The following is a 57,376-nucleotide window of genomic DNA, read 5'->3' on the forward strand; positions in this document are numbered from 1 at the left end:
ACGGGGCGGAATTGGTAGACGCGCATGGTTCAGGTCCATGTGCCGCGAGGTGTGGGGGTTCGAGTCCCTCCGTGGGCACCAAGAATTCCGCAAAAAAGCTCCCTTCGGGGAGCTTTTTTCATTTCCAGGCTTATGCCGACAATGCTGCTTCCACTGCCTGCGCCACACTGCGGGTTGGACGGCCGATCAGTTTCTCCAGCGCTTTCCCATCATCGAACAGGCCGCCGCGTGCCGAGCCGGCATCCGAATCGGCCAGCAATTCAGGCCATGGCGCCGGAACACCTACGCCAGCCAGCACGGCGGCAAACTCCGCTTGCGGCAGGTCGCGGTAGTCGGCAGGCTTGCCTGATTGGCGCGATGCCTCGGCCGCCAGTTCCGCCAGCGTGAACGAAGTGCTGCCAGCGAGTTCGTAGACCTTCGCCGGCGAGGCCGCCGTCAGCACGGCCACTGCGGCCGCGGCATAGTCGACGCGGGCGGCTGCTGAAATACGGCCCTCGCCTGCACTGCCCACCATGTCGCCACGCTGCGCCGCGCCCTGGATGCGGCCATTGAAGTTCTCGAAATACCAGCCGTTGCGCAGGAAAGAATATGCTAGGCCGCTGTCGCGGATGGCTGCCTCGGTGGCGACGTGCTCTTCAGCCAGCTTCAGCGGCGAGCTGTCCGCACGCAGGATACTGGTATAGGCCAGCAGCTTCACGCCAGCGCGTTTTGCTGCATCGACCACGGCGCGGTGTTGCGCCGTGCGTTTGCCGACCTCGTTGGCGGAGACCAGCAGGACGCGGTTCGCGCCAGCCAGGGCGGAATCCAGGCTTGCCGGATCCGTGTAGTCCGCGCGGCGAACTTGCACGCCACGCGCCGCGAAATGCGCCACCTTGGCCGGATCACGTACAGCCGCCACGATTTGCGAAGCCGGCACTTTCTCCAGCAAGCCTTCCACCACCAATTTACCCAATGCGCCCGAAGCGCCAGTTACGACGATCATGTTTTTCTCCTTGGTTGAAAACAATGTAGGTCTATAATAGGATCAACACTAACTTTTCGTAAGTACGCACTTTTTGGTAAGTATGGAAAAATCATCAAAATCCCTGCGGGCCGCCCTGTCCCGCCGCTCGGCCAGGCCGGGCAACGTGCTGGCGCCGGAGTGTCCTTCGCGCGCGGTATTAAGCCATGTAACCAGCCGCTGGGGCGTTCTGGTGCTGGTCGTGCTGCTGGGCGGGATGCACCGCTTCAGCCAATTGCGCAAGGAAGTGGGCGGCGTCAGCGAGAAAATGCTGGCCCAGACCCTGGTCGCGCTGGAGAGCGACGGCTTTGTGCTGCGCACCGCCCTGCCCGTGATCCCGCCCCATGTGGAATACAGCCTGACGCCACTCGGCCGCGAGGTCGCGGAGCGCCTGGAAGTGCTGGTCGACTGGATCGAAGACAACCTGCCGCGCATCTTCGCGCCGCAGGTGTAATACACTGGCGGCGTGGAAAAGAACAACACCGTCCTGGTCGCAAGCAGTTCCAGCCTTGATGTGGCAGCGCTGGAGCTGGCGCTCGCACGCCACGATTACCGGATTGAATCGGTCAGCAGCGGAGAACATGCGCTGGAGCTAGCCCGTGCCGGCGGCATCGTCCTGGTGCTGCTGGATACCATCCTGGCCGGCGGCGCCGACCTGGAACTGACAGGCCAGCTGACCCAGTCCGATCCCGACCGCCGCATCCCCGTGCTGCTGATGTCGCACCGCCCTTCTCTTGACGAGCAGCAGCGCGGCGCCCGCGCCGGCGCCGACGGCTATTTCACCCTGCCGCTCGCCACCACCAGCGTCGTTGACCACGTCCTGTTTGCGCTGAAAGGCGAGCGCATCGGCGGCTTCGACCTGGAAGTGAACTATCACATGATGGCCGCCGCCTCGCCCGACGCCGTCATGCTGCTGGACATGGACAGCGGCCGGCCCATCGACCTGAACCACCGCGCCGAACAGCTGCTTGGACGCAGCGCCCTGGAATTGCTGTCCTCCCCGCTGTCCGCCCTGTGCGAGCGTGGCCAGATGGAGGCCATGATGCAAAGCGTGCTGGCGGGCGAGCTGCGCGTGCACCGCCTCACTTTCCGCCATAGCAGCGGACGCGCCATCGACTGCAACGCGCGTGGGGTACGCATCGCCAAGCCAGGCCGCAAGCTGTTCCACGTGCGCTTTGTCGACGTTACCGGTACCCAGCGTGCGGAAGACCTGCGCGTCGGCCAGGAGCGGCTACTGGAAATGATGGCGCGCGGCGTTCCGCTGATAGACACGCTGCACAAGCTGGTGCAACTGGTCGAATCGCAATCGGACGGCGTGCTGTGCTCCGTCATGCTGCTCGATGAAGATGGCAAGCGCATGCGCTGCGCCTGCTGCCCCAGCCTGCCCGCATCCTACGTAGCCCTGCTGGAAGGAATTGAGATAGGCCCCGGCGTCGGCTCCTGCGGCACCGCCATGTTCCGCCGCGAAGCCGTGGTGGTGTCGGACATTGAACATGATCCGCTGTGGGCGCCCTACCTGGAGCTGATCAAGGATTACGGCTTGCGTGCCTGCTGGTCCATGCCCATCATGCTGGACGAGCAGAAGGTGCTGGGCTCCTTTGCCATGTACTACCGCACCGTGCGCCATCCTGACGCGGAAGAGCAGCGCCTGATCGGCGTCGCCAGCCACCTCGCCAGCATCGCCATCGAACGCGCGCGGCGCGAAGCCGAGCTGGAACGCCACCGCAGCCACCTGGAAGAACTGGTCGAGGCCCGCACTGCCGAACTGTCGCGCGCCAAGGAGCACGCGGAACTGACCAGCGAAGAGCTGCAAGCGGCGCTGGAAAACCTCAGCATGACGCAGGAAGAATTGGTCCGCCGCGACAAACTGGCCGCCCTCGGCTCGCTGGTGGCGGGCGTGGCACATGAACTCAACACCCCGATCGGCAATAGCCTGGTCACCGCCTCCACGCTAGCCGACCATACGGCGCAACTGAGCACCCAGGTCAAGGAAGGCATCCGCCGCTCGGAACTGGACAACTATCTGGCGCGCGCCAGCGAAGCAGGCGACATCATCCAGCGCAACCTGCAGCGCGCAGCCAACCTGGTGGCCAGCTTCCGCCAGATCGCGGTCGACACTACCGACGCCCAGCGCCGTCACTTCTTCCTCGACCAGCTGCTGCAGGAAATGCTGGCGCCCCTGTGGGCCAGCCTGCCGCAGCCGCGCCCCAACCTGGTGCTCGACGTCGTGCCAGGCCTGCAGTTGAACAGCTATCCCGGCCCCCTCAGCCAGGCCCTTGGCCACCTGGTCGATAACTGCATCGTCCATGCCTTCGGCGCCCCAGGAGGCGGCGAACCGGCTGTCACGATTACCGCCAGCGCCCTTGGCAGCGAAATCCTGCTAACGGTGGCCGACAACGGTACCGGCATCGCGCCCGAACACCTGCGCCGCGTCTTCGACCCGTTCTACACGACCCGGCTGGGGGCCGGCCAGTCCGGCCTGGGCCTCTACATCACGCACAATATCGTGACCGGCGTGCTGGCGGGCCACGTGGACGTGACCAGCACGCCAGGCCAGGGAACCACCTTCACCATCCGCATTCCGGCTACAGCACCACTATGAGAACACGCTTCGCCATCCTCCTCCTGGCCATCACTTCCGCCCTGGCCTCCACAGGCGCCCTCGCCCGCCCGGCCTGGTGGTACTTGTACCAAAGCAGCATCGACGGCCAGCGCGCCTGCTCGCAAACGCCGCTCGGCAAGGCCTGGATACAAATGGCCGGTCCTTTTAAAGATGCCCATTGCGAAAAATTGGTGCGTCCTCAATAATGAAGTCAAAGCAAGAAGCAACGCCATCCCACAACCAGAAGGAGACCGTATGTTTCAGAATCCCGAGCAGTTTGCGACCGCCACCAAGACGCTGTTTGAATTCCAGCTGGAGACCTTTAACACCCTGACCAACCGCGCCATGCAAGGCGTGGAACAAGCGGTGGCCCTGAATATCGCTACGGCGCGCAAGGCGCTGGACGACCACATCGAAGCCGGCCGCCAGGTCAACGCCTCCGTCACGCCGCAAGAGGCGATGGACGTGATCAACGCCCGCCTGCAGCCCGGCATGGCCGCCACCAATGCCTACAACCAGCAGCTTGGCTCACTGCTGTCCGAAATGTCGAACGACTTCCACAAAGCCGCCGACGCCCACCTGGCCGAAGCCAAATCCAACCTGAGCGCCCTGATTTACGATGTGACCCAGAATGTGCGCCCGGGCTCGGATAATGCGGTGGAGATTGTCAAAAAAGCCATTGAGAACGCCTTCAAGGGCTACGAACAGGTGACCCAGGCCACCCGCGACGCGGTGACCGCCTTCGAACAACAAGTCGAAAAGGCCAACGCAGCCTCCAAGAAGTGACAATGCAGCGGGTGACGCGTTATACTGTATATAAATACAGTTTTCGCGTCGCCTCGCCTGCATGAACCAAATCCTTGAAAATCCGTTCTACTACCTGGACAACTTCCACCAGGTCCTGCATTGGATTGGCGAGCGCTATAGCGACCTGCTGACGGACGAGGAAGCCGCCTTCCTCACCTGCTTCCCCACCCTGCCCCAACCATCCCGCGCCCTGTTCGTCCGCATGGTCATGCGCAAGGGGGAGCTGTTCCGCGCCTCCAAGTTAAGCTATCCCGAGATTGGCTGCACCATGAGCGCGGCCATGCCGCTGGTCGAGCAAGGCTGGGTGGTGCAGGATCCCGAACTCACGCTGGACGAGCTGTTCGACCTGCTGCAAAAGCCCGAAATCACCCGCGTCTTCGCCCTGAGCGGCGCCGAACGCAGCGCGCGCAAGGCGGACCAGCTGGTAGCCCTGCGCGAACGCCACGAAGGCAGCCACCGCTTCACCGCCTGGTATGCCGATGCGGGCGACCAGGTCTATCACATCCTGTCCAAGCCCTTGTGCGACAGGTTGCGCCTGATCTTCTTCGGTAACTTTCACCAGGACTGGTCGGAATTCGTGCTGTCCAACCTGGGCATCTACCGCTACGAAAAAGTGGAGTTCTCACCTGCCGCGCGCGGCTTCCGCTCGCGGCGCGACATCGACGACTACCTCGCCCTGCACGCTTGCCGCGAACGGTTTGCCGAGGGCGAAGACCCGCTGCAACTGGCGCGCGAGCTGCCTGCCCTGGCGGACGACAATGAATGGCTGCTTAGCCGCCGCCAGAAAATGCTGTTCCAGTTTGGCCAGCAAATGGAAAAGCTCGGCAACTGGGCCGGCGCCTTTGATCTGTACGAGCAGTGCGCCTATCCCGGCGCCCGCGCCCGCGCCATCCGCGTGCTGGAAAAAGACGAACGCCTTGGCCTGGCCTACGAATGGCTGCAGCGCGCCCAAGCCACGCCGGAAAGCGAGGCAGAACGCCAGCAGCTACTGCGCATGGCGCCGCGCCTGCGCCGCAAGCTGGGCCACATGCGCGAGCCCGCGCACACGCCAACGCCGGTCGAACGCATCGACCTGGTACTGCCTATGCCCACCGAGGAATGGTGGGTCGAAGGCGTGGTACGCGACCACCTATGGAACGACGAGGCGCCCTGCTTCTACGTCGAGAACGCACTGGCCAACTCCTTGTTTGGCCTGCTGTGCTGGGACGCAGTATTCGCCGCCATCCCCGGCGCCTTCTTCCATCCCTTCCACCATGGCCCGGCCGACCTGCACAGCGCTGACTTCCAGCGCCGCCGCGCCGCCCTGTTCGACGCCTGCATGGCAAAGCTCGAAGACGGCAGCTACCGCGACGCCATCCGTGCCAACTTCGCCGCCAAGTCCGGCCTGCAATCACCCTTCGTGTATTGGGACGCGATCGACGAAGAGCTGCTCGGCCTGGCGCTGGACTGCATTCCCGCCGCGCATCTCAAGCTGTGGTTCGAGCGCATCCTGCTCGACATCAAGGCCAACCGCAGCGGCTTCCCTGACCTGATCCGCTTCTGGCCATCCGAACGGCGCTACCAGATGGTGGAAGTCAAAGGCCCCGGCGACCGCCTGCAGGACAACCAGCTGCGCTGGATCGACTACTGCGCCGAGCATGGCATGCCGGTGTCCGTCTGTTACCTGGCGTGGGAAGAATGAGCTATACAATCGCCGTCCGCGCCCTGTGCGAATTCACCGCCAAACAAGGCGACCTGGATTTGCGCTTCACGCCCACGCCAACCGCACAGGAAGGCATCGAAGGCCACGCCATCGTCGCCAGCCGCCGCGATGAAGGCTATGAGCGCGAAGTGAGCCTGTCCGGCGACTTCGGCCCGCTGCACGTGCGGGGCCGCGCAGACGGTTACGACCCGCGCCAGAACCAGCTCGAAGAAATCAAGACCTACCGCGGCGACCTGTCGCGCCAGCCCGCCAACCACCGCATCCTGCATTGGGCCCAGCTCAAGGTCTACGGCCATTTGCTGTGCGCCGCGCGCGAACTGCCCGCCGTGCGCCTGGCCCTGGTCTACTTCGACATCGGCACGCAAAAGGAAACGGTTCTGACCGAGGAGGCGGATGCCGCCACGCTGCGCGCCTTCTTCGAAGAACAGTGCGGCCGCTTCGTCGCCTGGGCCGAACAGGAGCTGGCGCACCGCAGCGCACGCGACGAACAACTGCGCGCGCTGCGCTTCCCCCACGCCGACTTCCGCCCCGGCCAGCGCCAGCTTGCGGAAGCCATGTTCAAAGCCAGCGCACGCGGCTGCTCGCTGCTGGCGCAGGCGCCAACCGGCATCGGCAAGAGCATCGGCAGCATCTTCCCGATGCTGAAGGCCAGCGCCGAGCATGGCCTCGACAAGGTCTTCTTCCTCGCCGCCAAAACGAGCGGCCGCAGCATGGCTTTGGGCGCGGTCGAAACCATCAAGCGCAGCGCTCCTTTGCTGCCGCTGCGTGCGCTCGAACTGGCGGCCAAGAGCACCGCTTGCGAAAACCCGGACAAAGCCTGCCATGGTGAATCGTGCCCGCTGGCGCAAGGCTTCTACGACCGCCTGCCCGCTGCCCGCGCCGCCGCCCTGCAGCAGAACATGATGGACCGCGCCTCAATCCGCGAAGTCGCGCTGGCACACCAGGTCTGCCCTTATTATTTGCAGAGCGAGCTTGTACGCTGGGCCGACGTGGTGGTGGGCGACTACAACTACTACTTCGACATCAGCGCCATGCTGTACAGCCTGACGCAGATAAACGGCTGGAAGGTCAGCGTACTGGCTGACGAAGCGCACAATATGATCTCGCGCGCCCGCAAAATGTACTCCGCCGAGATGGACCATGTGCGCCTGCGCGTATTGCGCAAAACCGCGCCCGAAGCGCTGCGCAAACCGCTCGACCGCGTGCATCGGCAATGGAGTGCGCTGGAAAAAGCACAGGAGGCCGAATACGCCAGCCACTCCGAACTGCCCGAAAAGTTCATGGGCGCGCTGCAAACTGCATGCACCGAAATCGGCGACTACATGTCCGAGCATCCCGCCTGGTTCGATGCCGACGTGCTGGACTTCTATTTCAACGCCCTGCTGTTCGGCCGCCTAGCCGAAAGCTTCGGCGAACACTCGCTGTTCGACATTGAAAAATCCGACGGCGGCCGCGGAGCCGCTGCAGGCCGCGTGAATTCCGTGCTCTGCATCCGCAACATCCTGCCCGCGCCCTTCCTTAAGCAGCGCTTCGAGGCAGCGCACGCAGTTGCGCTGTTCTCCGCCACGCTCAGCCCTTGGAATTTTTACGCCGACACGCTCGGCATGCCGGCCGATACCGCTTGGGTCAACGTCGCATCCCCCTTCGACGCGCAGCAGCTGCAAGTGCACATCGCCAGCCACATCTCGACGCGCTACCAGCACCGCGGCCGCTCGCTGGTGCCGATTGCCACACTGATGGGCGAACAATACCAGCGCCAGCCCGGCAACTACCTCGCATTTTTCAGCAGCTTCGATTACATGGAAAAAGTGGCCGACCTGTTCGCCGCCCAGCACCCGGACGTCCCGCTATGGCGCCAGGAGCGGCGCATGGATGAAGCAGCGCGCGACGCCTTCCTCGCCCGCTTCCAGGCTGGCGGCGAAGGCATTGGCTTTGCGGTGCTGGGGGGCTCATTCGGCGAAGGTATCGACTTGCCCGGCGACCGCCTGATCGGCGCTTTCATCGCCACGCTCGGCCTGCCGCAGATCAATCCAGTCAACGAGCAAATCAAAGCCCGCATGGAGACTGCTTTCGGCGCCGGCTACGACTACACCTACCTCTACCCCGGCCTGCAGAAAGTCGTGCAAGCCGCCGGCCGCGTGATCCGCACCACCAGCGACCGCGGCACCGTCCACCTGATCGACGACCGCTTCGCCCGCCCCGAAGTCCAGGCCCTGCTGCCCGCCTGGTGGCAGGTCGAAGCCCGGAACTTTTCCGCCTAGCCCCTGTCAAAGCTCAATATCGCCCTCTGCGGTTTGATCCACAGTAGAGGTCTAACCGAACGGAGGTCGGTTGGGAGGCCGCTTCCCAACTCGGACCTTCGCAACTATCTAATTCGCCCCAACTCAGACCTTCGCATTTATTATCGAATTCGTCCCGTTGCTGCCCCTCACAATAATCCTGGCTCTTAAAGGCAGAACTTATCTGACCATGTCCAAACGTTGTATCGATTTGATCGCCCGCTCTCTTTAACCGAAAACTGTCCATTCGAGTAGTTGAATTTCCCCCGAACAGCAATTCCTGAAAAGCCTGTTCCGGGTGCGATTCCTTGGAATATGGATTCGAGTTCGAAGCTAAAGCAGTCCTGGTGATATGCCTCCCGAATCACGATTCGGACTTCCCCCTTTGCAGTCTGTGGCAAGGGACTAACGTCCGATTGAACTTCTCTCCTGGCCACACCCTCAGCGTAAATAAGCACAAGGTCAGCTTGAATTCGCTGGGATGTTTCTTTGTCAAAGACACAAAGTATCGGTAATACGAAATTTATCGCGATTGCGTCCGCCAATTCCGGAGTCAAAGTCATATGGATTTAGTTGTTAGTCAACGCGAGGGAAGGCCTAAGAAACACACTGAGCGCAACTATCAAGGAAACTGCAATAGCAATCGACACAGCCTTGTAGCGAGTTAACATTAGCATTGTCCAATCATCAAATTGATTATTTAGGTTTATTCCCGCCCTGGACGAGGTTCCGGGTTTGGCGCCACAGCAGGTGTTGGCTTAGGCGGCGGTTTCGGTTTAGTACTCGGGTCATTGGCGTTCCCTTGCCCGGGGACGTAGCGCCGGAATGTAGGATCTTGACCAGGACGGAAGCTCCAGTCATTTGATGTCACTGTTCCTGTGTTGCTATTGGCCGAGACAGTACTTGGCGTACCACCAGACATGCTGATAATACCTGTGTGCTCCGAATACCCTTCGCCGTCGTGACCGATGGCCACGATGTCGCCCTCTTGGACTGTGCCATCTGTCACTACAGCCCAATTCGCAATTTTCAGCTTCTTATTTGCCAGTTCACCTGCCGTCGCTTGCCGATTATCTACCAGTGGCGGCGCATCGCCGGCTTGCTTAATAATTCGATTGACGAAAATATTGCATTTGAATTCAGTTACCCAGCCTACACCACCACGCCAACCTGGCTTACCCCAACCCAAATCACCGACATAGCTCCTAGCCACCGATGCTATACCCGCCGGGTCACGACCATCTGGATCGACGTAGTCATACGGACTATTATTGGCGTAACTGTAGCGGTTAAAGCTTGATCCAGAGTTCGCATCCGTCACCACCGGATCAATGCTCAAGAAGCGTCCCCCGACGTGCGTTTGTCGTAGGTGCAGCCGTTTTCCCTAGTCCCTTCAATGACTTGGCGTGGTTTTCTGCTGGGCAGCGGTGTGTAAAGAGCGATTTTTTCCTAGACGCGATCCTAGCTCGCGCACGCCCGCGAGGCAAGGTAATCGAGTCAGGGCGCTTTTCGGAAATATGCTGGGATGGAGCTGATGGTCTGCCCGTGTACGAATGTCAATCTGACCCAATCGACCTGTTGCCACTAATCAACAAATACGCGTAATCCGTTAGGCTCTACAAATCGAATTGCCACTTTATTGCACGAGCCCAAACGGACTACTCCGTTCCCCTCTGCGTCGTGATAGGAATCTGGGACAATTTCACCCGTCACGAGAACAAATTTACGATCGAGCGAGCGATTAAGACTTTCATCCTTATAAAAATTCAATAACGAAATGCAGCGACGTCGATTTCTCCTTCCGTAATCTTCCGGTGTCATCCAGATTCCGCGATCTTCATTTCGAATTGATGCCCACCCCTTGATAGTGACTGTTCTTCCGGTAAATGCAGCAGGATTGGCGAGGACATTTTCGACCTCAATCCACGACTGCGGCAATTTCGGGGATACACATGACGAAAGAAACATAGCTAAGGGAATGATGCACAGCAATCGGCCTCTTGTTGAACAGATAGTCATATATTGCTTTCTATTTTTGATCGAAATCGGGCTGCTGAGAATCTAGCATTTTCTGCTGATCGCGTCTTTCCTTGGTCTCCATTTTCCCTTCGAGCATTCGAAATTGAAGGCGCCCAGAGACAATTTCGGTCACGCCCACTCTGCCTTGACTGACTACCCCGTTGGGCAGTCCTAACGTGAGGGGCTGGGAGTCAGCTGGACTTACCAAATTCATCGAAGAATCAATATGGCCATGTAACACCGCCAAAGCGTTGCTTGGCTTATTTGCGCTCCCTCCTTCCGTTGTGGAGGTCGAACTACTTTTGAAATCAGCGGCCAATTTTACCGTCGGCCCGTCTTTGCCGGGAGTAACAAAAGCCATTTTTTCTTCCGTCGCAGAATCAGAAGTCACTGCCACAACTGATTTTTGTTCGACCATAGCCTTAGCGACAGCATCGGACGCGACCGTAGTTTGTCCGTTGGATTTCTTCGAATCAAATGAGTCCGCCCTGATACAGGTGTTAGCACTCTTTCCCGGGCATGCGTCTCTGCCATCAGGATCGATGAAATTGTAAGAACTGTTATTTGCATACACATAACGGTTAAAGCTCGATCCAGTTTTTACGTCGGTCACCACCGGATCAATGCTCAAGAACCGCCCCGCCATCGGATCATAGAACCGCTGCTGCATGTCCACCAGCCCAATGTTTGCGGCGTTCAGGTGGCCCGTGAATCCAATGGTTGGCTCGGTGCCTGCTGCGGTTGCGCCATACGGTTCGTAGCGTGTGCGGCTGATCAAGCCTGCGCTGGCATTGGTCTTGGCCACCGGACTGCCCAGGCCATCGGTGTGGTCGTACACTACGCCACCGCCGCTCACCTCGGCAACGACGTGCCGGTTCAGGTAAATGTACTTGGTGCCGGAGGACTGTGGTTGTGAGGTCGTGGTTTCATACAGCAGCTTGCCTTCCTGGCCGTACAGGTAGACGTGGTTGACGCCATCGGTCCCGACTACGCTCACGCGGCGCCCCAGGCCATCGTACACATGGGTCGTCACGCCCGGCGCGCCACGCATCCGGTTGCCGATGTCGAAGGTATAGCTTTGCACGCCGCGCTGGACGATATTGCCCTGGCTGTCGTATTGGTAGCCGAGGCTGAAGCTGCCGGTGAGGCTGTCGAGGCGGTTGGTGCTGTAGTTGATGTTGTGGGCGAACGTGCGCGCCTTGGCGCCGCTGGTGATCTGGCTGGAGATGATGTTATCCAGCGCATCGTAGCCGTACCAGGCATCCCCCCAAAGCGCAGGTGCGCTCACGCGTTTGAGGCGGTCCAGCCCATCGTATTCCATGCTGCGGTTGGTGATGCCTTCGGCCTGGTCGGTGATCGCGGTGACGTTGCCGTTCTGGTCATAGGCGTAGCTGTCTTTGAGCACATTGCCGTCTTGCGACAACTGCGGCAGGCCGCGCAGGTTTTGGGACAGAGTGTGCACGATACCGTTGCCGTAGCTGAACTGCTTGACCGCGCCGTTGGCGTGGTAGCTCACGCCGGTGGTGTAGCTGCCGGCCTGGCGCTGCTCACCCAGGGCGTTGGGGTTGTAGGCGACAGCGAAGTTGCCGGGGTAGGTAAGTTGGGCCAGCGTGCCATTGGCATCGTAGCTGCGGCCAATCGCGTAATTGACGCCACCATAGTTCAGGGTTTCGCTGGTGAGCAGGCGGCGGTTGTTGTAGCCGTAGCTCCAGGTGGTGCCGTCCGATTGCACCGTATTTAGCAAACCGTCGTTGGTGTAGGTGCGGTAGATGGCGGGGCTGCCGTCGCCATAAGTTGTGTTGCGCAGGCGGTTGCGCGCATCGTAGCTGTAGCCGATCATTTTCGCGGCCGGCACGTTGGAGATATTGCAGGCGTTCGTGTCAGGTAGCGCCAAGCCGCTGGCACGCCAGCTGACGTTGTTTGCGGCGTCGTAGCTCTGGATGGTGGCGCCGGTTTCGGGCTCGATGGTTTTACACAGGCGCTCGTAGCCGTCGTAGACGTAGCGGCGCGTGGCGCTCACGCCATTGCCGCTGCGGCTGATGAACGTTGTCTTTCCGAAGAGGTCGCGGGCAATGTAAATGCTGGCGCCTTCAGGCATGCTGATGGCGGTAATTGCACCATCAGCCGGCTCATCGAATGCCTGATATGCGTAGGTGACACTGTGACCTTTTGCGTCGGTGTGAGTCTTCTGGAAACCGTAGTTATAGATAAAACTTTCACTTAGGTTACCCAGCTCGCTGCCCCGTGTTGTGGTGGTAGGCCGGCCCAGTGCATCGTACTGGAAGTATGTGCCTTCGGATGACACGTCCTGGCCGTAGCCTTTGGGATAGGACTCGTAAGCGGTGTTGCCTGCGAGGTCGTACTGGTTCTTGACCAGGCGAAGGGTTCCGGCGCGGTCGGCGTTATCGGAACGCTCGGTGTACACGGGGCGCCAGAGCGCATCATAGTAACTTGCTTCAATCGCGTTGCCAGTAGTGACGATCTGGCGCCAGTGGCCTGGTGCCAGATCGTATTCCCAGTTATTCACTTGCGCGAGCGTGATCGTTGTCGGGTAGTAGGCAAGTCCAGTTTCAGCCGGATAGCTGATAGAAGCCAGCCGGCCCATGGCGTCGTAGCCCAGGGTCGTGGTCGTTGCGGCTTCGTTGGTTAACGATGTGATCTTGCCGATGTTGTTCACGACCGCGCTTTGCGTGCTGCCGTCGGCAAATCTGATTAATTGGGGAATGCCGCGTTTGTAGTTCGAATAAGTGGTGGCCTGGTTCAGGCCGTCCGCCTGCGTTGCCAGGCTGCCGTCGCCGTAATAGGTATATGAGGCATCGGCGCGGCCGAAACGGTTCACTGATTTCAGGTTCGCCGTCGCAGCATCGTAGATGTTTTCTACCGCTACTTTTCCCGTCTGTGTTTCGGTGACCTTGCCAACCTTGCCGAGCACCCACAGGGGATAGCTGTCCACGTAGTCCGTACGTTCGACACGGCGGTAACCCAGGCTGCTGTACTTGCTCACCACCGTTGGCCGGCCCAGGCTGTCGAAGGAGTACGGATCCGCCTCCCAGATGAAATCGACGCCATCCTGGTTGGTGATTCGCTGGTCCACTGGCGCGAGATAGACGGACATGTCGCTATCGCCCTCGCTGCCGCCGCCATAGTTGTAGCCGAACTGGGTCGGATAGGGGCCGGCGCCGAAGGCGCGGTAGCGCGTCGTGACCGTTTGCAGGACGCCGACCGAGGTTTGTTCAAGGCGGCCTTCGGTATTTTTATAGTGGTTGCCGAAGGTGTAGCGTTTAACGGTTCCGTTGGGTTCAGTGACGCTGACGGATTTGCTTTTGGCACAGGCACCGTCGCACGGGGCGTAGCTTGCGCTTGGCGTCCCGTAGTCGTAGCTCCAGGTGAGCGTAGCAAGGCCGGGGCCGCTGATGGTTTTCGAGCTTAGCGATTCGGTATAAAAGTACAGGGCGGGGCGCTGCACCCAGCCGCTGGCACTGTCGCAGGTCCTGGGGATGCCTGACCGGCCATGCACGGTGCCGCGCAAATTGAAGGTGCCCGTTGCGCCTGAAGGATGAACCATCGAGAAGGTGCGCAGGGTACTATCAATTCCACTTGGGCTATCGCAGCTTTGGACCGCGCTGACGCTAGGGCTGCTATTGACGCTGTCTGAATTACCAAACTGCCAGGAAGTTCCGTCAGGAAGTGTGACACTGGCCAGGTCGGTCGCGTTGTAGGCATACGTCCAGGTTCTGGTACCGTCCGAAACGGTTTTTACCCGTCCCGTTACTGCCGTCGAATCGTACGTCAGCGTCATCGAACGCCCGTCACTCGCATCGATGCGCGACAGGTGTGTCGGTGCGGCGGGATCGTAGGTGTACCTGACCCAATTGCCGAACCGGTCGGAAACCTGGGTAGGGAGAATCCATACTTCCTTGCGCAGCAGCATGTCGGGGCGGGGAAGGCCAGTTTCGCTCGGACGGGTCAGGCCGAGGGCTGGATAGCTGGCCATCCAATCGAAGCGATAGGAGATGCCTTCCGGGGAAACGGCGACAAAACCTTCACCCATGCTATGGTTTGCGCTGGTATCGTTCGCCAGCGATGGAAGGCAGGACAACGACCAGAGCGCGGTCGTCACTACCGGGTAGGCAGAAACCGCGCCGGGAGCCAGTGTGAATCCTGGCGCGCGGCCCAGAAGTTGTTGATCGCCGCGGCCGGGGACATAAAGGAAGCTGCCGTTCCAGAAGTCTTCGGACGCCACGCAGATTCATTTCTAGCACCGGCCGCGTCGGGTGGCGGCCCAAAATCGGTGCAGCGTGCGCCGGTTCCTACGCCTGCCTTCCAGCCATCGTTTTGTGAAAACAAACCGTGCAGGTGCGGGATCTCGATATCCCAGCGGCCGAAGGCGCGGCTGCCCAAACCCCGGTTACCCGTTGCAAACCGCCGTCCGATTTCGACTGGCAAAGCGTTGTTTCCAGGGATGGAAACATCGGACTGGGTAAATTCCAGCGAGCCGTTGTAGAGGTTGACCCGGTCGCCAAAGAGGTCCGTGCCTAGCTTGGCGATGGCTTTCGGTGCTTTGATTTGCTTGTATTGCTCATCAATGACGGTGGTCGTTTGGGCATTTGCGGTGCCGGCAAGCAGAAGCATGCCAAAAACTGCTCGTGGAACGATCATGATATCGGCAACAGTTGCAGCGAGCGAAAAGCGCGAACGGAAGGTCTTCCCTGGCATCCATAACTCCCATTTAATAGTTATGGAAAGGGAATTTATGGCTAAAAGTATCTATTGGCAATAAAATTATTTGTCAGGAAAGTTACTTTTCGAGAGAATCTTTACTAGCATTTCTGATACGTGCAATTCAAGCGATCTCAATGAGGGGCTGACACTTGAGATGATCTTAAGGATGCGCAATAGATTATGGCCACAGAGAATCTAGCAACGGTCACTTTTGCCTTATCCTAATTCTTAATTCTGTCCGCAGCCGGAACCAGTCAATGACGCCTTGCTGCCATAAAACAGCCGCAGCTGATGGCTGTTAATTTGCGTTGAAAATTGACCCACAGTGACTGACCAGAGATTCGGAAGATGCATGTCATTGTGATGAACCTAGATTGAATTCGTTAAAAGTCTGCATTGCCTCAAGGTCAGGTATTGGCCGTATTCGGACCACGGAAGACTCCAACCTATCTGATCGTCGGTGTCAGATCAAGTCGCAGCCACTGCAATTAATGCCTGCGGTGCATGCTCGCGTTGTACTTCTCGCGGGCGACGGCATCGGCCGCCTCCTGGTTCGCCGCCTCCCTTTGCATCCGCCTTTCGCGCGAGTCGAGTTCGCGCTGATGCAAGTCTTCAATGGCTGGCACGGCAGGCTGGGCCGGACGTTGCGCCTGCTGCTCTTTAGGATTGGCGGCTTCTGGCGGCCGCTCGGGATAATGAACTTTGCCGCTCAAGTCCGTCAACTTCTGGACCTGGGCATACGTCGGCATAGCAGCCAGAGCAATCAGCAAAGGAATTATTTTTATCACATGGCAAGTATATTAAAATCAATACCCGTCATGTCTCACACATTGTCACTCATTTTCTATGCCGGCAAGGCTTTCATGCGTTCCTCCAGGTGCCCGAATGTCCAATCGTTCAAGTCGAGGAGATCCTTCAGGCATGTTTTAGGAACAGTGAACTGAACATCGAAAGTCCATGGCGCCAGGACCGCATCAACCGGATTCCGCCCCTCGCAAGTGATGCCTGTAATCAGTACATGCAAATGCTCCGCGTCGTACCGAGCCAGCAACGACCATTCATCGAGAAAACGAACATCAAATTCGCCATCGGCGGGATGCCCCATTGGCCCCTCCGTAATGACACCCAATTGATCGCCGCTGAATTTGTAGCGCTTACCTGACTGCATTTGCTCGACATAGTGACTGCGAAGCATCTTTACGTTGAACTGGCTTAGAACCAATTCCTTCCGTTTTCCCACCTTCGGGGCCGAATCGTGAATCACCACTTCGAAGTCCGTCACGAAAACACTCAGGCTACTCGTCACCAACTCGCCGTTAATCCGCAGCGCCCCGTCAAATACATAATCAGACTTCATGCTCGCCTAAAGCCCTTTCACTTTCTGGTAGCCGTTGCGGCTGACTGGGATCTTGCGGCCGTCTTTCAGCACGGCGCAATGGCTGTCCTTCGTGGAATGCTCGATGCGTTCGATGCGCTCGACGTTCACGATCCATGAGCGGTGCAGGCGGACGAAGCGTGTCTGGTCGAGCTGCTCTTCCAGTTCGGACAGGCGCTGGTTTTTCAGGTAGGGCTTGCCCTCGGCCAGGATTTCGACGTAATCGTCTTGTGCCTCAATCGAGTCGATGCGCTCCGCCGCAATCACATGGACGCGGGAGCCGTCGCGGATCAGCACACGCTCCAGCGGACCGTTGCGGGTGGCGGCTTCGCTCGCCATCTGCGCCACGGCCGGACGCTCGCCGCCCAGCCGGGTGCGCACGTGCGCCAGCGCCTGGTCCAGCCGTTCCTGCGGATAAGGCTTGAGCAGATAATCGATGGCGTGGACTTCGAACGCCTTCAGCGCATACTGGTCATAGGCCGTGGCGAACACATAGTGCGGCTTGCTGCCGGCCAGTTCCACCACTTCAAAGCCATCCAGCTTGGGCATCTGGATGTCGAGGAACACCACATCCGGCTCCAGTTCCGCAATCGCCTTCACGGCCTCGAAACCGTTGCCGCATTCAGCTACCACCTCCACATCGGCGTGGGCCCGCAGGTACTCCCGCATGACGCCGCGGGCCAATTCTTCATCATCGACAATGATGACGCGCATGATTCAGGACTCCTTGGTCTCGGCGGGCAGCATCAGGGCCACCCGGTATTTATTGTTTTCGTGCGTGCAGTGCACGCTCGCCGTGTGGCCGTACGCCGCCGCCAAGCGTTCCTGCACATTCACCAGCCCAATGCCGTTGCCTTTGCGGGGCGGCGTATCCGGGTCGGTATCGTTTTCCACATCGATCTTCAGCAGAGAACCCTCCCGGCGGGCGTCGATACGCACCGTGCCGCCGTCCGGCAAGCCGCCAATGCCGTGCTTTACCGCGTTTTCCACCAGCGGCTGCAGGATCATCGGCGGCAGCAGGCATGGCAGCGCCGCTTCATCCACTTCCTGCTCCACGCCAAGCCGCGCGCCGAAGCGCACTTTTTCAATTGCCAGGAAGTGCCCGATCAAACGCACCTCCTCCTCCAGCGTGATCTTGCCCTGTGCCTCGATGCCCAGGCTTTGGCGGAAGAAATCCGACAGGCGCTGCGTCATATCGCGTGCGCGCTTGGCATCGATCGAGGTCAGCGCACTGATCGAGTTCAGGCTGTTGAACAGGAAGTGCGGATCGATCTGGGTCCGCAGCATGCGCAATTCCGCATCACGGGCCAGAAGCTTGGATTCCAGTTCGCGCTGCTCCGCCTGGCGGGCCCGGACAAATTCACCGAGCAGGTAATTCAGCGTTGCCAGCAAGCCGTACATCAGGATGCCGAGCGAGAACAGCAACGCCGTCAACTGCGGCCCCACCTTGATGCCCTCGGCGCCGAACGATTCGGCCGCGATATTCCACGCCCGCATCAGGAACACCCACAGGAATCCGGCCCACACAGCCGCCGTCAGCATCGACACCAGGATCACCGCCGGGCTGCGTTCGCGCAGCGGATTGGCCTTGCACATGTAATAGGCCGAAAAACCCGCGCCGACGGAAAACAGCAAAGTGACCGGCACCGCAAACAGCATGGCGCGCAGCCAGGGTTCATCACCCAGCTGCGCCACCGCCCCGCCCAAGCCGATTCCCAGCAGCGTCCAAACCGTGAGGTAGAGCAGGACGCCGCTTCGGCTGGTCAATACGCGCTGCATCAGTTACGGATATCCACGCCGCCCATGATGGCAGTACCGCGAACCACCAGGCGCTTGTTGGCATCCTTAGGCTGCATGGTCTTCTCGTCGAAGCCGCCCAGGATAGGAGTGCCTTCCAGTTCCACCGTCCAGTCGGTCGGCACCTTGATGGAGATGCCGCCCATGATGGCGAACACATTCAGCACGACGGTGCCATTCAAGGAAGCGGTACGCATGTCAAGGTCGATACCGCCCATGATGCTGTTCAGGTCACCGCCGCGGAAGTCCTGGGTGGTTACCTTGCGCTGCACGCCGCCGAAGATGGCAGTCAGGTCCAGCACGCGCTCGCCGGTCTGGCCTTCGTCCACGCAGAACATGGATTCCGCCTGGTTGCTGGCAGTATCGCCGCCGTCAGCCACTTGCTGGCTGCGCTTGTGGGCACGGAACACCATCAACAGGCCCAGGCCAATAATCCCGATCGGGAACAGTACCTTCCAGCTGATGTAGATCAGGCCCAGGCCTTTCAGCAGCGAGACCGCGCCGAAGCCGATCATGAAGATGCCTGCAACCGCTGCCCCGCTGCCGCGGCGCGGCGCCGAAGCCAGGGTCGAGGCGCCGACCAGCATCAGGATGAAGGGCCAGAAATGGACCCGCATATCGAGGTCGATCCAGCCCAGGTTATCGATCAGGAACAGGAAACCGGCCAGGATGACACCGGCGCCAATCAGCATCTGCGAAGCAGTATTACGTTGGCGGTAAGGGCGATTACGCATTCTCATTATTACTTCTCCTCTTTATCGGCGGTGTATTTAATCACAACTGGCTGGGCCAGCATGCAGATGCCTGCGATGATGACCAGGATCGGCCAGCTGTTGTGGAAGTTCAGGCCCCACAGGTGTTCGAACAAAACGTAGAACCAGCCGGCGAAGGCGATATGGCACAGGCCATCCAGCACATGCTTGGGCGTCGTCGGCGGGATCAGCTTGACTGCGCCGAAGGCCATGGCCAGGAAAGGCCAGAAGCGCCACCACATGCCGATTGGCGGAACCTGGATATCGGTCAGGAGCACGACGCCCACCGCGACCACGATCAAGCCCCAGAGCAGTTGGCTGCGGCTTTGCATTACTTTGCTCATTTCTTGCTCCCCGTTGATTGGATGGTTGAACTTTATCGGGGCGCAGGCAGCGGCGAAACCGCTTTTCGGTGAATGGCGGCGGCGGGTCGGTGAATGGCGAAGATTTCAGCGAACAACGAAAAAAACCCGCCGGGCGGCGGGTTTGGGGGCTACGTCGGGGAGGTTCGTTGCGGTGGTACGGAGGCCTAGCGCCCGGTATCCATCTTCGGTTCGAAGAGCATCAAGCCCCAGCCCAGCTGACGGCGAATCTCCTCTGGCGATGGAGGTGGTTTGACGGCTTGCGAACGGCGTTCAAGGTACTCCCGTACCACGTACTTGGATGGGTGGTTAGTCTGGGTCATGATAGGCCTCCGTATTCTGTTTTTTGGTGCGCTTCAATCACGATTCCATCTTATTTCTCCGCCCCTTCCTATACGGTGCGTTTGCACACAATTCCCCCGTCAGTTCGGCTCTTGTTCCTGTCGGAATCGGCCTACGAAATGTGTCTTGCCAGCCTTGCGGACTCGAGCACTCAAAAATTTAACGCTTGACGAACTTTCAAATTTAGACGGCCCCCCTGATCCGCCGCCAAGGTCTGTTCGCTCGAAAACATAAACACTTCACTAATGAAATATATACCAGAAGGTGTCGGCTATATTGGTCTGCGTTAGCAAGCAGGAAAGGTTATGTTTTCAGCAGGCCACTGACGATATGACCGGGCAACCTCTTGCGCGCTGACACCGCTTCACCTTCACAACAACACTATCTCAAGGGGTATTAACATGAAGAAAGCGTTTCTAAGTAAGGTAGCCGGACCACTGATGCTATCCGCCGGGCTGTTTGCCAGCTCCGGCGCCATGGCACAGACCACTTTGACCTTTGATGCTGGGGGCAACGCCATTTTCGGCGCGCTCCACGCAACAGCTGGGGACTATATCGATACCTACCTGTTCTCGGTGGATACCAATGCCAGCTATGCCAGCGGTACCGCTGTCGTAGGCAAGACCTGGCTCGACGGTTCCCGCCTGGCAAACTTCGGTATCACCGGCATCCAGTTCTTCAAAGTCGAAGCCGATAGCAGCCAGACCAACCTGTCCACCACATTCAGCAATTCGGGCGGCATTGAGTTCTTCCCGATTGATGCGCTGATGTCAGGTAACTATGGCTTCACGGTCACCGGCAGTACCGCCATTGCAGGAATGGGCGGCTCTTATGCCGGGAACCTGAACCTGGCTGCTCCAGTTCCGGAACCAGCTACTTATGCGATGCTGCTGGTTGGCGTTGGCCTGTTAGGTCTGGCCTCCCGACGCAAGTCCAACGACAAGCTGGGCTAAGCCGCAACCACATCCCCCCGTGGAAACCCGCTGCGGCGGGTTTCTTATTGCACTACTTCTTTTTACCCGCCTCGGGGACGGGTTTCGAATCGGCCACGCCGACTTCCTTGGCGGCGGCCACCTGGGCGACATAGGGTCCGGGATCGGCGCAAGCCGGCAACGGCGTCGGCGTGAGCGATGGCTTGCTGCCGCTGCCCTTGGTCTTGAAGTAATAAGCGGCGATGCGGTCCTGCGCCAGGCATAGCTTGTAGGCGGCGATTTTGTCGGTCCAGGCTTGTTTATCCTTGGTGGCGGCAGCAGCGGCTTTCTGTTCTTCAGTGGGCGCTGGCAGCTTGGCTTGAGCGGTGCAGGCGGCCAGCAATACCAGGGCGAATGCGGAGTTCTTCATTACTTGCTCCTTATACGGTCTTGGGCGCGGGCGGCGGTATGGGCTCGCCGTCGTGCTCGGGGGCGCGCACACGCGGGACTTTTCCTTCCACGACTTCCTGGTACCAGATGTCGTGGTGTTCGCGCGCCCAGGCGTCGTCCACATAGCCTTCACGCATGGCTTTGTAGGCGCCTTGCATACCTATCGTGCCGAGGTAGATGTGGCCGAGCGCGAAAGCCATCATCAGCACGGTGGCTGTAATGTGCAGCAGGTTAGCGCCCTGCATCATGAAACGCGTGTATTCGAGGTTGGGCACTAGCTTGTCGAGCACAAAACCGGAGGCGCTTGCGGCAAGTCCCAGCACAGTCACCCCGCCCCAGAACCACAGCTTTTCGCCTGCATTGAAGCGGCCAGCCGGTGCATGGCCCTTGCCAAACATGCCGCCCAGTTTCGCCAGCCATTTGATGTCTGCTGCGATCGGGAAGTTGTCCTTCACGAAGATGATGAAGGTAACGATGATCGAGACCGTGAATAGTGGGCCGACGAAGTTGTGGATCGTCTTCAGCAGATAGGTCAGGTAGCCGAACAGGGTGTGGCCGATGATGGGCATCAGGACGAATTTGCCGAACATCATGCACAGGCCGGAGGCGGCCAGCAGCACGAAGGTGATGGCGGTGGTCCAGTGCACGAAGCGCTCCAACGGCGTGAAACGCTGGATCTTGCGGCCGGTTGGCGGCGAATGCACTTTGAGCGGGCCTTTGATGAAGTACATGGCGGCAAGGATGGCGACCACACCGAGGATGATCCAGCCGCCGATACTCATCATCGGACCGTTGCGGAAGCGGCGCCATGCCTCGCCGGCAGTGACCGGGACTGTCTGCCCGGGGAGCTGGGCCTTGGGTTGGATCAGGACGCCGGATTCGGGGTATGGCAGGCTGCTGTAGTTCGGCTGCCCTGATACGACCTGGCGCCAAACCGGGGCATTGTTGCCCGGCTGGTCGCGCGTGCGTTCGGCCTGGTTTTGTTTGAGGATGTCGATCGACTCGACGCGCGGAGCCGCGCTGTCCGGCGCGGCTCCGCCTTGCGGACGGGACGCGGGCGCATCGGCGGCGAGCGATATGCCGGCGGCGAGTGCCATGACCAGCGTTGCCAACCATCGTTTCATGGCAGACCTCCTAACGGTTGGTCTTCACATATTCATTCTGCAGCTGCCCGCGTTCGCGCACCTGCCGCTCCCAGGCCAGCTTATCGCCCGGCGTCCATCCCTTGGCGACTTCCGCATCATGCGCGCCTTTGTACGCCGGCTCGTCGCCCCGATTCACCGCACTGCCCTGCTTCGACTGCGACACCTCGCCGCAGGCGGCCAGCGCCAGCAGCGCTACAAGAAAAATCCTCATGATTTAGCCTCCGGTTTTCCGTAAGCCGTACCCCAGCCCCAAACCTCGCTGCCCTTGCCGCGCGTGACGACACGGGTGCGGAATATCTCCGCCACCACATCCCCGTCGCCGCCCAGCAGCGCCTTGGTCGAACACATTTCCGCGCAAGCCGGCAGCTTGCCTTCCGCCAGGCGGTTGCGGCCATACTTTTCGAACTCCGCCTGCGAGCCGTTTTCTTCCGGCCCGCCAGCGCAGAACGTGCACTTGTCCATCTTGCCCCGCAAACCGAACGTACCATTCGACGGGAATTGCGGCGCCCCAAACGGGCATGCATAGGAACAGTAGCCACAGCCGATGCAGGCGTCCTTGTTATGCAGGACAACGCCCTCCTCGGTGCGGTAGAAGCAGTCAACCGGGCACACTGCCATGCAAGGCGCATCCGAGCAATGCATGCACGCCACCGAGACCGACTTCTCCTGCCCGATGATGCCATCGTTGATGGTCACCACGCGGCGCCGGTTTACACCCCAGGGCACCTCGTGCTCGTTCTTGCACGCCGTCGCACAGGCATTGCACTCGATGCAGCGCTCTGTGTCGCATATGAATTTCATCCGTGCCATGGCAATCTCCTCAGCCCGCGAAGCGTTCGATATTGCAGATGGTGGTCTTGGTCTCCTGCATCATGGTGACCGAGTCATAGCCATAGGTGGTGGCCGTGTTCACCGCCTCGCCGCGCACAATCGGCGCCGCCCCTTCCGGGTAATACTCCAACAGGTCCTTGCCCTGCCACCAGCCGGAGAAGTGGAAAGGAATGAAGGCCGTATCCACGCCCACCCGCTGCGTGACCAGCGCCCGCACCTTGATGCGCGCACCTGTCGGCGTCGACACGATCACGTAGTCGCCATTACGGATGCCGCGATCCGATGCAGCCTTGGGATTGATTTCGACGAAGTTCTCCTGCTGCAGTTCGGCCAGCCACGGATTGGAACGGGTTTCCTCGCCGCCGCCCTCATACTCCACCAGGCGCCCGGATGTGAGGATGATCGGAAATTTCTTCGCCAGACCATCGTCCACCGCCTTCTGCTGCACGGTCTTGTACAGCGTCGGCATGCGCCAGAAGGCCTTCTTATCGTCGTGGGTTGGATATTTGGCCACCAGGTCGGGGCGCGTGCCAAACAAAGGCTCGCGGTGCAGCGGCACCGGATCGGGGAAATTCCACACCACGGCGCGCGCCTTGGCATTGCCGAACGGGTGCACGCCATGCACCTTGAGGCAGACGCGCTGGATGCCGCCCGACAGGTCGGTCTTCCAGTTCTTCCCTTCAGCCGCCTTCTTTTCGTCGTCCGTCAGGTCATCCCACCAGCCCAGCTTTTTCAGCAGCACGTGATCGAACTCGGGATAGCCGGTCGTGATTTCGGCGCCCTTGGAGAACGAACCATCTTCCGCCAGCAGGTTGACGCCATCGCGCTCCACGCCGAAATTGGCGCGGAAGTTACCGCCGCCATCCATCACGTGCTGCGAGTTGTCGTACAGGTTCGCCGAACCTGGGTGCTTGAGTTCAGGCGTTCCGTAGCAAGGCCACGGCAGGCCGAAATAGTCGCCCGTCAGGTCGTAGCCGGTCTGCGCGTCCTTGCCGCCTTTGCAGCGCAAGGTCTTCACATCGAACATGTGCATATTGCGCATATGCGCTTTCAGGCGTTCCGGCGATTGGCCGGTATAGCCGATGGTCCAGCTGCCGCGATTAATCTCGCGCAGCATGTCTTCCGGCTCCGGTTCCATCATATTGCCCTTGCCCGGCACCAGCTTGATCTTGGCCACCAGCTGCTTGCCAAAGCCCAGCTTTTCAGCGAGCTGGTACATGATCATATGGTCGGTGCGCGATTCAAACAGCGGCTCGATCACCTTTTCGCGCCACTGCACCGAGCGGTTCGACGCGGTCACCGAGCCGGAGGTTTCGAACTGGGTTGCAGCCGGCAGCAGGTAGACCGCGCGATTCGGGTTCAGCTCCTGCCCATCCACCTTCATTGCTGCCATGGCGGCGGTAGCTGAGGGATAAGGGTCAATCACGACCAGCATTTCCAGCTTGTCCATCGCCTTCTTCATTTCCAGCCCGCGCGTTTGCGAGTTCGGCGCATGGCCCCAGAAGAAGACAGACTTGACGTTGCTGTCCTGGTCGATCAGCTCATTTTTCTCAAGCACCGCATCGACCCAGCGCGACACCGTCGTGCCGGACTTTTCCATCATCGCCTGCGAGGCGAACTGACTCTTCACCCACTCATAATCCACGCCCCACACAGCGCACCAGTGCTTCCACGCGCCAGCGGCCAGGCCGTAATATGCCGGCAGCGAATCGGGGTTCGGGCCGACGTCGGTTGCACCCTGCACATTGTCATGGCCACGGAAGATATTGGTGCCGCCGCCGCTCTTGCCCACGTTGCCCAGCGCCAGCTGAAGAATGCAGGAGGCGCGCACGATCGCGTTGCCGATCGAGTGCTGCGTCTGCCCCATGCACCAAACCACGGTCGAGGGACGGTTCCTGGCCATCGTCTCGGCGGCCTGCAGCACCTGCGCTTCAGGCACGCCGCAAGCTTCTTCGACCTTATCCGGCGTCCACTTGGCTACTTCGTCACGCACCTTATCCATGCCGTAGACGCGGGCGGCGATGTACTCCTTATCCTCCCAGCCGTTCTTGAAGATATGCCACAGCATCCCGTACAGGAAGGGGATGTCTGAGCCGGACCGGATGCGGATGTACTGGTCAGACTTGGCCGCCGTGCGCGTGTAGCGAGGATCGACCACGATCATCTTGCAGCCGTTTTCCTTCGAGTGCAGCATGTGCAGCATCGACACCGGGTGCGCCTCCGCCGCGTTGGAGCCGATATACATGGCCGCCTTGGCGTTCTGCATATCGTTGTAGCTGTTGGTCATGGCGCCATAGCCCCAGGTATTGGCCACGCCAGCCACCGTGGTGGAGTGGCAGATACGCGCCTGGTGGTCGCAGTTATTGGTGCCGAAGAAGGAGACGAATTTGCGCAGCAGCGCCGACTGCTCGTTATTGTGCTTCGAGGATCCGACGAAGAAGACAGAGTCCGGCCCATTCTTCTTTTTCAACTCCAGCAGCTTGGCCGAAATCTCCTGCAAGGCCTGATCCCAGGTGATGCGCTGGTATTTGCCATTCACCAGCTTCATTGGATATTTCAGGCGGAATTCGCCGTGCCCGTGCTCTCGCAGCGCCGCGCCTTTTGCGCAGTGCGCACCAAGATTGATCGGCGAATCGAAGACCGGCTCCTGCCTGATCCAGATACCGTTCTGCACCACCGCGTCGACCGAGCAGCCTACCGAGCAGTGGCTGCACACCGTGCGCCGTACAACCGGCTTGCTATCGCTACCAGCAGCGGCGGGATCTTTCGCCTGCGCCTTGCGCATCAGCGAAAGCTGCGACGCCGCCAGCCCAACGCCGACGCCGATGCCGGAACGTTTAAGGAATGCGCGCCGGTCCATCGTCGGCATGGCACGCGCCAGGCTGCCCTCAAGGCTCGCCGCAAATTGACCAGGCGCACGGGGGCCTGCCGGCCCTTTACGTGTAAGGAGCATCATCTTGCCCTCCACTCAGATCTTGATGGTGCGGTAGTACTTCTGGATATGTTCGGTGAGACGATAGCCGCTGCCGGGAGGCGGCTCGGCTTCAGCAGGCGGCGTCGTTTCCGGCGGGCTGCTGGCCATTTTCGCGGCGATGCCGGCAGCGGCCAGGGCCCCTACGCCGGTGAAAAAAAACCTTCTTCCAGGGTTGGATTGCGTTGACATCACGGTCTCCCTTAGCCAACATCAGTTAGTCTTTTAACACTAGCACAAAAAATTTAACATTGCAGCAAGCTAGTTCATATCGAACGCCTGGGTTTCGACTTCCACGAAGCTACGCGCCAGGCCACCGACGGCGCGGTAGTACGACGCCCCTGGATGAGCATCGATCGCGTCAAAAAGCTGACGCGCCCAAGGCTGGATGTGGGTGCCGAAGAATTCCTTTTGTGTTGCTATGTTGCCATGCAGCAGGCGCATGGCGTCGCACAGGGCGGCGAAGTGATCTTCGCTTTCCGCCAACTGCTCCGAGCGCTCGAGCCCCAGGCGAACCAAGTCGTCGCGCAGTGCCACCAGCGGTTTCTCCATCAAAAAGCCGGAAAGGTAGTAAGACCCATACAGCATGACTTCCGCCTTGCCGACGCCGATGAACAAGGACTCGTATTCGTCCCGGGCGCGCTCGGCATCGGTCTGGCTGCTGGCTGCTTGCAGGCCGCGCCAGGCATCGGCGAGTACACCCTCTCCTTCAATCGCAGCGCCTTCGATCAAGTCCAGCACCGGCTGCGAAGGCGGTGCATAGAACAGCATCGACAGCACGCCATACAGTTCGGAACGCGCATATTCTTCGTCTTCGGTCATCAGCGTTTCACCTCAAAAATGGTGACTTCTTTTTCGGGTTGCAGCATGTCGATTACGCGGCAGTCGGGGCACATGCGGAGGCGGTCAAGGTTGCCGGCGAAGGCGCCGTGGCTGGCTAGCTTGCCGACCATATTCTCCACCATTTGCAGCGTGCCGAATGGCTTCTGGCATTTGATGCAGTGATAAGGCTGCGCCTCGTTGATGACGCGCGCGTGCTTGGCCTCCGCACCGAGGTTCAAACGCGGTTGCAGCGCCAGCGCCTGTTCCGGACAGGTTTGCACACACAGGCCGCATTGCACGCAGTTTGACTCCGTGAAGCGCAGCTGGGGCGCTTGCGGGTTGTCCGATAGCGCGGAGACCGGGCACGCGCCGACGCAGGCCATGCAGAGCGTGCATTTGTCCGTGTCGATATCGACCGTCCCGAACGGCGCGCCTTGCGGGAGAGCGATGCAGTCCTGAGGCGTTGGCGCGTGCCGTGCGAGATGCGTGATCGCAAAGTCCAGCGTCTCCCGCTTCGCCGCCGCTACGTGGAAAGTCGCAGCCGCCGGCGCTGCGCGGCCCGTCGCCACCGGGGGCGCGGTGGCGGAGAAGCGCTGGAGCTCGCGGTCCAGCTCCGCCGAATCGTGCGCCCGCAGCAGGTGAAGCCCGATGCCGCTATAGCCCAGTCCATCGATGATCGCCTGCGCAATCGCCATTTGCGCCGCGAGCGCATCCAGGTATTGCGGTGCTTCGCCGCCTGTCGCCAGCACCGCCACGTCCACCGCGCCATACGCGACGGCGGACAGCCACAAATCCATCCCTACCGACGCTATGTGATGCACGGCCACCGGCAGTACTCGCGCAGGCACGCCCTTCGCCGCACCGGCCGCTGCAAGCTGGCCAAGCTGGCGCACCAACACACCGCCCTCGTCTTCGCTGTGCACGAGCAGCGCAGCACGGCCCCCTCCTGCGCGGGCGTAAGTAGCCAGCATGGTCCGCAACTGCTCACCAAAATCACCAGCACGCGGCCACGCGTAGGTCAGCGCGCCCGAAGGGCACACCGTCGTGCAAGCCCCGCACCCTGCGCACAGCTGCGGCGTCACCTTGATAAGATCGCCCGCGGCGGAAATCGCCTCCGCCGAACAGATATCGATACAGGCATTGCATCCTGGCTGCTTGCTGCGGCTATGCGCGCAGATGCTCTCCTTATATTGGAAGAAGCGGGGCTTGCTGAACGTGCCGACCAGCTCCAGCAACTGCATTGTCGCCAAGGCTGTCGCCCCTTCATCCGGGCCCGGCGCGAAATAACCCTGCGGCTGCTGGTGCATCGGCAGCAGAGGCGTGTCATGCAGGTCGAACACGAGGTCGAACTCGCCGCTCCGGTCACGCTCGATGCGGTCAAAGTCGATTGCCGCTACCGCGCCACAAGCGGCAACGCAATCGCGATGCGATGTGCAGGCATCGAGGTCGATCTGGTACGCCAGGCTGATTGCCCCCTCCGGACAGGCCTTCACACAGGCATTGCAGCGCGTGCACAGCTCAAGATCGATCGGATTTGATTGCTGCCAACTGACCTGGAACGCGCCAAGCCATCCCTTCACACGCGGCGAGTTGCCGCTGAAAGTTGGCCAAGAGTGTCCCGCCAACGCGGCATCATCGCCATCCGTCAACAGCACGCTCACCTGCAGCTGGCGCTCCAGCTTACGGGCCCAAGGCAGCACGCGCCGCGCGGGGCCAAGCAGCAGGACGCGGCCTTCAGAGTTATATTCCACTTCCGGCACCGGCTCGGGATCAGGCAGCCGGGCAGCCGCCAGCAAGGCAGCCATTTTGGGTGTGGTGCGGTGCGCCTCCTCGCTCCAGCCGCCGGTCTCACGCAGGTTCACAAAGCGCAAGGGAGCCACTGTGTCCTTCATCTCCGCCAGCTCGCGGAACAGCGGCTCCTCCTGCGTGCAGCCAACAACGATGCGTTCGCCGCCCTCCAGTGTCTGCAGGTATTGACCGACTTCGCGCCGGCATAACTGGCTGGCGACCGGCAAAGCACCCTCGCCCAATGCACTGCCGATGGCGGCGCCGTCCAGCGGCATGGTGTTATTGCAGTTACAGATCCTCGTCTTTTGGCTCATCGTTTTCTTCCGCCGCGAATTCGCGAGCGATAAAGTCCTTGGCGTGGTTGAGGGCTGCCACCATCAGGGGCGTCAGGGGTTCGAACTTGTTGTAATCGTCGATGTAGGTATCCAGGCCGTCCATCACGTTGAAGTGAGGATCGGCGAAGAGTTTTTTCATGGCTGCGCGGCGCACCGTTTCATCAACGCCGCGTGCGACAAAAGGAGTGAAATCGGAATCGGACGTCAGGCTTTCCACCTGTTCTAGCGTCGGCGCTGGCGGCGCGGCAACAGGCGCGTCACCGTCAGGCGCATCTGGAACGAGCGGCGCCACTGGTAAAGACTCGGCGGGCAAGGCATCGGCAGCGGGGCGCGATTCCGTTTTGACACGGGACCAGCGGGCAAAGAACGTTTCAGCGGCCATGTCGCCCCCTTCCTTCTTCATTCGCCATCTGCTGCACCGCGGCGCCGCCTTCGAACGATGGCCGCCGGCGTTTGCCTTTCGGCTCGGGGCGGTAATACTCCGCAACGAAGACGCCGAGCCGATCCACAAGAGATGGCGGCAAAGGCAAGGTATCTACCTGCTCGCCTCCATCCATCAGGCGCGCCGCCTCGTTATAAGAGAGGGTCACGAACTGCGGAACTGCCACTTCGTCCTCCATGCGCCACATGATGAACCAGCACGGCGCCCCGGAATCAAGGTTCAGGAAATAGCCCTCGGCCTCGTCGGAATACAAGCGCAACGACAGGCCGGGATAAAGCCATAGCGTATCGGAAGGATCGTCCCGCAGGCAGCGGGGGGCGACAAACGGCAATGGCGACAACACGACCTCCGCCGGCAGCCACTGGAATGGCTGCCAGATGCTCTTCAATGGCTTGCGCTGCATGACAACAGCGAGACTCAGTTCGTCTGTTTCCACTGGCATTGTCCTTGCTTAGAACTATAAGCATACTGCACCAAATCGAGTAACATGCGCAACAATCATAAAACTAACCACAGGAGAACTTATGCACCGCAACACAGCCAAGCACTTCCTTTTCAGCCTGTTTGCCTTCTTATTGGCCTTCAGCGTTCACGCGGAGAAGCTTCCTAACGTGACGATCCTGGCCACGGGCGGCACCATTGCCGGCTCCGGCGCCACTTCCACCACGACTGTCGGCTACACCGCAGCGACCGTCGGCGTCCAACAATTGATAAACGCAGTGCCGGAACTGTCCAAGATTTCAAACGTCACGGGCGAGCAAGTGTTCCAGATCGCTTCCGAAAGCATGACCAACGAACACTGGCTGACCCTGGGCAAGCGCGTCAACGCCCTGCTGGCACAGCCAACCGTGGACGGCGTCGTGATCACCCACGGTACCGACACCCTGGAAGAAACCGCCTATTTCCTGAACCTGGTGGTTAAGTCCCGCAAGCCAGTCGTGCTGGTCGGCGCCATGCGCCCAGGCACCGCATTGTCTGCCGACGGCCCGATCAACCTGTACAACGCGGTACTGATTGCCGGCAGCTCCGAAGCCGTCGGCAAAGGCGTGCTGGTCGCCCTGGGCGACCAGATTCACGGCGCGCGCGACGTTACCAAAACCAATACCTCGACCCCGGATTCCTTTAAAACCCCGGAGCTGGGCATGCTGGGTTATGTGCAGGGTCCAAAAGCCCACTTCTATCACGTATCGACCCGCAAACACACCGTCGAAACCGAGTTTGATATTTCGAACCTGAGCGTACTGCCGCAAGTTGATATTGTTTATGGCTACGCGAACATGAATCCAGTGGCGTTGAACGCCTTTATCGCGGCTGGCGCCAAGGGCATTATCCACGCGGGCACTGGCGATGGCAGCGTTGCCGCCAAAGTAAAACCGGACCTGGCCGCCGCCCGCAAGAATGGCACGATTATCGTTCGCTCCGCCCGCGTTGGTAACGGCATCGTGGCCCGCAATGGCGAAGCAAATGACGACGAACTGGACTTCGTGGTATCCGATACCCTGAGCGCGCAAAAAGCCCGCATCCTGCTGATGCTGGGCCTGACCAAAACGTCCAATACCAAAGAACTGCAGCGCATGTTCTACATGTATTAAATCGTTGTGCCAGCTGCTGGCGTGTTCGCGCCAGCTTTCAGTCTAGCGATCCAGCGCTCGCCCTGCAGCGGCAAGCACCTGCTCCGTCAGCAGCTCAAGCTTGGGCGACTGGATTCGCCACGAATGCCAATAAAGGTGGATATCCAGGAATTTCCCCGGCACTAAATCCACCAGCGCGCCCGAATCCACCAGGTCTTTATACTGCTGGCGCGGCAGCATGCCATATCCCATCCCAAGCTTGATCGATTCCACGAATGGATCGCTGGAGGGGACGTAATGAATGGGATAAGCGCCCAAGGGCAATCCCAACTCGCGCTCAATGAATATCTCCTGCAGCGAATCTTTGCGGTCGAAGAACATTACCGGCGCCTTGCGGGCTGCATCGCGAGTAAATCCGTCAGGAAAAAAGCGGTGGGCAAATGCCGGCTGTGCCAATAATCGGTAGCGCATAAAGCCCAAATGCTGCGAACGGCAACCGCGCATTGGTTCCGGCTCGCTGGATACTCCCGCCAGCACCAGGCCTTTTTCAAACAACGAATAGGTGTGGTCCTGGTCATCCAGGATTATTTCCAGCAGGATCTTTTCGCGGTTGAGGAATGGGCTCAATTCCGGCAAAAACCAGGTACCGAGGGTGTCGTTATTCACCGCGACCGGAATGCGGGGCGGCAGCGCTTCATCAGCTTTCAGCTCGGCTATGAATTCCTGTTCCATCAACCGGCTGCGGCGCAGATATTGCACCAAGCGCTGTCCAGCACTGGTCAGGCGCACCGGGCGGCTGCGAATCAGCAGCGGCGTCCCAACCGCGGATTCCAGCCCGCTGACGCGCTGAGACACCGCCGACGGAGTCAGGTGCAGCGCCGCGGCTGCTTGCTCGAAACTGCCCGAATCGATCACGGCCAGCAAAGCCTCCCCCTGCCGAGCGTCTGGAATCATCGCTCCACTCCTTTAGCAAAATTAATGAATACTGAAACATCTTAATTCAGCTTCATTTACAGCGCCAGCAACGGCACAATTCCAGCTCCACAACAGGAGTTGAAAATGCAGAGTTATGTGAACGGATTGGGATTGGGCGCGAGCCTGATCATGGCGATCGGCGCCCAGAATGCGCATGTGCTGAGGATGGGGATCAAGCGCCAGCATGTAGCGCTGACGGTCGCCGCCTGCATCGCGATCGATATCGTCCTGATCGGGCTCGGCGTGGCGGGCGCCGGCGCCATGATCCAGAATTCGCCACTGTTACTGGCGGCCGCGCGGTGGGGTGGCGCCGCCTTCCTGCTGTGGTACGGCCTGCGCAGCTGGCGCTCGATGCTGACGCCGAAATCGCTCGCGGTCGACGCCCAGGCGCCAGCGCCCGATGCCCGGCAAGCACTGGTCAGCGTAGTCGCCCTTTCCCTGCTAAACCCGCATGTCTACCTCGACACCGTGGTCCTGCTCGGCTCCGTCGGAGGCAGCTACCCGGACGGGCAGCGCATGGGCTTCTCCGCCGGCGCCATGACCGCTTCCCTGCTGTGGTTTACCGCCTTGGGCTTCGGCGCCACCCGCCTGGCGGGCGTATTTGGCCGTCCGCTGGCGTGGAAATGCATTGAAGGTCTGACCGGCGCGGTCATGTTGACCTTGGCCATCGGCCTCGTCATGGGCTAAGGTGCGTTGGTTTTAGGCGACTGGGTGAATTTCGGGGCTGGATTGCGAGTTAATATCTCGCATGCTCATTCTTTACGCCGGAACAATCTTTCTCAGCGCCTTCCTGCTGTTCCAGGTTCAGCCCATCATCGGAAAATTGGTGTTGCCGTGGTTTGGCGGTTCGGCCTCGGCCTGGACGGTGTGCATGTTGTTCTTCCAGCTCACCCTGTTACTGGGCTACCTGTACGCCCACCTGAGCAGCCGCTATCTGGCGCCGCGCCGGCAGGCCTGGCTGCACGCGGGTCTGCTACTGATTGCGGCGCTGACGCTGCCTATCATTCCCGGCAATAGTTGGAAACCTTCAGCCGGCGACGATCCGGCTTTGCTGTTGCTGGGCCTGCTCGCTGCGACCATTGGCCTGCCCTACTTCCTACTGTCTACCACCGGTCCGCTGGTCCAGCACTGGTTCTCGCAAGAGCGTCCCGGAAGCGTGCCCTACCGCTTATTCGCGCTGTCGAACTTCGCCTCCCTGCTCGGCTTGCTGAGCTACCCTTTGCTGTTCGAACCTCACTTCACTTTGCAAGAAATGTCCACCTTTTGGTCAGCCGGTTTCGCCTTGTTCGCGATCTTCTGCGCTGCGCTGGCACTCAACGGACGCACCCGCAACCTAGCACCGGCTCAGGCCGCAGCCGATAAGCCAACACGGCGCGACAGCCTCTTCTGGTGCGCGCTCGCCGCAGTGCCGACCGTGGTACTGATGTCCGCCACCAGCCACCTCACCGCCAACATCGCACCGCTGCCCTTGCTGTGGGTAATCCCGCTGGTGATCTACCTGCTCACCTTCATTCTCTGTTTTGAAAGCGCACGCTGGTACCGCCGCTGGCTTTTTCTGCCGCTGATGGCCGTCCTCACGCCTCTGCTGATCGCATGCAGCACCTACCCGAGCCTGATGCCCTCCGGGATCGTCTGGCCAACGCTGCTGTTCTGCGTCGCAATTTTCACTTACTGTATGGCCTGCCATGGCGAACTCGCGCGGCTGAAACCGCCTCCCGCGCAGTTGACCGCCTACTTCCTGATGATCGCCCTCGGCGGCGCCATCGGCGGCATATTCACCGGCCTGATCGCGCCACGGATCTTCAACGACGACTACGAACTGGCGCTGTCCTGCATCGCGGCGGTTTGCCTCGTCGGCGCCTCCTGCCTGCACCGTCAGGAAGGGCCTACGCCAAGCGCCCGCCCCATCAAGGCAACCGTCCTCTGCACGACACTGCTCGGCGTTATGTGGGCTGCGAACGCAATCTCACCATCCACGCCAACGATCAAGGGGCGCAACTTTTACGGCACTGTCAAAGTCAAGGACACCGGTAGCGGCGAAGCGCTGGTCCGCCAGCTCACGCACGGCGTGATCATCCACGGCCGCCAGTTCCTTGCCCCATCGCGGCAAGGCTGGCCCACAACCTACTTTGGCGCCTCCGGTGGCGCAGGCATTGCGATGACGGCCAGCCGCCACGAAGGCCCGCAACACATCGGCATCATCGGCCTTGGCATCGGCACCATGGCCGCATACTGCCGTCCCGGCGACATCTACCGCTTCTATGAAATCAACCCGCTGGTAGAGCAATTCGCCAACGAGCACTTCACCTTCTTGCGCAACTGTCCAGCCCGCAAAGAAATTGCAATCGGCGATGCCCGCCTCGTCATGGATGCTGAACCATCGCAGCAATTCGACTTGCTGGCGGTCGATGCTTTCTCAGGCGACGCGGTGCCGGTGCACCTGCTGACGCAAGAAGCCTTCGCCATCTACTTCCGCGAACTCAAGCCTGATGGCGTGCTGGCTGTACACGTCTCCAACCGCTACCTCAACCTTGTCCCCATCGTGAAAAAGGCAGCCGACACATTCAAGCGCGTCGCCTATCTTTCGGCAACCGGCTCCGACGACGCGAGCGGCCTCAAGGCCTCAACCTGGGTCCTGGTCGGCCAGCGCGAGCAGCTGGCGCACTTCGCCAGCCTGAAGGAACTACCTCCAGCACCAGACGTGCGTCCTTGGACTGACAACTACAGCAGCCTGCTCGGCATCGTTAAATAATCGCTCCGATTACCGACGAAATGCTCGCATAGCATCGTATAAAATTTGCATTATTGGCACTGTTCCTTTGCAGTTGCCGCCCCTTTAGAAAGGATAACCCTTGAAACTGCGCCGACTCTTCGCCACCGCAATCTGCCTGTCATCCCTCGCTTTCACAGCTACCGCTTCCGCCGGTCCTAACTGGGCAATCGACGTCGCCGGCGGCGAGGATCATCCCGTGATCCAGCGCTTTAACAATTCCTGGATGATGGCTTACAAGAAGATTGGCTTCGACCAGACGACCTTCCCAAGCAAGCTGGGCCTGGACAGCCACAACGATTTCATCGCTCCGATCACGGTCGAGGGCCAGATCACCCGCATGGTGTACTTCGCACCGCTTGGCAAGACGCCACTGGAAGTGCATCGCAACTACGAACAAGCCCTGAAGGCCGCCGGATTCAAAGCCATTGTCAACTGCACGCCACGTGATAAAGGTTGCGAGCACATGCGCTACGGCTTTAGCGATCATTACAGAGGTATGAAGGAAGCGGATTTCCATGCCAACCAGGACCGCCAGCCGGAAAACTCCGCTTTGTATAAAAACATGGGTTCGTTGGGCGGCACGAATATGCTCGGGACTGACGACCTGTTCTTCATGTACGGCACGCTGACCAAGGACGGCAAGATCGTCCACGTGATGCTGAACACCGGCAAGGTGTATAGCACCGAGTTCACCACGACCTATATCGAAATCGCCGAACCTAAAGCAATGGAGACCGGCCAGGTGACCGTCAACGCGGATGGCTTGAAATCCGCCTTGCAGTCCAGCGGCAAGATCGCCCTGTATGGCATCTACTTCGATACCGGCAAATCCGAAATCAAAGCCGCGGAATCCAAAACGCAGTTGGACGAAATGGCGAAACTCCTGAAGAACCAGCCGGCGCTTAAGGTCTACATCGTTGGCCACACGGATAACCAGGGCAACCTGGACGCGAACCAGACGCTTTCACAGCAACGTGCACAAGCTGTGGTCGCCACCCTCTCCAAGCAATACCAGATTGCCCCAACCCGACTGGCGAGCAAAGGCGTCGCAAGCCTGGCGCCTGTCGCTCCTAATACAGACGAGGCCGGCCGCGCCAAGAACCGCCGCGTCGAACTGGTCGTTCAATAACTTAATCAGCATTCCGGATCGCATTCGCCCGTCGCCGCAGCTCCCTTTCTGTGGCGAAGGGGCGATCCTCCTCCAGGCAGGGTTCGCCCCTGAGCTCATCCCGAAACGTCCAATGCAACTGGCTTGCACGCACCACCAGCGCACGCAAGCGTTTCACTTCCCACAGCACAGCAAGCATGTCCGCGTTCTGGTTGCGAAGCCAGATTTCGCGTAACTGTTCAGCTGTCAGCGGCTTACGGATAACTGTATGCATATACAGTAGTTTAGCAAGCCCTTTCCGGTTAGCATAGCCCCATGTGCACCAATTACCGTCCCACTTCACGCGACCTGCTTCAGGAAATGATGGGTCTCGACCTCGCCACCCTGGCAGACATGGAATGGCCGGACGAAACCTGGAAGGACTATAACGCGCCCATCATCCGCCTCGGCATGGATGGCCAGCCGGAATGCGTTGTAGCTTCGTTCGGCTTCGTGCCGCGCCGGCATGTGCCAGCCGCGATGCCCTCGCTTACCACTATGAACGCCCGCAGCGAAACCGTGGGCCAGCTGCGCTCATACAGCAAATATTGGAAATCGAGCCAGCTTTGCCTGGTGCCGATGACCGGCTTCTACGAGCCGAACTACGAGTCCGGCAAAGCCGTACGATGGCAGATCGCCATGGCCGACACGCGCCCCTTCGCCGTGGCCGGCATGTGGCGCAGTTGGGAAGAAGCCGATGGCAGCACCAGCAATTCCTTCACCCAGCTCACCATCAACGCCGATGAGCATCCTTTGCTTAAGCGCTTCCACAAGCCGGATGACGAAAAGCGCACACTGGTCGTGGTGCCGCCGGAAGCTTATAGCGACTGGCTCTCCTGCCGCGATCCCGAATTTGCACGGGCCTTCCTTAATCCCTACCCGCATCAGCTGATGCACGCTTGGGAGGATCCTCGGCCGGAGGCAAAAAAGAAACCCGCCCCCGAAAAACAGCAGTCTTTGCTGGACTTCTGACCGTCTGCAACGGAGTGACTTTCAAGTAATTCTTGTACTCGTCTTTCTCATTGGACACATGCTATTGTGCTAGTGTCGAATTGTTGCCCGCACAAGAAATCTACCGGGGACTCAAATGATCCAGAATTTCATTGGCCTTGCCAGCCGAGGTGCCTCCACTTTGGGACGGCTGGATTTCAAATGGCTGATCCTTGCGTCAATGATCGTCCTCGACATCGTTTGGCTACTCGTTAATGGCTGGTACGTTCAACCGGCCAGCATGGTCGCCCCGCTAGTGCTCGCAACCGTATCCGCAGCGCCCCTGCTCTTCAAGCGATACAGGGACGACGATATGATTTTCACGCTCTGCGAGTCTGTCGTCTTCTCACTGCTGCTCGCTCAATCAGCAGCAGTCTTCAGCTATCTGGCTGTTTCAGCCAATTTCCCCCTGATTGATCTTCCGCTCGCCAGGCTCGACGCATTTATTGGATTTAACTGGAGTGACTACTATCAGTGGGCTATTTCTCACGAAACATACCTTCGCCTCATGTTTGCAGCCTATCAAACCCTCGCCATCCAATCCTGGACCGTCGTGATCTACCTCTCGATCTCGAAGCGCAGGGCAAGGGTCAAGGAATTCCTGGAATTATCGTCGCTCCTCATCGCGACATCGATCCTGTTTTCCATATTTTTCCCGGCCGCTGGCGCACCCAAATTCTTCGCCGAAAGCCTTCATACAGATGTTTCGGGCTGGTCGCATTTTGAAGAGCTGAGGTCAGGTGTGCTGAGTGCAATCGACCTGAATGCGATGCAAGGCCTTGTCTCGATGCCTTCGGTGCATACCGTAATGGCCATTTTGTTTTGCTGGGCGGTACGCCGCACGCCGATGGCCTACATCATTATTCCGTTGAACATGGCGCTGCTGCTTTCGACGCCGGTGGTCGGCGGACATTACATCATCGATGTTCTCGCCGCCGGCATCCTCACATTAGCCGTCATCAAGCTTCGGCAGATCTGGTTGCAGAAACGACTTGGAATCCAGGAAAGCGAGGTTCTTTCCACGACGCGTAAAATGGCCTGACACGAAAGTTTGGCCTGCCCTACAGGAATCGAACCTGTGACCCTCGGCTTAGAAGTCGGCTACCTTATGCTTTTCCGTTGTTCCCATTACCCTTGCAAAGCATTGATTTTCAAAGGAAAAAACGAAAAATCCGCCGATTTCGTCACATCCATGCTTTCCGAATCTTGGCATTATTTTGCTAAAATCTTCCTACGCAGTGCCTACGCAAAACGGAATTGCAGGAACTTAGGCAATGGCAAAAATCAACTTCACGGCGAGCCGCGTTGCAGCCTTTCAATGTGATCCAGGCAAGAGACAATCTCTTCTGTGGGATGCCAAAACCCCGGGGCTTGGTGTCAGAGCCAGCGACGGCGGCAGTAAATCATACATCTTTGAGGCGCGTCTAAACGGAACGACATTACGTATTACGATTGGCGATGTCCGGACCTGGTCAGTCTCGAACGCTAAAGTGGAAGCGACACGCTTAAAGGCACAGGTCGACAGCGGTTTCGATCCACGCCAAAAACGTCTGGAGCAGCTTGCAAAGAATAAAGCAGATCGGGAGCAAGCAAAACGACGAGATTTGACACTCGCAGACGTATGGCCGATCTATCTAGCGGACAGAAAGCCGCACTGGGGTGAACGCCACTATCAGGACCATCTAAATCAAGCTGCACCTGGCGGCCAATCCAAAAAGCGGGGCAAAGGAAAAACAGTCGCTGGCCCTCTCGCCTCCCTGATGACACGTAAGCTGTCCGAACTGTCAGCCGTCGTTCTAGCGGAATGGGCGGGGATGGAATCTGCGGCCCGTCCGACAAATACTGCACAGAGCTTTCGAAAGCTAAGGGCATTCATCCACTGGGCAGAAAGCCATGATGAATATTGCGACATCATTCCGACAGGCTCATACAGAGCCCGCAAAGTAAGGGATGCTATCCCTCCAGCACGCGCCAAACTTGGCGACTGCCTTCAGCGCGAACAACTCGCAAACTGGTTCACTGCTATCCGCGCTATTCCCAACCCAATTATTAGTTGCTACCTACAAGGCTTATTGATTACAGGTGCTCGCAGGGAAGAGCTCGCGGAACTTCGTTGGGAAGATGTGGACTTCACATGGCGTAGCCTCAACATCCGAGACAAAGTTGATGGCATGCGCACAATCCCTTTGACGCCCTATTTCGCCGGACAGTTGCTGGTGCTAAAACGCCTGAACGAGATGCCCCCGTCCAAAAGCCGCATTAGACGCCTGAAGGCTGCTGGCAAAGAGTGGTCACCTTCACCGTGGGCATTTAGCAGTAGATCAGAAAGCGGTCATATTGTGTCGCCCAACAAAGCTCATGCTGATGCGGTCACCGCTGCTGGACTGCCGCATATTACTTTGCATGGACTTCGTCGATCGTTCGGCACGCTTTGCGAGTGGATTGAAATGCCAAGTGGCGTGTCGGCACAAATCATGGGCCATAGGCCTAGCGCTCTCGCTGAAAAACACTACCGGCGCCGACCACTTGACTTGCTTCGTAAGTGGCACGATGAAATTGAAAAATGGATACTCACAGAAGCCGGAATCGACTTCACGCCAACCAAGATCTCCGGCGAGGCTCCCTAGGCGGGATTCAGCTACAAGTGCATGGCGGAGAGGGTGTCTGTAGTACTAAGAGTGAGAAAACCGCTCTATCCATCTTTCTATCCACCTTTCGCACTCCCCGCTAATGAGACATCATGCGCCTTCGGGCCGACAGCCCCGCGTAAGCGAAATTCCCAAACTAGCCCACGCTTTCACCCAAGTGAGATGATGGCTCACAGCACCTTTGACGCCTCGCGCACCACATTAATTGCCCGCCCCCGGAACCACTGGTGAATTCGGTCGGAATTTCGCATCTCGTGCCAGTACGCGAAAATCGGATAGGGTTTAAGGCCGAGTGGCAGCGGCTTGACGATAATTGGTAGCAACTCAGCCATCTTCTGCGCATAAAAACGCGGCAACGTCAGAAGGAGATCCCCGGATGCGACGATCTGGCAGGCAGCAAAATGGTGCTGGCAAAAGAGACTGATCTGGCGCTGGCGGCCATCGTTGCCAAGCAGAACATCCAGCGTATTCGGTTCTCCCATCGGCGAAACGCTGACATGGCGCGCGGCGAAGTATTCCGCACGGGTCAGGCTCCCCTGCACCAGCGGATGGTCGCGACGCATGACGACCACGTGCGACTCGTCGAAGATATATGCGCTGGCAACGCGGGGCCCTACCCGGATGCGGCGCTCAAACACCAGGTCCAGCTGCCCGCCGGCCAGGGCGCGCTCGACTTCATCCAGCGGCACGCGACGGCTCGCCAGCTTGAGGCGTGGCGCTTCTGCCGCAAAGGTGGCCGCCAGGGCTGGCAGCACCATGGATTCCAGCATATCGCGCGAACCCATCGTCATTTCGGCATCGAGCGTTTCCGGCCTCACTTCGGCCTCGCTGCGCAAAGTCCCCTGCAATCCCTGGAGATGGCTTTGCACCGCCTCGATCACCGCCAGCGTGCGCTCGGTGGGGACTACGCTATTGCCCTGCCGGACGAATAAGGGGTCGCCAAAGTGTTCACGCAGCCGGTTCAGGGCATGGGTCACGGCCGGCTGCGTCAAATGCAGGGAGCGGGCGGCGGCCGTGATCCCCCCCTGCTGGTAGATCGCGTCCAGCACACGGAACAGATTCAGGTCGATGCGGCCATCCATATAAATTTCATTTATGTCCGTGAATTATAAATATTCATTATATAGATTACCCGAGTTCGCGTACGCTGGTTTTCATCACAACAAACCAGGGCTTTAAATCATGGACTTCTCCCCTTCCAAACGCGGCCAAGAAATGCTGGAACGCCTTGACCGCTTCATGCGCGAAGAACTCGAACCGGTGGAGGCGGAATATCACGCGCAACTGACCGGCGGCGCGGACTGGCGTCAATGGCGCCAGCCGGCAGTGATGGAAAAACTCAAGGCACGCGCCAAGGAAGCCGGCCTGTGGAACCTGTTCCTGCCGGAAGTCGAACACGGCGGCGCCGGCCTGTCCAATGTCGAATATGCGCCGCTGGCCGAACGCATGGGCCATTCAATGATGGCGCCGGAGGTCTTCAACTGCAACGCCCCCGATACCGGCAATATGGAAGTGCTGGCCCGCTATGGCTCGCCCGAACAGCAGCACCAATGGCTCGAGCCGCTGCTGTCCGGCGAAATCCGCTCCGCCTTCTGCATGACCGAACCGGCAGTGGCCTCGTCGGACGCCACCAATATGCAGGCGACCGCCATCGTGGAAGGCGACGAAGTCGTGCTGAATGGGCGCAAATGGTGGTCCACCGGCATCGGCCACCCGAATGTGAAGATCGCGATCTTCATGGGCCTGAGTGATCCGGATGCCGACCGCCACCGCCGCCACACCATGGTGCTTTGTCCGCTGGATACTCCGGGCGTCACCGTCACGCGCATGCTGCCAAGCTTCGGCACCTTTGACGAACCGTCCGGGCACGGTGAAGTGGTGTTCGACAATGTTCGCCTGCCTTTATCGAACATCATTCTCGGCGTTGGCCGCGGCTTCGAAATCGCCCAGGGCCGCCTTGGCCCGGGCCGCATCCACCACTGCATGCGCGCAATCGGCGCGGCGGAACACTCGCTGTCGCTGCTTTGCGCACGCGCAGAGAAACGCGTCGCTTTCGGAAAGCCGCTAGCCAAGCTAGGCGGCAATGCCGACAACATCGCCAACCTGCGCATGGCCATCGAACAGGCGCGTCTGCTGACGATGAAGGCGGCATGGACCATCGACACGCAAGGCGTGAAGGCGGCCATGAGCCTGATCTCGCAGATCAAGGTTGTCGCACCTGCAGTTGCGCAGCAAGCCGCCGATGCTGCCATCCAGATCCACGGCGCCATGGGCATGTGCGACGACACGCCATTGGCGGGCTTGTTTGCCTACGCACGGGCGCTGCGCATTGCTGACGGTCCGGATGAAGTGCACCGCGGCGTGATCGCCAAGATCGAGCTGAAACAGCAGAAGGCTGCGCGAGGAGAACTGGAATGACGAATGCAATTGCCGACGCGCGCGCAGTGCGCGATGAAGACCGCCTGGACACGGCGCGCCTGGATGCTTACCTGAAATCGGCCATCCCAGGCCTGCAGGGGGAGCCAGCGCTGCGCCAGTTCCAGGGCGGTGCGTCCAACCTGACGTACCTGGTCAGCTATGGCGACCGCAACCTGGTGCTGCGCCGTGCTCCTGCTGGCGCAGCGGCAGGCGCCCACGATATGCTGCGCGAAGCGGGCGTGATGGCGGCGCTGAAACCCAGCTTTACTTATGTGCCGGCCATCCTGGCGCGCAGCGACGATGCTTCCATCGTCGGCGCCCCCTTCTTTGCCATGGAATGCCTGCCTGGCATCATCCTGCGCAGCAACCTGCCGGCCGGCTTCCCTCTCGATGCAGCCGGCGTACGTAAGCTGTGCACCAATGTCCTCGACCGCCTGATCGAACTGCACGGCATCGATGCGACGCAACCGGCACTGGCGGCACTGGGCAAAGGCGAAGGCTATGTCGAGCGCCAGTTCGGCGGCTGGACTTCGCGCTGGCAGCGCGCGCTGACCGAAGGCACCGACGCCTGCGAAGACGTCATTGCCTGGCTGGCTGCGACGCGCCCGAAACAGGATTCCCGCCTGTGCGTCATCCACAACGACTACCGCTTCGACAATGTGGTGCTCGATCCTGCCGACCCGACCAAGGTGATTGGCGTCCTGGATTGGGAAATGGCCACGCTGGGTGATCCTTTGATGGACCTCGGCGGCTCTCTCGCTTATTGGGTGGAGGCCGGCGACGAACCAGCCTTCCAGGCGGTCCGACGCCAGCCAACGCACGCGGAAGGCATGTTCACGCGGCGCGAAGTGCTGGCCTACTATGCCGACAAGACCGGAATGGATACCCGCGACTTTGCCTTCTATGAAGTCTTCGGACTGTTCCGCCTGATGGTCATCGCGCAGCAGATCTACCGCCGCTATGTCCTGGGCCAGACCACCAATGAGCAGTTTGCGAGTCTCGGCGTCATGGTAGGCATCCTGGCCAGGCGTTGCCGCGAAACGATCGCCGCCGGCGGGAGCCACTAGTGGGCGACATATTCCTGATCCGCCATGGGCAGGCCAGTCTTGGCGCAGAGGATTACGACTGTCTCTCCGAACTGGGCGAGCTTCAGTCCGCTCTTCTGGGAAGCTGGCTGGCGCGCAGCGGGCGCCGCCCTGCCCGCATTGCTGTTGGCGGCCTTCGCCGTCATGCGCAGACGGCGCAGGCCTGCCTGCGCGCGGCGGGGCTGGACGAAATCCCGACTCTCGTACTAACCGGCCTGGACGAATTCGATGCCAACGAACTGGTTGCCCAGGTGGAGGCGCAATCCGCATCCGGCGCTTCTGCGCGCGCTGCGCTTGCGCGCGATCCTGCCGAGCAGAAGGCTTTGCAAAGCCTGATTCTGGCAGCTGTCGACCGCTGGACAGCCGGAGGGCACGACCACGAATACAACACCAGTTGGCCCGCCTTCAGCGCCGCCGTGCGCGATGCCTGGGAGTCGCTCGCCACCACGCACGAAGGTGAAACCTGGGTTTTCACATCGGGCGGCCCGATCAGCGTGATCGTCGCTGCCCTCATGGACTTGCCCGCAGAACGCACTTTCTCCCTGTGCTGGCCGCTGGTCAACACCAGCGTCACACGCATCCGGCTTGGCCGGCGATCACGCCAGCTCATTACATACAACGGGTGGCCGCACCTTGACGGCGCAGCAGAATCGCAACTGCTTACCCACCGCTGAATACTTCTGAAGGGAACCAATATGAATCCATCCAATTTGTTCGACCTGACCGGCAAGGTCGCCCTCGTCACCGGCGCCAGCCGCGGCATTGGCGCTGAAATCGCTCGCCTGCTTGGCGCTCACGGCGCCCACGTCATCGTCACCAGCCGCCGCCGCGATGACTGCCAGCGCGTCGCCGATGAAATCGCCCTCGCATCAGGCGGTTCGGCCGAGGCGGCAGCCTGCCATATCGGCGACCAGGCCCAAATCGAAGCACTGTACGACTCGATCCTCAAGCGCCATGGCCGCCTGGACATTCTGGTGAATAATGCCGCCACCAACCCCTACTTCGGTCCGATTGAAGACACTAGCGTGGAGGCATTCCAGAAAACGATCGACGTGAATATCCGCGGCTACTTCTTCATGTCTACCCTCGCCGCGAAGCTGATGAAAGAGAACCAGGACGGGTCCATCATCAATGTGGCCTCTGTCAATGGCGTGATCCCCGGCCACCACCAGGGCATCTACTCGATCACCAAGGCAGCAATCATCTCCATGACCAAGGCATTTGCGGCGGAACTGGCGCAAAAAGGTGTGCGCTGCAACGCCCTGCTGCCAGGCTTCACCGATACCAAGTTCACTGCAGCGCTGAAAGATTCGCCGGAAGTGCTTGGATCGCTGCTGACGCACGTCCCCATGCGCCGCGCCGCCCAGCCATCCGAGATGGCCGGTGCGGTCCTGTATCTTGCTTCCGCCGCGTCAAGCTACACGACGGGCGCGATCCTCAACGTCGACGGCGGCTACCTCTGCGCCTGAACCGTCAACCTGGTCGGCCAGCATTTCGCCGGTGAGCGATTGCAGGCCGATGCCGTGTCCGCAGCACACCGACGTCGACACCACGTTCCCGCTGACGGTGATCATGGGCAGCGTCGTATTGGCCAGGCTGGCGTAACCGCTCCAGCGCGACACGACCGGCGCGCCGCGCAGCGCGGGAAAACGGTCGTACAAGCGGCCCACGATTTCAGACAGGTCCGCATGGCTCGGAGTGGATGGAATCGGTAGGCCATAGGCGTCATTCAGGCGCTTGGCCGTCGCCACCAGCGTGTTGCGCGGCGTGATACGAAAACTCTCCATGGCCCAGCGCGGCGCGAGCACGCCCAGGCGCCGGGGTAAGTCCAGTGTCGCCAACTGGTCTTCCGACAAAGGCCCCACTTCGACAGCGGTAGCGCGCAGTGTTGCCATACCGGCGGGTAGCATTCCAAGCCGCGGTGAATAGGCATTGGTCGCAAAAACCAATGTCGGAGCCCGGGCCTTGCCCAACGGTGTTTTCACGGTAACGCGTGCCCCATCTTCGAAAGACAGCATCGGGGTCCCTTCGTAAAGCTTGATCCCTGCCTCCAGCACAGCGCGCCGCAGGCCAGCCACGTACATGCCAGGGTCTAGCGTGCCGCCATCGGGCGTGCAAAGCGCGGAGACGAACGCCGGTCCTTGCAGCGCACGCAGGCTGTCCTGATCCAGCAGGAGAACACGCGCACCGAAAGCGATGCCCGCATGCGCATCCTTGGCCAGCAGCAGCTCCTCTGAAGGGCGAAAGCTGCCGCGCATCATGCCGCCAGCAGAGTAGCCGCAATCTATGCCGTATTTGCGCAACTGGCGCTCCACATAGGCCACGCCCTTGTCATAGATTCCAACTACTCGCGCCGCTTCGACGAAGCCGACACGCCGGTCAAGCAGATCATATTCAAGCTGGATGCTGCCGGCGAGATAACCTGCATTGCGTCCGTTGGCGCCTGCGCCGGCAAATTCCTGCTCCAGCAGGATTACCTTTGCGCCCCGTTCGTGGAATTCAAGGGCGGCGGACAACCCCGGGATACCGCCGCCGACTATGATGACATCCCCCTCAACCATGCCTTCGAGCCGCTTCTGTAAATCCGCTGGCGCATCCATCCAAGTATTCATTTCAAACCTCAGAAAAAAAAGGCCCGGCAAACCGCGCCGGGCCTGAACCACCCAAGATGGTGGGAGACACTACCGGTTACTACAACATTAGTTTTGACGCGCCCTTCTGTTCACACTTGCGTCGAGCATTCCAGTCAATGCCAGCGCAGACTTGATCGCGCACCATTGCAGTGGCTCTGGCAAGGTTGTCGGCGTCTTATGCTGCAAAGCCGTCATCAAAGGATGGTCGATACCACCGATGCGCTCGGCCAACAGCAATCCCATCATGGACTGTGTGGCCACGCCATGGCCTGAGCAGCCCGCGGTATAGAGCACATTGCCGGCGTCACCGCTTGCCCCAACAACAGGCAAAGCGTCATAGGCCATGCTCACGTATCCGCTCCAGCAGGCGCGGATGCCGATACCGCGCAGGCCCGGGAAGCGCTCGTGCAGCCCTTCCTCCAACGCCGCATATGCCGCGTGATCCGGCACGTTCGGCGTTTTCGAGCCGTAGGCATAGTTGAGCTGCTTGGTCGTCGTCACGATCGTGTTACGGGCAGTGAGGCGATGGCTTTCCATCGTCCAGTGCGGGGTGACGATACCCTCGCGTCCTTGCCAGCCCAATGCTGCCAGCTGTTCGGCCGACAATGGCTCCGTCTCCAATGCCGAAACCCGGATTGGCGCGACCTTGTCCTTCAACAGACCCAATTGCGGCGTATAGGCATTTGTAGCGAGCACCAGGAAAGGCGCACTGGCGCTTCCCTTCGCTGTTACTGCCTTGACCGTCGCGCCGGTTGTAAATGAATGCATCCCGGAGTTTTCATATATCTTCACTCCCGCCCGCAATGCCGCACGCCGCAAGCCGAGCACATACTTTCCGGGATCGAGCGTGCCACCGCGCGGCGCGTAACAACCAAACAGGAAAGCCGGCGGAATGCCACGCGCCCGCAGCGCGGCGGAATCCAGGAACTCGGAATAACTCCCAAGTTCCAGGCCGGTTTGCATGTCCTTGCGCAGCTTAGCCTCCTGCGAGGCGTGGACAGCTGCGCGAAGGATGCCGGACTGGTTGTAGTCGCAGTCGATGCCATATTCGCGCAGCTTGCGCTCCACATAGCTCACACCCTGGTCATAGAATTCGACGATACCTTTGGAACGCTCATGGCCTATGCGTTTGTGGAACATGTCAAACTCGATGCCTGCACTTCCTGCAAGGTAACCAGCATTGCGGCCGCTGGCGCCGAAGCCGCCGAAGTCACGTTCCAGCACAACGACTTTCGCGCCCCGCGCCCTGAGTTCCAGCGCAGTGTTCAAGCCTGCAAAGCCGGCACCTACCACCACGACATCGGCGCTGACATGGCTATCCAGTTCCGGCTGCAGGTCTGATGGGGCTTCCAGCCAGCCTCCGATAGGGCGATATCGATTTGTCGTTTCCATGATTAGTCCTTGCTCAAAATATGAATCGCCAGTGCGGCTTCTTCCACGCCCTGCAGGCCGCCGCCGTTTTCCTGGATGGCGTGGCGCGCCCCCTGCACCTGGCGCGCTCCTGCCTCACCGCGCAATTGCGTGACCAGCTCGAACAACTGGCCGATGCCTGTAGCGCCGAGCGGATGCCCTTTCGATTCCAGGCCACCTGAGGTGTTGATCGGGACACGTCCACCGAGCGTGAAGTCGCCGCGTTCGGCCGCAGGGCCGCCCTCACCCAATGGCGCCAGGCCGAGGTTTTCAGCCTGGATGATTTCGCCCATGGCGGACGCATCGTGTACCTCGGCGACATGCATGTCCTGCGGTCCCAGGCCCGCCTGCGCGTACGCCTGCAACGCGGCGAGATGGCCGATGTTCAGCTGTGGCTGATCAATACGGCGGTGAGTGAAACTACGGATCACGCTGGCCGCGACACGGATGCACCGGCTGCGGTCCGCGCCGATACGGCGCAGGCCCTCTTCGGTACACAGGATCGCGGCAGCGGCGCCGTCCGATACCGGGGCGCACATGGGTAATGTGATCGGATAGGTGATCGGCGGGGCGGCCAGCACTTCGTCAATCGTGAACGCCTGGCGGAATTGCGCGTACGGGTTATGCACCGAATGCTGGTGGTTCTTTGCCGATACGGCGGCAATCTGCCTTTGTGTCGTGCCGTAAGTCGCCATGTGATGGCGGCACATGGCGGCATAGATCTTCATGAAGCGGCTGTATGGCCGTTCCGATTCCGATCCCGGCGGCGGTTCGATACCCTCGCCCAGCCGGGCAAGCGTGGCGAAGTTTTCTTCAACGCGTGAGACATCCCAGCCGGCTTCGAACAGGGCCAGTGACTTTTCCTTGTCCGCTACCACCATCTTTTCCGCCCCGAGCGCGAGCGCCACGTCGCAGGCCCCGGCTTTCAGGCTCTGAATCGCGAGGTGCACCGCGCTGCTGCCGGAGGCGCAGGCATTTTCGACATTGATGACTGGAATGCCTTCAATACCGATCTTGCTGAACACAACCTGGCCCGGAATCGACAACTGGCCATGCAATGGGCCGCCTGTGATGCCGGAATAATAAGCTGTGCCAATGTCCTGTGCGCAGCAGCCTGCGTCCTTCAGCGCGCCCTGCAGCGCCTCGTCCGCCAGGCTTTCGACGCTGCGTTCGATATGGCGCCCGAACACCGTCATCGCAATGCCGGCGATATAGATATTACTCATAACCCGTTCCTTAGATTCGTCGTTCCACGCCTTGCCAGTACTGTTCCCGCAAATCCTTCTTAAGGACTTTACCAACCGGACTGCGTGGCAATGCAGCCGTGAAGTCCACGCTTTTCGGCGCGCGCACGGAACCGAGCTTCTGTTTGCACAGGGTGATCAGTTCTTCCGCATCGACTTCCTGCCCGGCTTTCAGTTCCACCACGGCCTTCACTGCCTCACCCCACTTATCGTCAGGCACGCCGATCACCGCGCAATCGCGCACTGCCGGATGCCCCCAGAGGATTTGCTCGATCTCGCTCGGGTAGACGTTGAAGCCTCCGGAAATGATCATGTCCTTCTTGCGGTCGGTGATGTGCAGGAAGCCCTCGGCGTCCATGTGGCCGATATCGCCGGTATGCAGCCAGCCGTCGATAATGGTTTCCGCCGTCTTGTCCGGTGCTTTGTAATAGCCCTTCATCACCAGGTCACCGCGTACGCAGATTTCGCCGGTGCCGCCGATCGGCAGCACCTCATTGCGCTCGTTCAGGATCTCGACGCGGATCAGTGGGTTCGGGCGGCCGACGGAAGACAGCCTTTCATCCGATGCCAGTTTGCCGTCTACGAAATGCGCCTCGGGCGGGAGGAAAGCGATGGAAGCCGGCGCTTCGGTCTGGCCGTAGCCGCCAGCCATGACTGGACCGAAGACCTCGATCGCGCGCTTCAGCTTTTCAACCGACATCGGCGCGGCCCCGTACAGGAAGAATTTCAGCGACGGGAAGGCGATTTTGTCGATGCCCGGGATCTCGAGCAAGCGGTAGATCACCGTCGGCGGCAGGAACATTTCGGTCACGCCATGCTTGGCGATCGCGCCCAGCACCGTTGCCGGATCCGGCTTGGTGACCACAACCACCGTTCCGCCCTGCGCAGTGCAAGGCAGCGACAGCATGCCGGCCGTGTGGGTCATCGGCGCCGCCGCCAGGTTCACCGGACGCTCGCCCTCGTAAGGGAAAGCGATCATGAACTGCGCAAAATACGTCTGGAAGGCGCGGTGGGTGTTCATCACGCCCTTTGGTTTGCCGGTCGTGCCGCCGGTAGCCGAAAGGGTCGCGACATCGTTCAACGCCGCTTCAACCTGCGGCGCGGTCGTTGGCACGCCTTTCAGCCATTCGGACAGCGACGTCGCCCAAGGCAGGCTACCATCGAGACAGACCCATTGCCTGACCTTGGGCAAGTTCGCCCGCAGCGGTTCAATGACGGCGGCGAACTGCTGCTGGAAGAACAGCACCTCGCAATCGAAAAAGTCCAGCACGTACTGGTTTTCTTCCGCGACGTTGCGGCCGTTGACAGGAATATAGGTCAATCCGGCGCGCCACAAGCCCAGCGCGCAGGTCCACCCGATCACATCGTTGTCGGACCAGATCGCACCCTTGCTCTCCTTGCCAAAGCCGCCCGCAATGAGGGCGTTGGCGACGCGGTACGACATTTCGCCTGCTTCCTGGAACGTAAAGCTGCGTTCATCCTGGATGTAGGCGACGGCGTTCGGGTTGATGCGCCAGCCACGGTCGAAGAAATCAATGATAGCCATGCTGTTCCCCGATTACAGGTGGGTTACCGTGGCGCGTGCCAGGCCACGCTGCTCCAGGAAGCCGAGCAGGTAGCGGTGGCCGAACGCCTTGGATCCGGATGCAAAGCCCGTCTTCGCCAGGTCGCCATCGAGCAGCTTGATCGCGCCCGCCGCATGGATAGCGCCGGTAGCGATGTAAGGCGTGGTGCCGTGCAGGGTAGCGCGCACGGATGCCAGCTGGCCACGACCGATCGCTACGTCGACGGTGCGCTGCACGGTGGTGCGCTCGCGCGGCGGCATTGCCGGAGTGGTGGAATCAACGATCTGCTTCAGCACCGCGTCCTGCTGCTCGCGCGGCAGGTTTTTGTACTCCGCCTCCCACTTCTGGCCCAAGGCATGCACTGTCCGCATCGCATTGTTGTCGTAGAAACCTACGCTGGAAATACAGCTGCGCACGCGGGAATCGCGCTCGAAGTAGACCGGCAGCGAGGTACCGCCCCATGGCAGCGAGAACACAGGCTGCATGAACGCAGGGTCATTGATCATGAACGAAGCATCGGCCGCGTGCGAAACCAGCTTCTTCTCCCACAGGTAGCAGGACTCGTGGCGGTAACCTTCGAAGATCGTTGCGGTGGAACCGACACTGATGCCGGCGCCGGTGCGTGGGCCGCGGCACAGGGTCGCCGTTTCCAGTGCATCCACACCATGGGTTTCCAGCGCCAGTTCAGCGGCGATTTCGGCGTAGGTGTACATATAAGCGTTCGATGGCGATACCAGCAGGCCGGCTTGGCGATACAGCTCGCCGAACTGGTCGCGCACCTTGCGGATGTAAGCTTGTTCGCCGGTGGTATCCAGGTAATGGCAGCCGGCTTTCAGTGCGGCTTCAACCGTCACCAGGCCAGAGTTGATGAATGGGCCGACAGTATTGCAGACCACCTTGGCGCCCTGGAAGGCTTTCACCAGCGAGTCGACATTGTGTTCAGCCTCGATGATTTCATATTCGGCCTGTTCCAGGCGAACCACGCGCTGCGACATCATTTCCTTGATGCGGCCTGCATTGCGGCCCACCGCCGTGAAAGGGATTGCCTGGTCGATCAGCCAATCCATGATCAACATGCCGGTGTAACCGCTTGCGCCATAAACTACGACAGGATGCTTAGCCATTTTTTTGTCTCCTAAACTTCAATTTAAAGAACGATGGGTCTTACCGGCGCCCATCCGGACCGTTTTCTTGTATGTACGTGATCAACGGCTGGCGAGGTATTGCGCCAGGTCGTCGATGTCCTGCTGCGCGAGCTGGCTGGTCACCGCCTGCATGGCGCCTGTCGGGTCGCGCCGGGCGCCGCTCTTGAAGCGAATGAGCTGCTCGCGCAGGTAATCACTTCCCTGCCCCGCCAGCCGTGGGAACTCGCCTTTGCCTTCCAGTTGCGCGCCATGGCATGCCGTACAGCCGTTGGCTTGTGCCAGCGCCGCGCCACGCTGTACTTGCGCAGCGTCGCCTTTGAAGGTCTCGTTGGGGAGCGGTTTGAGTTTCCCGAAGTGGGAAACCAGAGATTCCAATTCCTTATCGCTCATGCTGAGCGCCATCGGCGTCATCGTTGGATCGTGGCGCGTGCCATCAGCGAAAGACTTCAGCTGCTTCCTCAGATAGCCTTCCGGCTGGCCCGCCAGGCGCGGATAGACTTGGGAACGCGAATTACCTGCGACACCATGGCAATACATGCATGCGTCGCTATTGCGCGGCCAGGGTCCGGCGGCCTGCGCATCCTCCTTGGCGATCGAGTCGATCTGTTCGCTGAGCTGGTACAGGCCTACGAGTTCCGGCCCGTAGGTCACCCCAGCCACTGCGACTGCCGCCAACAGCAGCCAGCCAGTCAAAACAAGAATACTTTTGCCACGGCTACGTGGCTTCTTTGCGGCACTCATCATGCCCTCCTTTCATTGATTGCCTGCAGTGCCTGCAGTGCTGCTTTATGCCCGGAACGGACAGCGCCATCCATATAGCCCGCCCAGATATCCGCTGTTTCCGTGCCGGACCAGATCAGGCGGCCCGCAGGCGGGTGCAAGGCGTCGCCATACCTGGTCAGGAAATTGCGCGGCATGGCCGAAATGCAGGTCAGCGTCCATTTGTCGCACTGGCCCCAGTCATGGTCGTAATAGGCAACTGGATTCAGCGCCTCCTCGCCTAAGGCTTGGGCGTAAATGCGTGAGAGTTTTTTTCCCGCGGCCTTAGTGTCCGACGGCAGCCAGCTATTGACGACGAACGCATTGATTACCCCGAACGAACCGTCTTCCGGCGAATTGTCATAGGCCCACATGACCGGGCCTTTGGACTGGAAGATCCAGCCATTCAGCCCCTTCTCGCGCCAGAAGGCTTTTTTGTAGACGTGGGCCGTCTTGCGCGCGGGAGAAAAAGCAGGCCAGCGCTTTTGCATTTCATGGCGCTTGGCTGGCAGCGGCGGATCGAAAGTAATCTGGTTGCACAGGGGCGGCGACAGCGCGACGACAACGCTGCGGGCGCGGATCACTCCCTTGGGCGTATGGATGGCAACAGGGCCATCCCGCCAGTTTTCGATGCGCAAGACGGGCGATTCCAGCCGCACCTTGTCGCCCAGCGCTTGCGCCATCTTGATCGACAGGATCTGAGAACCGCCGGAAATGCGGGTCTCCTGCGCACCGCCCTTCACCGCCTCCAGGCGGTTGTAGATGCTGTCGGCGGAATTGACCATCGACAGCCAATGCAGCATGGAGAGACGTGCCGGTGAAGTGCCGCCCGAAAGAGCCACTCCGGTCGCCCACCCAAGCTGGTCCGCCGGTGCCACGTTTTTCTTGGCGAGCCAGTCGCCAACGGTCATCGAATCCAGTTCTGCCGCACGCGGCGATTTCCAGGGCGCGCCGCTCGGCACCAGCTTGGACAGCTCTTCCAGTTCGCCAGTCAATTTGCGGTCCGTATCGAAACCGCCAGTCGATTCCATTCTCGCGACGGAATCTCCCGCGATGAAGGAAGCCTTGCCATGCCAGTAAGCCGGGAAGGTTCCCACGCCCAGTTCACGCGCCAGGTCGGCAATCGCGGTCTGCCCTGGCCCTATCCATTGGCCACCGGCCTCGGTGAAATAGCCCTTGCCGAGGTCGTGATTCAAGGTACGCCCGCCTACGCGGTCGCGCGCCTCCAGCACCAGGAAGGATTCGCAGCCTGCTTTCTTCAGATCCCGCGCGGCGGTAAGGCCCGCGAGACCGCCGCCGATAATGACGATGTCGACGACTTCCTGTGCGCCAGACTTGGCCGAAGCGCCCGTGCCTGGCAGAGCCGCCGTTGCGGCGTTCACCGAGGCGATTGCAGTACCCGCTGCTGCCGCAGCAGCGCCAAGGAAGCCGCGTCGGGTCAGCGCGGGCCCTTTCATTTTTTCATCCATGATTGTCCTTTCGTTGGCCGCCAGCGACCGTGCCAAGCGCCTGCAACGCCGCCTTGTGGCCGGAGCGCACTGCGCCATCCATTGAAGTTGCCCAGATATCCGCCGTTTCAGTTCCCGACCAGATCAGGCGGCCTACCGGTGCATGCAGGACATCGCCAAACCGCGTCAGGAAACCCGGTGGCATGGGCGAAGCGCAGGTGAGCGACCAGCGGTCTGCCTTGCCCCAGTCGTAGTCGTGGTATTGAACAGGGTGAAGCGCCTCCTCACCCAATGCCTGCGCATAGATTTTTGACAGCTCGTCGCGCGCTGCCGCCGTATCGGACGGCAAGCCCCCGCTACGGACAAAGGCGCTGATGACGCCAAACGAGACGTCCTCCGGAGAATTGTCGTAGGCCCAGAGCACAGGGCCCTTTGCTTGCACAACCCACCCATTCAAGCCCTTCTCACGCCAGAACGCCTTGCTGTACACGTGAACCGTCTTGCGCATCGGCGCGTAGGCCGGCCAGCGCCGCTGCATCTCCCTGCGCTTTTCCGGCAGAGGAGGATCGAAGGCGATCTGGGTGCACAGGGCCGGCGACAGTGCGACGATCACGCTGCGCGCTCTGACCACGCCGGTGGGCGTATGGATTGCGACCGGGCCGTCTTGCCAGTTTTCGATTTTCAGCACCGGCGTCGAAAGGCGCACCTTTTCCCCAAGCGCCTGCGCCATTTTGATCGACAAGATTTGCGAACCGCCCGAGATGCGCGTTTCCTGGGCGCCGCCCTTGATCGATTCCAGCTGCTCGTAATTGCAACTGGCGGAATTGATCATCCCGAGGTAATGCAACAGAGATACCTTGGCCGGCACCGCACCTGTCGTCAGCGTCGCGCCCAGGTTCCAGCTAAGCTGGTCTGCTGGAGCGAGATTTTTCTTCGCCAGCCAGTCACCAAACGACATGGCGTCGTATTCGGCCGCGCGCGGCGCTGTCCACGGGGCGGCCGATGGCACCTGCTTTGCCATGGCTTCCAGCTCGTGACGCAGCTTGGCATCGGTGCCGAAGCCACCGTCGCTTTCGGCCGTTGCACGGGCATCGCCAGCCATCAAGGTCATCTTTCCCTGCCACCAGGTTGGGAAGGTGCCGACACCCAGTTCCTTTGCCAGGTCCATAATCGCGGTCTGGCCCGGGCCGATCCACTGGCCGCCCGCTTCCGAAAAATAGCCACCGCCCAGGTCATGATTAAGCGTCCTCCCGCCCACGCGATCGCGCGCCTCCAGGACCACGAAGGACTCGCAACCGGCGCGTTGCAAATCGCGCGCCGCAGTCAAGCCGGCCAGACCTGCTCCGATGATCGCCACGTCCAGCACTGCTCCTGCTCCGCTTGCGCCCTGCCCCCGCACTGGTGCAACGACTGCCGCCGCGGCGCCTGCGGCCGCCATTTTGCCGATAAAGCTGCGCCGACCAAGTTGCAGAGGTCCCGATTTTTTACTGCTTTCCACAACGTTCTCCCAATTACTGTTCTTCCGTGATCGGCCCGGCCATCGACGTCAACACCAATCCCGCATCGGTCTTCAGCACGCCGGTCAATGGTTCTCGGCCAATACGTTCAGTGAGCGAAAAGGAGCGGCCGTAATCACTGCTGCGCAAGACTGTTCCGCCCATGCCCGCCACGAGGATGCGGCCGTTGGACAACTCGGCAATCCCCGTCAAGGACTGCGTAGTGTTCGACTCCACCTGCTGCCAGCTCAGGCCATCGTCACCGCTGCGATACAAATGGCCGCGCATGCCGCATACCAGCAGTGAGCCGTCCACCAGCCCTGCGCCATACCAGAGCGAACCTTTTTGACCGGTTGAAACCGATTGCCAGGACTTGCCGCCGTCCGCCGAACGGAAAATGGCCCCCCCCTCTCCTGCGATGAACCAGGTGCCGCGTTTGGAGGCGAAGATGTGCAACAAGTGGCGATCCGATTCATCGCCGCTGGCCACCTGCAGGTTGCGCCAGGTACGGCCGCCATCCTGCGTCTCGATGGCCCAGCCATACTGGCCAACTGCGATGCCGTGGCTTGGGCTCGAGAAGAACAGCGACAGGATCGGCTGCTCGGCGCCCGCAGCGGAACGCAGCAGCGCCCAGGTCTCGCCACCATCTTCGGTGCCGAGCACCACGCCGTCATGACCAGCTGCAAAACCCTGATGTTCGTTGAGGAACTGCACGGTCGTCAGCATCGAGCGCACCGGCACCGACTTCGCTTGCCGGAACTGGAAACCTTCGTCAGCCAGCAGGATCACGCCGTGATCGCCCACCAGAACGGCGCGGTTGCCGGCGCGCGTCGCCGCCAGCAGCGGAGCCGTCACCGCATGGGCGACGCGCTCGGCCGACTGCAACGTGGGCCAGGCCGGGGCGGCGGCGTGCGCCACACCTGCACTGAAGGCACACGCCAGCAGCAAAAATGAATATCTGCGAATGTGATTCACAATGTGCCCTTTCAATGTTGCAGGATTGCCGGCATGCGCACCGGACCGCTGCGCGGGAAGAGCGATTCCAGCACCACGGCAAACGCAGGCAGCAAAGTAATCGCCATGACCATGTTCACCAGGAACATGAAGGTCAGCAGCGCGCCCATATCGGCCTGGAATTTCAGGCTGGAGAAGGTCCACGTCGCCACACCGACCGACAGGGTGATTGCAGTGAACACTGTTGCCAGGCCCGTCTCCGCCAAGGCCTTTTCCAGCGCTTGGGTGAAGGCCAGCCCATGCGACAGCTGTACTTGCAGGCGGTTGTAGATGTAGAAGGCATAATCGACGCCGATGCCAACCGCCAGCACCATCACCGGCAAGGTCGCCACGGTGAGGCCGATTTCCAGCTCTTTCATGAACCAGTAACCGATCCAGGTCGCCACGGTCAGCGGCAGGCAGCACGCCACCATTGCCCGCCAATCGCGGTACACCAGGAAGACCAGCGCGAGGATCGCCGCGTACACGTACAGCATCATTGGCGTCTCGCTCGCTTCCAGCACCTCGTTGGTCGCCGCTTGCACGCCCGCATTGCCGCTCGCCAGGCGCATATTGAAGCCGTCCATATGGTTGGCATCGCGGTAGGCCTTCACTGCCGACACCACCCCCTTGATCGTGGTAGCGCGGTGGTCCGGCAGGTAAAGGTTGACGCCCTGAACCCGGCAATCGTGCGAGGACAAGCCTGCAATGCGGTTGTTCACGCCCAGAAATTGCGAGCCAAGGCCGCGTGGATCGCGCGTCAGCGTCGCCAATTTCGGATGGCCCTCGTTCATGCCGGCGTTATAGAGCTTGAGCTGGCCCGCCAGCGAATCAGCGGAAACCACGCCCGGCACGCCCCGCATATGCCATGCGAATTCGTCGGCAAAGAGGAACTGGTCGGCACGTGAACAGGAATCGGCAGGGCCTTCGAACACCACCGTCAGCCAGTCCAGGCCCACGTCAAAGCGTTCGACGATGGCCGCTGCATCGCGGTTGTAGCGCGAATCGGCCCGCAGCTCAGGCGCCCCCGCCTGCAGGCTACCAATGTGACGTCCCTGGCTTTGCCAGAATGCCGTGACGAAGACCAGCACCCCAACCACGGTTACTGCCATCGCAAAGCGTGGCCGTGCGATACGGGCAATCACGCGCAGCCAGCCACTGTGCTTTTCCCGCCGCGCCAAAGCCTGTTTTGCATACTCCGAATTGAACCGGAAATACGATGCCGCTACCGGCAACATCATCAGGTTGGTGACGATCTTGAACGTCACACCGATGGCTGCCGTGATAGCCAGCTCGCGGATCATCGGGATCGGCACCAGCACCAGCGTGATGAAGCTGACCAACGCAGTCACCAGCGCCAGCGTGCCGGGAATCAGCAAGCCGGTGAAGCTGCGACGGGCCGCCTGCATCGAGTCAGCGCCGTTGGCCACTTCCCGCACGATGTAGTTGATCTGCTGGATGCCGTGCGAAACACCGATGGCAAACACAAGGAACGGCACCAGGATCGCCAAAGGATCGAGCCCGAAGCCAAGCAAGCGTAAAGTGCCGAACTGCCACACCAGCGATGCAAGAGAACAGGCCAATGGCAACAGCGTCAGGCGGATCGAGCGGCAGTACCAGTA

Annotated in this window: 52 protein-coding genes and 1 tRNA gene (1 of these 53 only partly in view); 19 read left to right on the forward strand and 34 right to left on the reverse strand. The window is 60.3% G+C overall.

The window, feature by feature from the left end:
* Positions 1-4: 4 nt before the first annotated feature.
* A tRNA-Leu gene (locus tag AC1RTP_RS17185) sits at positions 5-81 on the forward strand.
* A 49-nt stretch (positions 82-130) separates the two neighbouring features.
* On the opposite strand, the gene AC1RTP_RS17190 is transcribed toward AC1RTP_RS17185, so the two are convergent.
* Entirely contained in the window at positions 131-982 is an 852-nt protein-coding gene (locus tag AC1RTP_RS17190; RefSeq protein WP_498608885.1) for an SDR family oxidoreductase, read from the reverse strand.
* A gap of 82 nt (positions 983-1,064) precedes the next feature.
* Between AC1RTP_RS17190 and AC1RTP_RS17195 the strand changes: the two genes are divergently transcribed.
* The 6 genes from AC1RTP_RS17195 to AC1RTP_RS17220 all read left to right on the forward strand — a co-directional run bounded on the left by AC1RTP_RS17195 (position 1,065) and on the right by AC1RTP_RS17220 (position 8,372).
* On the forward strand, positions 1,065-1,454 hold the full coding sequence (locus AC1RTP_RS17195; RefSeq protein ID WP_498608887.1) for a winged helix-turn-helix transcriptional regulator: 390 nt from the start codon (positions 1,065-1,067) through the stop codon (positions 1,452-1,454).
* Positions 1,455-1,466: 12 nt separating this feature from the next.
* Positions 1,467-3,602: an ATP-binding protein gene (locus AC1RTP_RS17200; RefSeq protein WP_498608889.1), complete on the forward strand. Its 2,136-nt coding sequence runs from the start codon at positions 1,467-1,469 to the stop codon at positions 3,600-3,602.
* On the forward strand, positions 3,599-3,808 hold the full coding sequence (locus AC1RTP_RS17205) for a hypothetical protein (RefSeq protein WP_498608891.1): 210 nt from the start codon (positions 3,599-3,601) through the stop codon (positions 3,806-3,808). The genes AC1RTP_RS17200 and AC1RTP_RS17205 overlap by 4 nt, the downstream gene beginning before the upstream one ends.
* Positions 3,809-3,857: 49 nt before the next feature.
* Positions 3,858-4,388, forward strand: coding sequence for a phasin family protein (locus AC1RTP_RS17210; protein ID WP_498608892.1), 531 nt, complete (start codon positions 3,858-3,860; stop codon positions 4,386-4,388).
* A gap of 61 nt (positions 4,389-4,449) precedes the next feature.
* Positions 4,450-6,090 (forward strand): VRR-NUC domain-containing protein, encoded by a 1,641-nt coding sequence (locus AC1RTP_RS17215; RefSeq protein ID WP_498608894.1) that lies wholly within the window; start codon positions 4,450-4,452, stop codon positions 6,088-6,090.
* On the forward strand, positions 6,087-8,372 hold the full coding sequence (locus AC1RTP_RS17220; protein ID WP_498608895.1) for a helicase C-terminal domain-containing protein: 2,286 nt from the start codon (positions 6,087-6,089) through the stop codon (positions 8,370-8,372). The genes AC1RTP_RS17215 and AC1RTP_RS17220 overlap by 4 nt, the downstream gene beginning before the upstream one ends.
* A 724-nt stretch (positions 8,373-9,096) precedes the next feature.
* On the opposite strand, the gene AC1RTP_RS17225 is transcribed toward AC1RTP_RS17220, so the two are convergent.
* The 10 genes from AC1RTP_RS17225 to AC1RTP_RS17270 form a co-directional block, all read right to left on the reverse strand.
* Positions 9,097-9,729, reverse strand: coding sequence for an RHS repeat-associated core domain-containing protein (locus AC1RTP_RS17225; RefSeq protein ID WP_498608897.1), 633 nt, complete (start codon positions 9,727-9,729; stop codon positions 9,097-9,099).
* A gap of 690 nt (positions 9,730-10,419) precedes the next feature.
* Positions 10,420-14,460: an RHS repeat domain-containing protein gene (locus AC1RTP_RS17230; protein WP_498609092.1), complete on the reverse strand. Its 4,041-nt coding sequence runs from the start codon at positions 14,458-14,460 to the stop codon at positions 10,420-10,422.
* Positions 14,461-14,528: 68 nt separating this feature from the next.
* Positions 14,529-15,125 carry a hypothetical protein gene (locus AC1RTP_RS17235; RefSeq protein ID WP_498608899.1) on the reverse strand — a complete coding sequence of 199 codons (597 nt, stop codon included), beginning with the start codon at positions 15,123-15,125 and terminating at the stop codon, positions 14,529-14,531.
* Positions 15,126-15,619: 494 nt separating this feature from the next.
* Positions 15,620-15,844 (reverse strand): hypothetical protein, encoded by a 225-nt coding sequence (locus AC1RTP_RS17240; RefSeq protein WP_498608900.1) that lies wholly within the window; start codon positions 15,842-15,844, stop codon positions 15,620-15,622.
* 131 nt (positions 15,845-15,975) lie between these two features.
* Complete coding sequence (locus tag AC1RTP_RS17245) at positions 15,976-16,488, reverse strand: hypothetical protein (protein ID WP_498608902.1); 513 nt, start codon at positions 16,486-16,488, stop codon at positions 15,976-15,978.
* Positions 16,489-16,494: 6 nt separating this feature from the next.
* The gene (locus tag AC1RTP_RS17250) at positions 16,495-17,220 is read right to left on the reverse strand and encodes a LytR/AlgR family response regulator transcription factor (RefSeq protein ID WP_498608903.1); all 726 of its coding nucleotides are present in this window, start codon (positions 17,218-17,220) and stop codon (positions 16,495-16,497) included.
* 3 nt (positions 17,221-17,223) lie between these two features.
* A complete protein-coding gene (locus tag AC1RTP_RS17255; RefSeq protein ID WP_498608905.1) occupies positions 17,224-18,285 on the reverse strand; it encodes a sensor histidine kinase in 1,062 nt (353 codons plus the stop codon).
* Positions 18,285-19,043 carry a LiaF transmembrane domain-containing protein gene (locus AC1RTP_RS17260; RefSeq protein WP_498608907.1) on the reverse strand — a complete coding sequence of 253 codons (759 nt, stop codon included), beginning with the start codon at positions 19,041-19,043 and terminating at the stop codon, positions 18,285-18,287. Before AC1RTP_RS17260 ends, AC1RTP_RS17255 begins: the two co-directional genes overlap by 1 nt.
* A gap of 2 nt (positions 19,044-19,045) precedes the next feature.
* Positions 19,046-19,399, reverse strand: coding sequence for a LiaF transmembrane domain-containing protein (locus AC1RTP_RS17265; RefSeq protein ID WP_498608908.1), 354 nt, complete (start codon positions 19,397-19,399; stop codon positions 19,046-19,048).
* Between the two features lie 185 nt (positions 19,400-19,584).
* Positions 19,585-19,740 (reverse strand): hypothetical protein, encoded by a 156-nt coding sequence (locus AC1RTP_RS17270; RefSeq protein WP_498608910.1) that lies wholly within the window; start codon positions 19,738-19,740, stop codon positions 19,585-19,587.
* Positions 19,741-20,160: 420 nt separating this feature from the next.
* Here AC1RTP_RS17270 and AC1RTP_RS17275 point away from each other — a divergent pair, with 420 nt between their 5' ends.
* Positions 20,161-20,712, forward strand: coding sequence for an FxDxF family PEP-CTERM protein (locus AC1RTP_RS17275; protein WP_498608912.1), 552 nt, complete (start codon positions 20,161-20,163; stop codon positions 20,710-20,712).
* A gap of 52 nt (positions 20,713-20,764) precedes the next feature.
* On the opposite strand, the gene AC1RTP_RS17280 is transcribed toward AC1RTP_RS17275, so the two are convergent.
* From AC1RTP_RS17280 to AC1RTP_RS17325, 10 genes are all read right to left on the reverse strand, one after another.
* Positions 20,765-21,100 carry a hypothetical protein gene (locus AC1RTP_RS17280; RefSeq protein WP_498608913.1) on the reverse strand — a complete coding sequence of 112 codons (336 nt, stop codon included), beginning with the start codon at positions 21,098-21,100 and terminating at the stop codon, positions 20,765-20,767.
* A gap of 10 nt (positions 21,101-21,110) precedes the next feature.
* Complete coding sequence (locus AC1RTP_RS17285) at positions 21,111-22,244, reverse strand: formate dehydrogenase subunit gamma (protein WP_498608915.1); 1,134 nt, start codon at positions 22,242-22,244, stop codon at positions 21,111-21,113.
* A 10-nt stretch (positions 22,245-22,254) separates the two neighbouring features.
* Entirely contained in the window at positions 22,255-22,476 is a 222-nt protein-coding gene (locus AC1RTP_RS17290) for a hypothetical protein (RefSeq protein ID WP_498608917.1), read from the reverse strand.
* A complete protein-coding gene (gene fdh3B / locus AC1RTP_RS17295; protein ID WP_130313754.1) occupies positions 22,473-23,075 on the reverse strand; it encodes a formate dehydrogenase FDH3 subunit beta in 603 nt (200 codons plus the stop codon). Before fdh3B ends, AC1RTP_RS17290 begins: the two co-directional genes overlap by 4 nt.
* 10 nt (positions 23,076-23,085) lie before the next feature.
* Positions 23,086-26,049, reverse strand: a complete 2,964-nt coding sequence (locus AC1RTP_RS17300) for a formate dehydrogenase subunit alpha (RefSeq protein ID WP_498609093.1) — start codon at positions 26,047-26,049, stop codon at positions 23,086-23,088.
* Positions 26,050-26,064: 15 nt separating this feature from the next.
* Positions 26,065-26,259 carry a hypothetical protein gene (locus tag AC1RTP_RS17305; RefSeq protein ID WP_498608919.1) on the reverse strand — a complete coding sequence of 65 codons (195 nt, stop codon included), beginning with the start codon at positions 26,257-26,259 and terminating at the stop codon, positions 26,065-26,067.
* A 69-nt stretch (positions 26,260-26,328) separates the two neighbouring features.
* Positions 26,329-26,889, reverse strand: coding sequence for a TorD/DmsD family molecular chaperone (locus AC1RTP_RS17310; RefSeq protein WP_498608920.1), 561 nt, complete (start codon positions 26,887-26,889; stop codon positions 26,329-26,331).
* Complete coding sequence (locus tag AC1RTP_RS17315) at positions 26,889-28,991, reverse strand: 4Fe-4S binding protein (RefSeq protein ID WP_498608922.1); 2,103 nt, start codon at positions 28,989-28,991, stop codon at positions 26,889-26,891. Before AC1RTP_RS17315 ends, AC1RTP_RS17310 begins: the two co-directional genes overlap by 1 nt.
* Positions 28,966-29,415 carry a DUF3306 domain-containing protein gene (locus AC1RTP_RS17320; RefSeq protein WP_498608923.1) on the reverse strand — a complete coding sequence of 150 codons (450 nt, stop codon included), beginning with the start codon at positions 29,413-29,415 and terminating at the stop codon, positions 28,966-28,968. The genes AC1RTP_RS17315 and AC1RTP_RS17320 overlap by 26 nt, the downstream gene beginning before the upstream one ends.
* On the reverse strand, positions 29,384-29,890 hold the full coding sequence (locus tag AC1RTP_RS17325; protein WP_498608925.1) for a DUF3305 domain-containing protein: 507 nt from the start codon (positions 29,888-29,890) through the stop codon (positions 29,384-29,386). The genes AC1RTP_RS17320 and AC1RTP_RS17325 overlap by 32 nt, the downstream gene beginning before the upstream one ends.
* Positions 29,891-29,978: 88 nt before the next feature.
* On the opposite strand from AC1RTP_RS17325, the gene AC1RTP_RS17330 reads away from it, so the two are divergent.
* Entirely contained in the window at positions 29,979-31,046 is a 1,068-nt protein-coding gene (locus tag AC1RTP_RS17330; RefSeq protein WP_498608926.1) for a type II asparaginase, read from the forward strand.
* A 42-nt stretch (positions 31,047-31,088) separates the two neighbouring features.
* Here AC1RTP_RS17330 and AC1RTP_RS17335 read toward each other — a convergent pair whose 3' ends face one another.
* Positions 31,089-31,979 carry a LysR family transcriptional regulator ArgP gene (locus tag AC1RTP_RS17335; RefSeq protein WP_498608928.1) on the reverse strand — a complete coding sequence of 297 codons (891 nt, stop codon included), beginning with the start codon at positions 31,977-31,979 and terminating at the stop codon, positions 31,089-31,091.
* A gap of 105 nt (positions 31,980-32,084) precedes the next feature.
* On the opposite strand from AC1RTP_RS17335, the gene AC1RTP_RS17340 reads away from it, so the two are divergent.
* From AC1RTP_RS17340 to AC1RTP_RS17350, 3 genes are all read left to right on the forward strand, one after another.
* Positions 32,085-32,687, forward strand: coding sequence for a LysE/ArgO family amino acid transporter (locus AC1RTP_RS17340; protein ID WP_498608930.1), 603 nt, complete (start codon positions 32,085-32,087; stop codon positions 32,685-32,687).
* Between the two features lie 61 nt (positions 32,688-32,748).
* Positions 32,749-34,752, forward strand: coding sequence for a spermidine synthase (locus AC1RTP_RS17345; protein ID WP_498608931.1), 2,004 nt, complete (start codon positions 32,749-32,751; stop codon positions 34,750-34,752).
* A gap of 100 nt (positions 34,753-34,852) precedes the next feature.
* Positions 34,853-35,902, forward strand: coding sequence for an OmpA family protein (locus AC1RTP_RS17350; RefSeq protein WP_498608933.1), 1,050 nt, complete (start codon positions 34,853-34,855; stop codon positions 35,900-35,902).
* A 1-nt stretch (position 35,903) separates the two neighbouring features.
* Here the strand turns inward: AC1RTP_RS17350 and AC1RTP_RS17355 are convergent, their stop codons facing one another.
* A complete protein-coding gene (locus AC1RTP_RS17355) occupies positions 35,904-36,155 on the reverse strand; it encodes a hypothetical protein (protein WP_498608935.1) in 252 nt (83 codons plus the stop codon).
* Positions 36,156-36,196: 41 nt separating this feature from the next.
* Between AC1RTP_RS17355 and AC1RTP_RS17360 the strand changes: the two genes are divergently transcribed.
* The 3 genes from AC1RTP_RS17360 to AC1RTP_RS17370 all read left to right on the forward strand — a co-directional run bounded on the left by AC1RTP_RS17360 (position 36,197) and on the right by AC1RTP_RS17370 (position 39,537).
* A complete protein-coding gene (locus AC1RTP_RS17360; protein WP_498608936.1) occupies positions 36,197-36,892 on the forward strand; it encodes an SOS response-associated peptidase in 696 nt (231 codons plus the stop codon).
* 115 nt (positions 36,893-37,007) lie between these two features.
* Positions 37,008-37,952, forward strand: coding sequence for a phosphatase PAP2 family protein (locus AC1RTP_RS17365; protein ID WP_498608938.1), 945 nt, complete (start codon positions 37,008-37,010; stop codon positions 37,950-37,952).
* Positions 37,953-38,184: 232 nt separating this feature from the next.
* Positions 38,185-39,537: a tyrosine-type recombinase/integrase gene (locus AC1RTP_RS17370; RefSeq protein ID WP_498608939.1), complete on the forward strand. Its 1,353-nt coding sequence runs from the start codon at positions 38,185-38,187 to the stop codon at positions 39,535-39,537.
* 191 nt (positions 39,538-39,728) lie between these two features.
* Here AC1RTP_RS17370 and AC1RTP_RS17375 read toward each other — a convergent pair whose 3' ends face one another.
* A complete protein-coding gene (locus tag AC1RTP_RS17375) occupies positions 39,729-40,646 on the reverse strand; it encodes a LysR family transcriptional regulator (RefSeq protein WP_498609095.1) in 918 nt (305 codons plus the stop codon).
* Between the two features lie 94 nt (positions 40,647-40,740).
* On the opposite strand from AC1RTP_RS17375, the gene AC1RTP_RS17380 reads away from it, so the two are divergent.
* Genes AC1RTP_RS17380 through AC1RTP_RS17395 form a run of 4 tightly spaced genes read left to right on the forward strand, consistent with a single transcriptional unit; the run spans position 40,741 to position 44,530 of the window.
* Complete coding sequence (locus tag AC1RTP_RS17380) at positions 40,741-41,976, forward strand: acyl-CoA dehydrogenase family protein (RefSeq protein WP_498608941.1); 1,236 nt, start codon at positions 40,741-40,743, stop codon at positions 41,974-41,976.
* Positions 41,973-43,043 (forward strand): phosphotransferase family protein, encoded by a 1,071-nt coding sequence (locus tag AC1RTP_RS17385; protein ID WP_498608943.1) that lies wholly within the window; start codon positions 41,973-41,975, stop codon positions 43,041-43,043. The genes AC1RTP_RS17380 and AC1RTP_RS17385 overlap by 4 nt, the downstream gene beginning before the upstream one ends.
* Positions 43,043-43,735, forward strand: coding sequence for a histidine phosphatase family protein (locus tag AC1RTP_RS17390; protein ID WP_498608944.1), 693 nt, complete (start codon positions 43,043-43,045; stop codon positions 43,733-43,735). Before AC1RTP_RS17385 ends, AC1RTP_RS17390 begins: the two co-directional genes overlap by 1 nt.
* Before the next feature lie 21 nt (positions 43,736-43,756).
* Complete coding sequence (locus tag AC1RTP_RS17395; RefSeq protein ID WP_498608945.1) at positions 43,757-44,530, forward strand: SDR family oxidoreductase; 774 nt, start codon at positions 43,757-43,759, stop codon at positions 44,528-44,530.
* Here the strand turns inward: AC1RTP_RS17395 and AC1RTP_RS17400 are convergent.
* The 10 genes from AC1RTP_RS17400 to AC1RTP_RS17445 all read right to left on the reverse strand — a co-directional run.
* Complete coding sequence (locus AC1RTP_RS17400; protein WP_498608947.1) at positions 44,474-45,673, reverse strand: NAD(P)/FAD-dependent oxidoreductase; 1,200 nt, start codon at positions 45,671-45,673, stop codon at positions 44,474-44,476. The genes AC1RTP_RS17395 and AC1RTP_RS17400 overlap by 57 nt on opposite strands.
* A gap of 87 nt (positions 45,674-45,760) precedes the next feature.
* Positions 45,761-47,086, reverse strand: coding sequence for an NAD(P)/FAD-dependent oxidoreductase (locus AC1RTP_RS17405; protein ID WP_155453034.1), 1,326 nt, complete (start codon positions 47,084-47,086; stop codon positions 45,761-45,763).
* 2 nt (positions 47,087-47,088) lie between these two features.
* Positions 47,089-48,330, reverse strand: a complete 1,242-nt coding sequence (locus AC1RTP_RS17410) for a thiolase family protein (protein WP_498608949.1) — start codon at positions 48,328-48,330, stop codon at positions 47,089-47,091.
* 10 nt (positions 48,331-48,340) lie between these two features.
* Entirely contained in the window at positions 48,341-49,894 is a 1,554-nt protein-coding gene (locus tag AC1RTP_RS17415) for a class I adenylate-forming enzyme family protein (protein ID WP_498608951.1), read from the reverse strand.
* 12 nt (positions 49,895-49,906) lie between these two features.
* Positions 49,907-51,037 carry a saccharopine dehydrogenase family protein gene (locus tag AC1RTP_RS17420; RefSeq protein WP_155453037.1) on the reverse strand — a complete coding sequence of 377 codons (1,131 nt, stop codon included), beginning with the start codon at positions 51,035-51,037 and terminating at the stop codon, positions 49,907-49,909.
* An 81-nt stretch (positions 51,038-51,118) separates the two neighbouring features.
* Entirely contained in the window at positions 51,119-51,802 is a 684-nt protein-coding gene (locus tag AC1RTP_RS17425; RefSeq protein ID WP_498608953.1) for a c-type cytochrome, read from the reverse strand.
* Entirely contained in the window at positions 51,799-53,286 is a 1,488-nt protein-coding gene (locus AC1RTP_RS17430) for a flavin monoamine oxidase family protein (protein ID WP_498608955.1), read from the reverse strand. Before AC1RTP_RS17430 ends, AC1RTP_RS17425 begins: the two co-directional genes overlap by 4 nt.
* Positions 53,279-54,703 (reverse strand): flavin monoamine oxidase family protein, encoded by a 1,425-nt coding sequence (locus AC1RTP_RS17435; protein ID WP_498609096.1) that lies wholly within the window; start codon positions 54,701-54,703, stop codon positions 53,279-53,281. The genes AC1RTP_RS17430 and AC1RTP_RS17435 overlap by 8 nt, the downstream gene beginning before the upstream one ends.
* 73 nt (positions 54,704-54,776) lie before the next feature.
* Complete coding sequence (locus AC1RTP_RS17440) at positions 54,777-55,736, reverse strand: WD40/YVTN/BNR-like repeat-containing protein (RefSeq protein ID WP_498608957.1); 960 nt, start codon at positions 55,734-55,736, stop codon at positions 54,777-54,779.
* 11 nt (positions 55,737-55,747) lie between these two features.
* On the reverse strand, positions 55,748-57,376 hold the 3' portion of the coding sequence (locus AC1RTP_RS17445; RefSeq protein WP_498608958.1) for an efflux RND transporter permease subunit. Its footprint extends 738 nt past the window's final position; 1,629 of the gene's 2,367 nt are visible here — the last part of the coding sequence; its start codon lies off the right edge, out of view; it ends in the stop codon at positions 55,748-55,750.

It is taken from the genome of Pseudoduganella sp. GW821-FHT11H04 (assembly GCF_058807935.1).

Excerpts from the sequence above, each read along its gene's own strand:
- AC1RTP_RS17300 (WP_498609093.1), bottom strand. The coding sequence starts at position 26,049 with ATGCTCCTTACACGTAAAGGGCCGGCAGGCCCCCGTGCGCCTGGTCAA.
- AC1RTP_RS17195 (WP_498608887.1), top strand. The coding sequence starts at position 1,065 with ATGGAAAAATCATCAAAATCCCTGCGGGCCGCCCTGTCCCGCCGCTCG.
- AC1RTP_RS17340 (WP_498608930.1), top strand. The coding sequence starts at position 32,085 with ATGCAGAGTTATGTGAACGGATTGGGATTGGGCGCGAGCCTGATCATG.
- AC1RTP_RS17285 (WP_498608915.1), bottom strand. The coding sequence starts at position 22,244 with ATGAAACGATGGTTGGCAACGCTGGTCATGGCACTCGCCGCCGGCATA.
- AC1RTP_RS17355 (WP_498608935.1), bottom strand. The coding sequence starts at position 36,155 with ATGCATACAGTTATCCGTAAGCCGCTGACAGCTGAACAGTTACGCGAA.
- AC1RTP_RS17315 (WP_498608922.1), bottom strand. The coding sequence starts at position 28,991 with ATGAGCCAAAAGACGAGGATCTGTAACTGCAATAACACCATGCCGCTG.
- AC1RTP_RS17370 (WP_498608939.1), top strand. The coding sequence starts at position 38,185 with ATGGCAAAAATCAACTTCACGGCGAGCCGCGTTGCAGCCTTTCAATGT.
- AC1RTP_RS17305 (WP_498608919.1), bottom strand. The coding sequence starts at position 26,259 with ATGTCAACGCAATCCAACCCTGGAAGAAGGTTTTTTTTCACCGGCGTA.
- AC1RTP_RS17335 (WP_498608928.1), bottom strand. The coding sequence starts at position 31,979 with ATGATTCCAGACGCTCGGCAGGGGGAGGCTTTGCTGGCCGTGATCGAT.
- AC1RTP_RS17210 (WP_498608892.1), top strand. The coding sequence starts at position 3,858 with ATGTTTCAGAATCCCGAGCAGTTTGCGACCGCCACCAAGACGCTGTTT.
- AC1RTP_RS17400 (WP_498608947.1), bottom strand. The coding sequence starts at position 45,673 with ATGAATACTTGGATGGATGCGCCAGCGGATTTACAGAAGCGGCTCGAA.
- AC1RTP_RS17230 (WP_498609092.1), bottom strand. The coding sequence starts at position 14,460 with ATGGGTGAAGGTTTTGTCGCCGTTTCCCCGGAAGGCATCTCCTATCGC.
- AC1RTP_RS17360 (WP_498608936.1), top strand. The coding sequence starts at position 36,197 with ATGTGCACCAATTACCGTCCCACTTCACGCGACCTGCTTCAGGAAATG.
- AC1RTP_RS17265 (WP_498608908.1), bottom strand. The coding sequence starts at position 19,399 with ATGAGCAAAGTAATGCAAAGCCGCAGCCAACTGCTCTGGGGCTTGATC.
- AC1RTP_RS17330 (WP_498608926.1), top strand. The coding sequence starts at position 29,979 with ATGCACCGCAACACAGCCAAGCACTTCCTTTTCAGCCTGTTTGCCTTC.
- AC1RTP_RS17320 (WP_498608923.1), bottom strand. The coding sequence starts at position 29,415 with ATGAAGAAGGAAGGGGGCGACATGGCCGCTGAAACGTTCTTTGCCCGC.
- AC1RTP_RS17405 (WP_155453034.1), bottom strand. The coding sequence starts at position 47,086 with ATGGAAACGACAAATCGATATCGCCCTATCGGAGGCTGGCTGGAAGCC.
- AC1RTP_RS17275 (WP_498608912.1), top strand. The coding sequence starts at position 20,161 with ATGAAGAAAGCGTTTCTAAGTAAGGTAGCCGGACCACTGATGCTATCC.
- AC1RTP_RS17220 (WP_498608895.1), top strand. The coding sequence starts at position 6,087 with ATGAGCTATACAATCGCCGTCCGCGCCCTGTGCGAATTCACCGCCAAA.
- AC1RTP_RS17250 (WP_498608903.1), bottom strand. The coding sequence starts at position 17,220 with ATGCGCGTCATCATTGTCGATGATGAAGAATTGGCCCGCGGCGTCATG.
- AC1RTP_RS17205 (WP_498608891.1), top strand. The coding sequence starts at position 3,599 with ATGAGAACACGCTTCGCCATCCTCCTCCTGGCCATCACTTCCGCCCTG.
- AC1RTP_RS17385 (WP_498608943.1), top strand. The coding sequence starts at position 41,973 with ATGACGAATGCAATTGCCGACGCGCGCGCAGTGCGCGATGAAGACCGC.
- AC1RTP_RS17345 (WP_498608931.1), top strand. The coding sequence starts at position 32,749 with ATGCTCATTCTTTACGCCGGAACAATCTTTCTCAGCGCCTTCCTGCTG.
- AC1RTP_RS17380 (WP_498608941.1), top strand. The coding sequence starts at position 40,741 with ATGGACTTCTCCCCTTCCAAACGCGGCCAAGAAATGCTGGAACGCCTT.
- AC1RTP_RS17290 (WP_498608917.1), bottom strand. The coding sequence starts at position 22,476 with ATGAGGATTTTTCTTGTAGCGCTGCTGGCGCTGGCCGCCTGCGGCGAG.
- AC1RTP_RS17425 (WP_498608953.1), bottom strand. The coding sequence starts at position 51,802 with ATGATGAGTGCCGCAAAGAAGCCACGTAGCCGTGGCAAAAGTATTCTT.
- AC1RTP_RS17420 (WP_155453037.1), bottom strand. The coding sequence starts at position 51,037 with ATGGCTAAGCATCCTGTCGTAGTTTATGGCGCAAGCGGTTACACCGGC.
- AC1RTP_RS17435 (WP_498609096.1), bottom strand. The coding sequence starts at position 54,703 with ATGGCGGCCGCAGGCGCCGCGGCGGCAGTCGTTGCACCAGTGCGGGGG.
- AC1RTP_RS17260 (WP_498608907.1), bottom strand. The coding sequence starts at position 19,043 with ATGAGAATGCGTAATCGCCCTTACCGCCAACGTAATACTGCTTCGCAG.
- AC1RTP_RS17395 (WP_498608945.1), top strand. The coding sequence starts at position 43,757 with ATGAATCCATCCAATTTGTTCGACCTGACCGGCAAGGTCGCCCTCGTC.
- AC1RTP_RS17430 (WP_498608955.1), bottom strand. The coding sequence starts at position 53,286 with ATGGATGAAAAAATGAAAGGGCCCGCGCTGACCCGACGCGGCTTCCTT.
- AC1RTP_RS17310 (WP_498608920.1), bottom strand. The coding sequence starts at position 26,889 with ATGACCGAAGACGAAGAATATGCGCGTTCCGAACTGTATGGCGTGCTG.
- fdh3B (WP_130313754.1), bottom strand. The coding sequence starts at position 23,075 with ATGGCACGGATGAAATTCATATGCGACACAGAGCGCTGCATCGAGTGC.
- AC1RTP_RS17245 (WP_498608902.1), bottom strand. The coding sequence starts at position 16,488 with ATGAAGTCTGATTATGTATTTGACGGGGCGCTGCGGATTAACGGCGAG.
- AC1RTP_RS17270 (WP_498608910.1), bottom strand. The coding sequence starts at position 19,740 with ATGACCCAGACTAACCACCCATCCAAGTACGTGGTACGGGAGTACCTT.
- AC1RTP_RS17365 (WP_498608938.1), top strand. The coding sequence starts at position 37,008 with ATGATCCAGAATTTCATTGGCCTTGCCAGCCGAGGTGCCTCCACTTTG.
- AC1RTP_RS17410 (WP_498608949.1), bottom strand. The coding sequence starts at position 48,330 with ATGAGTAATATCTATATCGCCGGCATTGCGATGACGGTGTTCGGGCGC.
- AC1RTP_RS17415 (WP_498608951.1), bottom strand. The coding sequence starts at position 49,894 with ATGGCTATCATTGATTTCTTCGACCGTGGCTGGCGCATCAACCCGAAC.
- AC1RTP_RS17255 (WP_498608905.1), bottom strand. The coding sequence starts at position 18,285 with ATGCAGCGCGTATTGACCAGCCGAAGCGGCGTCCTGCTCTACCTCACG.
- AC1RTP_RS17190 (WP_498608885.1), bottom strand. The coding sequence starts at position 982 with ATGATCGTCGTAACTGGCGCTTCGGGCGCATTGGGTAAATTGGTGGTG.
- AC1RTP_RS17215 (WP_498608894.1), top strand. The coding sequence starts at position 4,450 with ATGAACCAAATCCTTGAAAATCCGTTCTACTACCTGGACAACTTCCAC.
- AC1RTP_RS17280 (WP_498608913.1), bottom strand. The coding sequence starts at position 21,100 with ATGAAGAACTCCGCATTCGCCCTGGTATTGCTGGCCGCCTGCACCGCT.
- AC1RTP_RS17235 (WP_498608899.1), bottom strand. The coding sequence starts at position 15,125 with ATGCCAGGGAAGACCTTCCGTTCGCGCTTTTCGCTCGCTGCAACTGTT.